Origin of the sequence: Massilia cavernae, assembly GCF_003590855.1 — a bacterium.
In the GTDB taxonomy this organism is placed as follows: Bacteria; Pseudomonadota; Gammaproteobacteria; order Burkholderiales; family Burkholderiaceae_D; genus Telluria_A; species Telluria_A cavernae.
The window spans coordinates 1-55,935 of record NZ_QYUP01000151.1 but is presented as its reverse complement, the minus strand read 5'-3'; the positions used below and the strand labels follow the sequence as shown (position 1 = coordinate 55,935).

Annotated in this window: 57 protein-coding genes and 4 pseudogenes (1 of these 61 only partly in view); 44 read left to right on the top strand and 17 right to left on the bottom strand. The window is 62.7% G+C overall.

The window, feature by feature from the left end; translation table 11 throughout:
- The 3 genes and pseudogenes from D3872_RS20670 to D3872_RS20660 form a co-directional block, all read left to right on the top strand.
- On the top strand, positions 1 to 225 hold the 3' portion of the coding sequence (locus D3872_RS20670) for an ABC transporter substrate-binding protein (RefSeq protein WP_119812582.1). Its footprint begins 867 nt before the window's first position; only the last 225 of its 1,092 coding nucleotides appear in the window; its start codon lies beyond the left edge, outside the window; the stop codon is at positions 223 to 225.
- Positions 226 to 333: 108 nt separating this feature from the next.
- Positions 334 to 2,132: pseudogene (locus D3872_RS20665) on the top strand (ABC transporter permease).
- Between the two features lie 23 nt (positions 2,133 to 2,155).
- Complete coding sequence (locus tag D3872_RS20660; RefSeq protein ID WP_119812581.1) at positions 2,156 to 3,220, top strand: ABC transporter ATP-binding protein; 1,065 nt, start codon at positions 2,156 to 2,158, stop codon at positions 3,218 to 3,220.
- A gap of 129 nt (positions 3,221 to 3,349) precedes the next feature.
- Here the strand turns inward: D3872_RS20660 and D3872_RS25830 are convergent, their stop codons facing one another.
- The gene (locus D3872_RS25830; RefSeq protein ID WP_182915879.1) at positions 3,350 to 3,493 is read right to left on the bottom strand and encodes a hypothetical protein; all 144 of its coding nucleotides are present in this window, start codon (positions 3,491 to 3,493) and stop codon (positions 3,350 to 3,352) included.
- Between the two features lie 201 nt (positions 3,494 to 3,694).
- Here D3872_RS25830 and D3872_RS20655 point away from each other — a divergent pair, with 201 nt between their 5' ends.
- From D3872_RS20655 to D3872_RS20645, 3 genes are all read left to right on the top strand, one after another.
- Complete coding sequence (locus tag D3872_RS20655) at positions 3,695 to 4,201, top strand: ArsR family transcriptional regulator (RefSeq protein ID WP_119812580.1); 507 nt, start codon at positions 3,695 to 3,697, stop codon at positions 4,199 to 4,201.
- Between the two features lie 124 nt (positions 4,202 to 4,325).
- Positions 4,326 to 5,399, top strand: a complete 1,074-nt coding sequence (locus D3872_RS20650) for a PstS family phosphate ABC transporter substrate-binding protein (protein ID WP_119812579.1) — start codon at positions 4,326 to 4,328, stop codon at positions 5,397 to 5,399.
- 164 nt (positions 5,400 to 5,563) lie between these two features.
- Positions 5,564 to 7,783 carry a TonB-dependent siderophore receptor gene (locus D3872_RS20645; RefSeq protein ID WP_119812578.1) on the top strand — a complete coding sequence of 740 codons (2,220 nt, stop codon included), beginning with the start codon at positions 5,564 to 5,566 and terminating at the stop codon, positions 7,781 to 7,783.
- 96 nt (positions 7,784 to 7,879) lie between these two features.
- Here D3872_RS20645 and D3872_RS20640 read toward each other — a convergent pair whose 3' ends face one another.
- Positions 7,880 to 8,926: a PstS family phosphate ABC transporter substrate-binding protein gene (locus tag D3872_RS20640; protein ID WP_119812577.1), complete on the bottom strand. Its 1,047-nt coding sequence runs from the start codon at positions 8,924 to 8,926 to the stop codon at positions 7,880 to 7,882.
- 184 nt (positions 8,927 to 9,110) lie between these two features.
- Between D3872_RS20640 and D3872_RS20635 the strand changes: the two genes are divergently transcribed.
- The 6 genes from D3872_RS20635 to D3872_RS20610 all read left to right on the top strand — a co-directional run bounded on the left by D3872_RS20635 (position 9,111) and on the right by D3872_RS20610 (position 15,497).
- The gene (locus tag D3872_RS20635) at positions 9,111 to 10,214 is read left to right on the top strand and encodes a porin (RefSeq protein WP_119812576.1); all 1,104 of its coding nucleotides are present in this window, start codon (positions 9,111 to 9,113) and stop codon (positions 10,212 to 10,214) included.
- Positions 10,215 to 10,224: 10 nt separating this feature from the next.
- Entirely contained in the window at positions 10,225 to 10,890 is a 666-nt protein-coding gene (locus D3872_RS20630; protein WP_119812575.1) for a response regulator, read from the top strand.
- Positions 10,883 to 12,253 (top strand): sensor histidine kinase, encoded by a 1,371-nt coding sequence (locus D3872_RS20625; RefSeq protein WP_119812574.1) that lies wholly within the window; start codon positions 10,883 to 10,885, stop codon positions 12,251 to 12,253. The genes D3872_RS20630 and D3872_RS20625 overlap by 8 nt, the downstream gene beginning before the upstream one ends.
- 111 nt (positions 12,254 to 12,364) lie before the next feature.
- Complete coding sequence (locus D3872_RS20620; RefSeq protein ID WP_119812573.1) at positions 12,365 to 13,417, top strand: YncE family protein; 1,053 nt, start codon at positions 12,365 to 12,367, stop codon at positions 13,415 to 13,417.
- 290 nt (positions 13,418 to 13,707) lie between these two features.
- Entirely contained in the window at positions 13,708 to 14,751 is a 1,044-nt protein-coding gene (locus D3872_RS20615) for an isocitrate/isopropylmalate dehydrogenase family protein (protein ID WP_119812572.1), read from the top strand.
- A 188-nt stretch (positions 14,752 to 14,939) separates the two neighbouring features.
- Positions 14,940 to 15,497, top strand: a complete 558-nt coding sequence (locus D3872_RS20610; RefSeq protein ID WP_147373948.1) for a hypothetical protein — start codon at positions 14,940 to 14,942, stop codon at positions 15,495 to 15,497.
- A 37-nt stretch (positions 15,498 to 15,534) separates the two neighbouring features.
- Here the strand turns inward: D3872_RS20610 and D3872_RS20605 are convergent, their stop codons facing one another.
- Together D3872_RS20605 and tnpA are read right to left on the bottom strand one after the other, a co-directional pair.
- Positions 15,535 to 16,035: a gamma-glutamylcyclotransferase gene (locus tag D3872_RS20605; protein WP_229459446.1), complete on the bottom strand. Its 501-nt coding sequence runs from the start codon at positions 16,033 to 16,035 to the stop codon at positions 15,535 to 15,537.
- Between the two features lie 153 nt (positions 16,036 to 16,188).
- A complete protein-coding gene (gene tnpA / locus D3872_RS20600; RefSeq protein ID WP_119812570.1) occupies positions 16,189 to 16,605 on the bottom strand; it encodes an IS200/IS605 family transposase in 417 nt (138 codons plus the stop codon).
- A 54-nt stretch (positions 16,606 to 16,659) separates the two neighbouring features.
- On the opposite strand from tnpA, the pseudogene D3872_RS20595 reads away from it, so the two are divergent.
- The 4 genes and pseudogenes from D3872_RS20595 to D3872_RS20580 all read left to right on the top strand — a co-directional run bounded on the left by D3872_RS20595 (position 16,660) and on the right by D3872_RS20580 (position 20,781).
- Positions 16,660 to 17,836 (top strand): annotated as a pseudogene (locus D3872_RS20595) (RNA-guided endonuclease InsQ/TnpB family protein).
- A gap of 165 nt (positions 17,837 to 18,001) precedes the next feature.
- Complete coding sequence (locus D3872_RS20590; RefSeq protein ID WP_119809467.1) at positions 18,002 to 19,378, top strand: IS4 family transposase; 1,377 nt, start codon at positions 18,002 to 18,004, stop codon at positions 19,376 to 19,378.
- Between the two features lie 232 nt (positions 19,379 to 19,610).
- Entirely contained in the window at positions 19,611 to 20,255 is a 645-nt protein-coding gene (gene maiA / locus D3872_RS20585) for a maleylacetoacetate isomerase (RefSeq protein ID WP_119812569.1), read from the top strand.
- 88 nt (positions 20,256 to 20,343) lie between these two features.
- On the top strand, positions 20,344 to 20,781 hold the full coding sequence (locus D3872_RS20580) for a universal stress protein (protein WP_119812568.1): 438 nt from the start codon (positions 20,344 to 20,346) through the stop codon (positions 20,779 to 20,781).
- Between the two features lie 69 nt (positions 20,782 to 20,850).
- Here the strand turns inward: D3872_RS20580 and D3872_RS20575 are convergent, their stop codons facing one another.
- Positions 20,851 to 21,294, bottom strand: coding sequence for a CBS domain-containing protein (locus D3872_RS20575; RefSeq protein WP_182915876.1), 444 nt, complete (start codon positions 21,292 to 21,294; stop codon positions 20,851 to 20,853).
- A 153-nt stretch (positions 21,295 to 21,447) separates the two neighbouring features.
- On the opposite strand from D3872_RS20575, the pseudogene D3872_RS20570 reads away from it, so the two are divergent.
- The 12 genes and pseudogenes from D3872_RS20570 to D3872_RS20515 all read left to right on the top strand — a co-directional run bounded on the left by D3872_RS20570 (position 21,448) and on the right by D3872_RS20515 (position 30,826).
- Positions 21,448 to 22,232: pseudogene (locus D3872_RS20570) on the top strand (uracil-DNA glycosylase family protein).
- A gap of 238 nt (positions 22,233 to 22,470) precedes the next feature.
- Entirely contained in the window at positions 22,471 to 22,953 is a 483-nt protein-coding gene (iscR, locus tag D3872_RS20565; RefSeq protein ID WP_119812566.1) for a Fe-S cluster assembly transcriptional regulator IscR, read from the top strand.
- A gap of 19 nt (positions 22,954 to 22,972) precedes the next feature.
- Positions 22,973 to 24,229 carry an IscS subfamily cysteine desulfurase gene (locus D3872_RS20560; protein ID WP_119812565.1) on the top strand — a complete coding sequence of 419 codons (1,257 nt, stop codon included), beginning with the start codon at positions 22,973 to 22,975 and terminating at the stop codon, positions 24,227 to 24,229.
- A 27-nt stretch (positions 24,230 to 24,256) separates the two neighbouring features.
- Positions 24,257 to 24,646: a Fe-S cluster assembly scaffold IscU gene (gene iscU / locus D3872_RS20555; protein ID WP_119812564.1), complete on the top strand. Its 390-nt coding sequence runs from the start codon at positions 24,257 to 24,259 to the stop codon at positions 24,644 to 24,646.
- 15 nt (positions 24,647 to 24,661) lie between these two features.
- Entirely contained in the window at positions 24,662 to 24,985 is a 324-nt protein-coding gene (gene iscA, locus D3872_RS20550; RefSeq protein WP_119812563.1) for an iron-sulfur cluster assembly protein IscA, read from the top strand.
- Positions 24,986 to 24,989: 4 nt separating this feature from the next.
- Positions 24,990 to 25,505 (top strand): Fe-S protein assembly co-chaperone HscB, encoded by a 516-nt coding sequence (gene hscB, locus D3872_RS20545; RefSeq protein ID WP_119812562.1) that lies wholly within the window; start codon positions 24,990 to 24,992, stop codon positions 25,503 to 25,505.
- A 192-nt stretch (positions 25,506 to 25,697) separates the two neighbouring features.
- A complete protein-coding gene (gene hscA / locus D3872_RS20540) occupies positions 25,698 to 27,584 on the top strand; it encodes a Fe-S protein assembly chaperone HscA (protein ID WP_119812561.1) in 1,887 nt (628 codons plus the stop codon).
- A gap of 27 nt (positions 27,585 to 27,611) precedes the next feature.
- Positions 27,612 to 27,953: an ISC system 2Fe-2S type ferredoxin gene (gene fdx / locus D3872_RS20535; protein ID WP_119812560.1), complete on the top strand. Its 342-nt coding sequence runs from the start codon at positions 27,612 to 27,614 to the stop codon at positions 27,951 to 27,953.
- Between the two features lie 12 nt (positions 27,954 to 27,965).
- On the top strand, positions 27,966 to 28,160 hold the full coding sequence (gene iscX / locus D3872_RS20530; protein ID WP_119812559.1) for a Fe-S cluster assembly protein IscX: 195 nt from the start codon (positions 27,966 to 27,968) through the stop codon (positions 28,158 to 28,160).
- Positions 28,147 to 29,040, top strand: a complete 894-nt coding sequence (locus tag D3872_RS20525) for a class I SAM-dependent methyltransferase (protein WP_119812558.1) — start codon at positions 28,147 to 28,149, stop codon at positions 29,038 to 29,040. Before iscX ends, D3872_RS20525 begins: the two co-directional genes overlap by 14 nt.
- An 18-nt stretch (positions 29,041 to 29,058) precedes the next feature.
- Entirely contained in the window at positions 29,059 to 30,084 is a 1,026-nt protein-coding gene (gene ltaE, locus D3872_RS20520) for a low-specificity L-threonine aldolase (RefSeq protein WP_119812557.1), read from the top strand.
- Between the two features lie 4 nt (positions 30,085 to 30,088).
- On the top strand, positions 30,089 to 30,826 hold the full coding sequence (locus tag D3872_RS20515) for an rRNA pseudouridine synthase (protein ID WP_119812556.1): 738 nt from the start codon (positions 30,089 to 30,091) through the stop codon (positions 30,824 to 30,826).
- 64 nt (positions 30,827 to 30,890) lie between these two features.
- Here the strand turns inward: D3872_RS20515 and D3872_RS20510 are convergent, their stop codons facing one another.
- Positions 30,891 to 32,585 carry a methyl-accepting chemotaxis protein gene (locus tag D3872_RS20510; protein WP_119812555.1) on the bottom strand — a complete coding sequence of 565 codons (1,695 nt, stop codon included), beginning with the start codon at positions 32,583 to 32,585 and terminating at the stop codon, positions 30,891 to 30,893.
- Positions 32,586 to 32,867: 282 nt separating this feature from the next.
- On the opposite strand from D3872_RS20510, the gene D3872_RS20505 reads away from it, so the two are divergent.
- The 3 genes from D3872_RS20505 to D3872_RS20495 are packed head-to-tail and all read left to right on the top strand — an operon-like array spanning position 32,868 to position 34,067.
- Positions 32,868 to 33,230, top strand: coding sequence for a glyoxalase superfamily protein (locus D3872_RS20505; RefSeq protein WP_119812554.1), 363 nt, complete (start codon positions 32,868 to 32,870; stop codon positions 33,228 to 33,230).
- Complete coding sequence (locus D3872_RS20500) at positions 33,231 to 33,908, top strand: GNAT family N-acetyltransferase (RefSeq protein ID WP_119812553.1); 678 nt, start codon at positions 33,231 to 33,233, stop codon at positions 33,906 to 33,908. It begins immediately after the preceding gene.
- A gap of 18 nt (positions 33,909 to 33,926) precedes the next feature.
- Positions 33,927 to 34,067 (top strand): hypothetical protein, encoded by a 141-nt coding sequence (locus tag D3872_RS20495; RefSeq protein WP_220476973.1) that lies wholly within the window; start codon positions 33,927 to 33,929, stop codon positions 34,065 to 34,067.
- A gap of 30 nt (positions 34,068 to 34,097) precedes the next feature.
- Here the strand turns inward: D3872_RS20495 and D3872_RS20490 are convergent, their stop codons facing one another.
- The 9 genes from D3872_RS20490 to D3872_RS20450 form a co-directional block, all read right to left on the bottom strand.
- Entirely contained in the window at positions 34,098 to 35,618 is a 1,521-nt protein-coding gene (locus tag D3872_RS20490; RefSeq protein WP_119812552.1) for a helicase HerA-like C-terminal domain-containing protein, read from the bottom strand.
- A gap of 93 nt (positions 35,619 to 35,711) precedes the next feature.
- A complete protein-coding gene (locus D3872_RS20485; RefSeq protein ID WP_119812591.1) occupies positions 35,712 to 36,518 on the bottom strand; it encodes an SPFH domain-containing protein in 807 nt (268 codons plus the stop codon).
- Between the two features lie 75 nt (positions 36,519 to 36,593).
- The gene (locus D3872_RS20480; protein WP_119812551.1) at positions 36,594 to 37,997 is read right to left on the bottom strand and encodes an MFS transporter; all 1,404 of its coding nucleotides are present in this window, start codon (positions 37,995 to 37,997) and stop codon (positions 36,594 to 36,596) included.
- A gap of 14 nt (positions 37,998 to 38,011) precedes the next feature.
- Positions 38,012 to 38,719 carry an SDR family oxidoreductase gene (locus D3872_RS20475; protein WP_119812550.1) on the bottom strand — a complete coding sequence of 236 codons (708 nt, stop codon included), beginning with the start codon at positions 38,717 to 38,719 and terminating at the stop codon, positions 38,012 to 38,014.
- Positions 38,720 to 38,818: 99 nt separating this feature from the next.
- Positions 38,819 to 39,397, bottom strand: a complete 579-nt coding sequence (locus tag D3872_RS20470) for a TetR/AcrR family transcriptional regulator (RefSeq protein ID WP_119812549.1) — start codon at positions 39,395 to 39,397, stop codon at positions 38,819 to 38,821.
- Between the two features lie 132 nt (positions 39,398 to 39,529).
- Positions 39,530 to 40,066 (bottom strand): RDD family protein, encoded by a 537-nt coding sequence (locus D3872_RS20465; RefSeq protein ID WP_119812548.1) that lies wholly within the window; start codon positions 40,064 to 40,066, stop codon positions 39,530 to 39,532.
- Complete coding sequence (locus D3872_RS20460) at positions 40,056 to 40,751, bottom strand: DUF3106 domain-containing protein (protein WP_229459445.1); 696 nt, start codon at positions 40,749 to 40,751, stop codon at positions 40,056 to 40,058. Before D3872_RS20460 ends, D3872_RS20465 begins: the two co-directional genes overlap by 11 nt.
- A 2-nt stretch (positions 40,752 to 40,753) precedes the next feature.
- Positions 40,754 to 41,149 (bottom strand): DUF3619 family protein, encoded by a 396-nt coding sequence (locus D3872_RS20455; protein WP_119812546.1) that lies wholly within the window; start codon positions 41,147 to 41,149, stop codon positions 40,754 to 40,756.
- The gene (locus D3872_RS20450; RefSeq protein ID WP_119812545.1) at positions 41,146 to 41,715 is read right to left on the bottom strand and encodes an RNA polymerase sigma factor; all 570 of its coding nucleotides are present in this window, start codon (positions 41,713 to 41,715) and stop codon (positions 41,146 to 41,148) included. Before D3872_RS20450 ends, D3872_RS20455 begins: the two co-directional genes overlap by 4 nt.
- Before the next feature lie 482 nt (positions 41,716 to 42,197).
- Between D3872_RS20450 and D3872_RS20445 the strand changes: the two genes are divergently transcribed.
- From D3872_RS20445 to D3872_RS20420, 6 genes are all read left to right on the top strand, one after another.
- Positions 42,198 to 43,922 carry an acetolactate synthase 3 catalytic subunit gene (locus D3872_RS20445; RefSeq protein WP_119812544.1) on the top strand — a complete coding sequence of 575 codons (1,725 nt, stop codon included), beginning with the start codon at positions 42,198 to 42,200 and terminating at the stop codon, positions 43,920 to 43,922.
- On the top strand, positions 43,923 to 44,414 hold the full coding sequence (gene ilvN, locus D3872_RS20440) for an acetolactate synthase small subunit (RefSeq protein ID WP_119812543.1): 492 nt from the start codon (positions 43,923 to 43,925) through the stop codon (positions 44,412 to 44,414).
- 41 nt (positions 44,415 to 44,455) lie between these two features.
- Entirely contained in the window at positions 44,456 to 45,472 is a 1,017-nt protein-coding gene (gene ilvC / locus D3872_RS20435) for a ketol-acid reductoisomerase (protein ID WP_119812542.1), read from the top strand.
- A gap of 327 nt (positions 45,473 to 45,799) precedes the next feature.
- Positions 45,800 to 46,552 carry an SIMPL domain-containing protein gene (locus D3872_RS20430; protein ID WP_119812541.1) on the top strand — a complete coding sequence of 251 codons (753 nt, stop codon included), beginning with the start codon at positions 45,800 to 45,802 and terminating at the stop codon, positions 46,550 to 46,552.
- Positions 46,553 to 46,678: 126 nt separating this feature from the next.
- A complete protein-coding gene (gene pssA / locus D3872_RS20425; protein WP_119812540.1) occupies positions 46,679 to 47,542 on the top strand; it encodes a CDP-diacylglycerol--serine O-phosphatidyltransferase in 864 nt (287 codons plus the stop codon).
- Positions 47,543 to 47,602: 60 nt separating this feature from the next.
- A complete protein-coding gene (locus D3872_RS20420) occupies positions 47,603 to 49,147 on the top strand; it encodes a 2-isopropylmalate synthase (protein ID WP_119812539.1) in 1,545 nt (514 codons plus the stop codon).
- Here D3872_RS20420 and D3872_RS20415 read toward each other — a convergent pair.
- Positions 49,131 to 50,075 (bottom strand): AraC family transcriptional regulator, encoded by a 945-nt coding sequence (locus D3872_RS20415; protein WP_182915875.1) that lies wholly within the window; start codon positions 50,073 to 50,075, stop codon positions 49,131 to 49,133. The genes D3872_RS20420 and D3872_RS20415 overlap by 17 nt on opposite strands.
- Positions 50,076 to 50,177: 102 nt before the next feature.
- Here D3872_RS20415 and D3872_RS20410 point away from each other — a divergent pair, with 102 nt between their 5' ends.
- Both D3872_RS20410 and D3872_RS20405 read left to right on the top strand, forming a co-directional pair.
- Positions 50,178 to 50,921 carry an SDR family oxidoreductase gene (locus tag D3872_RS20410; RefSeq protein WP_182915874.1) on the top strand — a complete coding sequence of 248 codons (744 nt, stop codon included), beginning with the start codon at positions 50,178 to 50,180 and terminating at the stop codon, positions 50,919 to 50,921.
- 18 nt (positions 50,922 to 50,939) lie between these two features.
- Positions 50,940 to 51,914 carry a patatin-like phospholipase family protein gene (locus tag D3872_RS20405; RefSeq protein WP_119812537.1) on the top strand — a complete coding sequence of 325 codons (975 nt, stop codon included), beginning with the start codon at positions 50,940 to 50,942 and terminating at the stop codon, positions 51,912 to 51,914.
- Positions 51,915 to 51,938: 24 nt separating this feature from the next.
- Here the strand turns inward: D3872_RS20405 and D3872_RS20400 are convergent, their stop codons facing one another.
- Positions 51,939 to 52,439: a hypothetical protein gene (locus D3872_RS20400; RefSeq protein WP_119812536.1), complete on the bottom strand. Its 501-nt coding sequence runs from the start codon at positions 52,437 to 52,439 to the stop codon at positions 51,939 to 51,941.
- 178 nt (positions 52,440 to 52,617) lie between these two features.
- Between D3872_RS20400 and rpsO the strand changes: the two genes are divergently transcribed.
- The 5 genes and pseudogenes from rpsO to D3872_RS26090 all read left to right on the top strand — a co-directional run.
- Positions 52,618 to 52,887: a 30S ribosomal protein S15 gene (gene rpsO / locus D3872_RS20395; RefSeq protein ID WP_119812589.1), complete on the top strand. Its 270-nt coding sequence runs from the start codon at positions 52,618 to 52,620 to the stop codon at positions 52,885 to 52,887.
- Positions 52,888 to 53,073: 186 nt separating this feature from the next.
- The gene (pnp, locus tag D3872_RS20390; RefSeq protein WP_119812535.1) at positions 53,074 to 55,200 is read left to right on the top strand and encodes a polyribonucleotide nucleotidyltransferase; all 2,127 of its coding nucleotides are present in this window, start codon (positions 53,074 to 53,076) and stop codon (positions 55,198 to 55,200) included.
- 248 nt (positions 55,201 to 55,448) lie between these two features.
- Positions 55,449 to 55,661: a type II toxin-antitoxin system HigB family toxin gene (locus D3872_RS20380; RefSeq protein WP_119812534.1), complete on the top strand. Its 213-nt coding sequence runs from the start codon at positions 55,449 to 55,451 to the stop codon at positions 55,659 to 55,661.
- Positions 55,662 to 55,669: 8 nt separating this feature from the next.
- Complete coding sequence (locus tag D3872_RS27550; RefSeq protein WP_370660981.1) at positions 55,670 to 55,753, top strand: type II toxin-antitoxin system HigB family toxin; 84 nt, start codon at positions 55,670 to 55,672, stop codon at positions 55,751 to 55,753.
- A 2-nt stretch (positions 55,754 to 55,755) separates the two neighbouring features.
- A pseudogene (locus tag D3872_RS26090) lies at positions 55,756 to 55,935 on the top strand (hypothetical protein); the annotation flags it as partial.

The following is a 55,935-nucleotide window of genomic DNA, read 5'->3' as shown; positions in this document are numbered from 1 at the left end:
TACATCCTGTCGCAGCGTGGCCAGACCATCATCGCCAACGACTCCAAGCTGTTCGCGATCCGCCTCGACGTCAAGGGCGAAACCACGGCGACCGACCTGATCGCCGCGATCGGCGCGGCCAACGTCAAGCCGATCCCGGTTCATCCGAACGTCTTGCAGTATCTCGCGGCAGCCAAGCGGATGGCCTTCCTTAATCAGTGGAAGAGCACCGCCGGCAAGAAATAAGCCGGGCGCGCCGCCGACCAGACCCCATTACCTCATGATGCGACGGCCTTGCGGCCGCTTGCCGCGCGGACCAGTTCGCGCGGCGGTATACACACACGGACATCAGCCATGCAAACAACCACCATTCAACGCCTGGATCATCCCATTTTCTCGGCCTCGTCGCTGCGGCGCATCAACTGGCCGCGCGGGATCGTCACCATCCTGACCATGACCGCGGTCTTCGTGCCGCTGTTCCTGATCTTCTACCAGAGCTTCCTGTCGGCACCATTCTTCATGCCCGACAAGGTGCTTGGGCTGGACGCCTACCGCTTCATCATCGACGACCCGGATTTCGCGCAGGCGTTCAAGAACGGCCTGATGCTGGCAACCGGCCTGACCGCCATCGCCGTGCCGCTGGGCGGCGTGCTGGCCTTCCTGATGGTACGTACCGACCTGCCGGGGCGCGGCATCATCGCCCCGATGCTGCTGGTGCCGATCTTCGTGTCGCCGATGGTGATGGGATTCGGCTACGTGGTGTCGATGGGGCCGGTGGGCTTCTACTCGGTGTGGGCCAAGGAGCTGCTCGGCTTCATCCCATGGAACATCTATTCGTTCACCAGCATCGTCGTCATCGCCGGGCTGACCCACGTCCCGCACGTCTACCTGTACGCATCCTCGGCGCTGAAGAGCCTGGGCTCGGACGTGGAAGAGGCGGCCCGCGTGGCCGGCGCCTCGCCGATGCAGGTGATGCTGAACGTGTCGCTGCCGATGATCATGCCAGCGCTGTCGTATGCCGGCGTGCTGGTGTTCTTCCTCGGCTTCGAAGTGTTCGGCCTGGTGCTGGTGCTGGGCGACCCAGAAGGCCACCTGGTGTTGCCGACCTACCTGTACAAGCTCACCAACAAGCTGGGCACGCCTTCCTACCATCTGATGGCGGCTGTGGCGGTGTGCCTGGTGATGGTGACGTTGCCGCTGGTGATGCTGCAACGCTGGCTGCTCAAGTCGGCCAACAAGTATGTGTCGATCAAGGGCAAGGGTGCGCGCCAGAAGCTGATGCCGCTGGGCCGCTGGAAGTGGGTCGCGCTGGGCCTGTTGGGTGGCTGGCTGTTGATTACCATCGTGCTGCCGCTGTCGGGCATCGTGCTGCGTTCGTTCGTCCAGTACTGGGGCGAAGGCGTCAATCTGGCCGACGTGCTGACCTTGCAGCATTTCCGCGACATCTGGGAGCAACCATCGCTGGTGCGCGGCATCGTCAACACCATCCTGATCGGCGTGATCGGCGGCGGCCTGGCAGTGGCCTGCTACAGCGCGATCGCGCTCGCCATGCACCGCAAGCAGGACGGCATTACCCGCTTGCTCGACTACAGCGTGCTGGTGCCGCGCGCCGTGCCGGGCCTGCTGGCCGGCCTGTCGTTCCTGTGGGTATTCCTGTTCGTGCCGTCCTGGCTCGATGGCATCCTCAAGTCGATGGACAATGGCCTGGCCACCTGGCTCAGCACCCACTTCATCGGCGCGCTGCGCGAACTGCGCTCGACCATCTTCGCGCTGTGGCTGGCCTACTCGGTGGTCTGGCTGGCCTACGGCATGCGACTGATTTCGACCGCCTTGCTGCAGATCGGGCCGGAACTGGAAGAAGCGGCGCGCGCGGTGGGCGCACGCCGCGGCCAGGTCACGCGCGACGTGACCCTGCCGCTGGTCAAGTACGGCCTGATGGGCGCATGGCTGATGGTGTTCCTGATCTTCGAACGCGAATATTCGACCGGCGTCTACCTGCTCACGCGGGCACCGAAGTCATTGGCGCGATGCTGGTGTCGCTGTGGGCCGGCGGCTCCACTGACCTGGTGGCAGCGCTGTCCTTTATTAACATCACCCTGGTCGCCATCGGACTCGGCATCGCGCTGCGCTTCGGTGTCAAGCTGCATCACTAACTAAAACTACGCGAGACTTCATCATGAACGAACTGACCGTCAACAACCTGCACCTGGACTATGGCAGCGGCGCGAGCGCCAACCCGATATTGAAAGGGGTGTCGATGCACTTGCGGCGCGGCGAAGTAGTGGCCCTGCTGGGGCCATCGGGCAGCGGCAAGACCACCCTGCTGCGCGCCGTCGCGGGCCTGGAAAGCCCGAAGACCGGCACCATCGACATCGGCGACCGCCGCGTCTTCGATGGCGCGGCCGGCGTCGAGCTGCCGGCCGAGGAGCGCAACCTGGGGCTGGTGTTCCAGTCCTACGCCTTGTGGCCGCACAAGACCGTGTTCGAGAACGTGGCCTACGGCCTCAAGTTGCGCAAGCTGGGCGCGAAGGAAATCGAAGCCAAGGTCAACGACGTGCTGGCACAGCTGGGACTGGGCGCGCTCGGCGCGCGCTTCCCGCACCAGTTGTCGGGTGGCCAGCAGCAGCGCGTGGCGATCGCGCGCGCGCTGGTGTACAACCCGCCGGTGATCCTGCTTGACGAACCGCTGTCGAACCTCGACGCCAAGCTGCGCGAGGAAGCGCGCGCCTTCCTGCGCGAACTGATCGTGCGGCTTGGCCTGTCGGCGCTGATGGTGACCCACGACCAGGCCGAAGCGATGGCCATTTCGGACCGGATCCTGTTGCTAAACAACGGCAAGATCGAACAGCAAGGCTCGCCGCAAAGCATGTACGAGTCGCCCGACACGATGTTTACCGCCGAGTTCATGGGCAGTAACAACCGCCTGCCCGGCAAGGTCATCAGCCGCTCGAACGGCCACGTCAACCTGCAGGTCGGCGGTATCCCGCTGACCGGCAGCGCCCGCGGCCAGGATACCGGCGCGGACGGCATGCCGATGATCCGCGTCGAGGAGGTGCGCATCAGCAGTTCGAAGGTCGACAACGCGATTCCGCTGCCGCTGCTTACCTGCATGTACCTGGGTGACCGCTGGGAGTGCCTGTTCTCGGACGAGCAGACCAGCGTGCGCGCCTATTCGAAGCACCGGCTCGACGCCGGCGATTACTGGCTGCACATGCCGGCCGAAAAGCTGTGGGTGTTCTAGCCTGAAGGGGGCGGCGCGCAAGCCGCGCCTTGCATCGCCGCCCGGCCCAGCCACTCGCTGCGCCGGGCGGTTTGCATTTCGCGGTTGGGGAACAACGCATGCCGGCACCGCGCCGGCAGTACGATGGGTTCAGGCGTCCGAAGCGGACTGGTGGCGGACGGATTCGACGTCGGGCCACGGTACGAAATGCTCGAACGCCAGCCTGCCGCCGGTGCAGAGGAGGGCGGCCAAGATGCCGGCCAGGGCGATTGCCCGGAGGTGCTTGCCACTCATGATAGTCCCCGCTGTGAAGGGATGCCTGCCGATGCAGGCACTGGATGGATCGTAAGTCCGCTCCCTGTACGCAGCCTGAACGGCGGCTGAACTGTGCGCGCTGTCCTTGCGGCGGATTCAGGAGTTGTTCAGCTTGCTTTCACAATCGCCGGTCAAGATCGAGGCGGACAGTTCCCATCCACCCTTCGGATTCGCCAGCGCATGCCTACTCTTCACTCCTTTCCTCCGGCCTGGCCGGCCGGCCGCTCCTGCCTCGTTGCGGCGGTTCGCGGCGACGCGCCGGACAAGTTCAGGTCCACGTCGCGGCGCCGCATCGGCAAGATGAAGGAGCTGGTGGCGGAGCTGTCGCGCCGCGACATGGATCATGCCGACGTGATGGCCCTGCTCGATTGTTCGCGGACGTCGGCGCGGATCTACATTGGCGAGCTGCTGTGCGCAGGCGTGGCCGAGCAGCCGCCGTGCGGCCGCAATCGCGCGGCCGGCGAGCGCACGTTCTACCGCATCGCCCCGGACCGTGCGGTGGTCGGCGCCTTCCTCGCGGCCGCCGGGGACAGCGCGTACGCGGACAATGTCGGGCATGCTGCGGACAAAGGCGGCAGGCACTTCCATATCCTGGCCGATGACGTCGCATATCCGCTTGTCGTCGACGACGCGAAAGTGCTGCGCGACCCACTGGTGGCTGCCTTGTTCGGCGCCTCGAAAGCGTGAGGCGCACGACCAGTCCGCATTAATCTTCGATTCAGGCTGCATTCATGTTGATTGGCTATTCTGGCCCGGCTGCTGACATGAACTTCCCGGCCAAGTGGCTCCCTTCAATCTAACTAGGTGATCTATGAAACATTCAATTCGTACCTCTTGCCTGATCGGTCTTGCCGCCGTTTCGACCTTGCTGGTTACGCCTGCTGCGTTCGCGCTCAAGTACGCCGCCCCGGAGCACAAGCTTCAAGTCGATCCCAAGCTTCCGGTCTGGAAGCCGGGGCCGATCACCATCAACCCGCCGGAAGAGGAGTTCCACCTGGTGGGGGCGGACGTCATGGATGAGATCACGTTTGGCTGGGCCAAGATGTTCCGCAAGGCGTACGCGCCGAAAATGAGCGTGACGGTCGAGGCGCGCGCATCCGGCGCCGGCGCCGGCGGCCTGATCGATGGCGCCCATGCGGCGCCGGTTGGCCGCGAGATGCTGCCGGCCGAAGAGAAGGCGTTCGTTGAAAAATTCGGCTACAAGCCAACCGCGATCCGTGTCGCCACCGGTAGTGTCGGTTCGCTCGGCAAGACTGCGACCAGCGTCATCTTCGTCGACAAGGACAATCCGCTGAAAGGGCTGACGCTGGAACAGCTCGATGCGGTCTACTCCAAGACGCGCTTGCGCGGCTACAAGGAGATCAACACCTGGGGCGACCTCGGGCTGGCCGGCGAATGGGCCAACCGTCCGGTGCGCCTGTACGGCCTCAAGGCCGTCAACGGTATCGAGCAGTTCATCAAGTACAAGGCGATGGAAGGGGGCGAATACAAGGACAGCATTGAAATGGTGAAGGGCAAGGGCTTCGTCCACGCTTTCAATGTGGCGGCCGAAGACATGGCCAAGCGGCCCGGCGGCCTGACCTACGCGCTGCTGGCGAACAAGACCCCGAACGTGCGCGTCGTGCCGCTGGCGGCCAGGGCTGGCGATCCGTATTACATGCCTACCCTTGAAAACGTCTACTCGCACAAGTATCCGCTGAGCCGCTTCGTCTACATCTACATCAACAAGAAGCCGGGCCAGCCGATCGAGCCGAAGACCAAGGAATTCCTCAAGATGGTCCTCAGCAAGCAGGGCCAGCAGATCGTGGCCGATGAGCGCGTCTACATCCCGCTGAACAACGAGATAGTGCGCGCCGAACTCGCCAAACTTGACAGCCTCGACTGACGCGGCGAGCCCGTCCAACCGTATCGGGAAGGGGCCTTTTGCCCCTCCTGCTTCCCGCGGAAGCCGCTTGGCTTCCCTGTTTCTCCCGCTCCCTGCTTTCCCTTGTCGCACCACTAAAACTATAACGATGGGCCCGGATACGGCTCATATCGAATGGAGGAGTCATGTTGAATCGAACCGTGCTCGCATCGGCAATCGCACTCGCCGTCGCACAAATGGCGCACGCCCAGACCGCCACCCAGAACGGAGCTCCCGCGCCGGAAGCCGCCGCGGCCCCACCAATGCAACAGGTCACAGTCAAGGGCAACTTCATCAGCAGCGGATCGGCCAGCGCGATGAAGCTGGCCGTGCCGGTACGCGATACGCCGTTCACGGTAGCCTCGTACACGGATACCTTCATGAAGGCCATCGAGGTGGTCAACGTGGCCGACCTGTACAACTACATGACGGGTATCAAGCGCTCCGGTAACACGGGCATGGAAATGTCGATCCGCGGCTTCAAGACCGGGGCCAACGACAAGAACGCCATCATGGTCGACGGCTTGCCCGGCCTGTCCGGACGGTTCTCGTCGCCGCCGGTCATCGGCACCGACCACGTCGAGGTCGTCAAGGGGCCGGCGTCGGTGCTGTATGGCCAGGCGCAGCCGGGTGGTTTCGTCAATCTCGTCAGCAAGAAGCCGCAGGCAAGCTTCGGCGGGGAATTCGGCGCCAAGGTCACGGGCTACCACGGCGACAAGCTCAGCCTGGGCGACGCGAATGGCTACGACGTCTCGATGGATGTCACCGGCCCGATCGATGCGGAAGGCAGCTTCCTGTACCGCTTCGTGGCGCAGGCCAACGACACCGATACCTTCCGCGACCGCGCCTACAACAAGGGCGGGTACGCAGCGCCGAGCTTTACCTGGAAGGTGTCGCCCGCCACCAGCGCGACCATCGGCTTCGAGTACCGCCGTTCGGAGTCAGCGTATGACCAGTACCTGGTCGCGCCGAACAAGGACATCACGAAGATCGCGCCCATCACTACCCATTACAACGAGCCGGGCGATGTGCTGAAAGAGGATGGCCACGCCACCACAGTGTCGCTGAGCCATGCCTTCGGCGGCGACGTCAAGTGGAGCCTGGCCGGGCGCTTCGTCGAAAATAGCGACGATGCGCGCGGCTACGACAACACGGCGATCCGGCCCGACGGCGTGACGCTGCAGCGGCGCGCGCGCAAGCAGGAAAACGCGCGCGAGTTCAACTACATCGACAGCAATGTCACGCTGCCGTTCACCACGGCGGACGTGGGCCACAAAATGATCGTCGGGGTCAACGCGGGCCGCGATACCCTCGACACCAACCGCATCCAGTTCTTCAACGGGCCGGCGACGGGACCACAGTCGCTCGACATCAATATCTACAACCCGGTATTCGGCCGCGCCGCGCCGCTCGACTCGCTGCCGGCGGTGAATCCGGCCACGCCCGGGAACCTGAACCGGCGCTACACCGTCACCACCAGTTCGGGGGTGTACGCATCCGACCTGATGACCCTGGCGGCGCACTGGAAACTGAACCTGGGCTTGCGCTACACGGCCGAAAAACAGCGCTTCAAGGAACTGAAGGTGCCGAACGTGGCGCCGGGCGAAAAGTCGACCTCCAAGGTCCTGCCGCTGGCCGGCCTGCTGTACCAGCCGGACAAGGAGACCACCTACTACGCCAGCTACAGCACCTCCTACGTGCCGGCGCCGGCGAACAGCCAGGACATCAATGGGAACAATCCCTTCACCCCGGAATCGGCCAGGCAGTTCGAAGTGGGGGCCAAGGCGAACTTCATGAACAACAAGCTGCGCACCACGTTCGCGCTGTTCCGCATCGAAAAGGAAAACGTGCTCAGCAGCTTCGCATGCCCGCGCGGCACCTGCGCCCAGCAGATCGGCTCGGAGAGGGCACAGGGCTTCGAACTGGAGGTGAACGCCAAGCCGCTGCCCAACCTGCAGATCGCCACTGGCTGGGCCCACACCCGCGCCGTCATCGTCAAGTCGGCCGACGCGGCGCAAGTCGGTGCGCGCCTGACCAACGCGCCGCTCAACAGCGCCAACCTGTGGTCGCGCTACGACATCGACTCTGGGGCGCTCGAAGGACTGGGCATCGGCTTCGGCGTGGTGTACAGCGATGAACGCACCGGCAATATCCCGAGCACGGCGGACCGCCGCGTGCTCAAGCTGCCGTCCTACGTGATTGCGGACCTGGGGCTGTATTACAGCAAGGGCGACTACGACTTCACGGCCAAGGTCGGCAACCTGTTCGACAAGACCTACTATGAAAGCGCCGGCTTCATGAACGAACTGCAGATTCTCCCAGGCGCGCCGCGCAACCTGGCGTTCTCCGTCCGCAAGCGATTCTAGCCAGGTTGGTCCGGAGGTGCTTTCCCGCCAGGCTATTGTCCTGGCGGTTTTTTTTGGCGGGGAGGAAGCGTGCCGGGACTGACCGCTTGCGGCGCGTCAGGGAATGGCCGCGCGCGCCCGCGCCGCCTGCGCACCGTCCTGCGGGATGAATGCCATGCGATCGCGCGCGATCGCCGCTTGCCCTTCCGCGCTCAGCACGAAGCGCAGGAACTCGCGCATCAACGGGGGCAGCGGCATGCCTGGCGGCGCATTGAAGCCGAGGTAGATACTGCGGCTTAATGGATAGTCGAGGCGCGCGACCTCGCCGCGGGTGCCAGCGTAGTACGGCGTGCCCGCGGCTTCGGCCAGGGCCAGCGTCTTGACGCCGGCGCGCGCATAGCCGAAGCCGCTGTAGCCGATTCCGTTCGGATCTCCGGCGACGCGGGCGACGATCGCGGCCAGCGACTGTTCTCCTTCGCGGTCGACCTGCTCGCGCAGGTCGGCGCGCCACTCGCCGCCGAGCAGCACGCGCCCGTTCATGAAATTGACGATGCCCGGTGGATTGCCGCTGGCGCGCCGGGTGAGCATGCCGTACACGTTGACCGGGCGGTCGCGCCAGGCGCCGCCCAGGCCAAGGTCGCCCCAGGTGCGTGCCGTCGCCGGCGCGCCGCGGCGCAGCGTGCGCGAAAACACGCCGTCAAGCTCGGCCAGGGTCAGGCTGGACAGGGGATTGCTGGCATGGACGTACACCGCGATCGCGTGGGTGCCGCCCTTGGTGGCGTAGCTGCCGCCGGCCACCCGCACCGTCGACAAAGGGTAGCCGAAGCGTGCCTGGAAGGCGGCGCGTTCGCTGTCGAAGGGTTCGCGCACGAAGGTCACGATGTCGGCCTGCCCGTCCAGCAGCGCCGCCATACCCTGTGCCGACAGCGTGGACCGGCGGTCGGTATGCACCGAGGCGCGGGGGTGATGGCGGCCGAACCCGTTCGACCAGTCGTCCAACAATGCGGCCATGGTATCTGCGCCGGCAGCGCGCAGTGAGCCCGCGACGGCAATTTCGGGCGAATAGGGCGGCGGGGGGGCGCCGGGTTCCAGTTGCGCGCATCCCGTCAACGCCAGTGCCAGCGCCGCACCGGTTCGCAGCCGGACCAAAACTGCTGTGTTCATGAGGCCTCCGCGTGAAATGCAATAGCTTGCGGGATCAATCTGAATGGATCCTGAACTGAAGCTTGATCGATCCGTGCGGGCTTATTTTCACCATTTGCACAATTTTAAGATTGGGTTCATGTACGGCGGCGACACTGTCCACATCGCGCCATCACCGGAATCGCTTCTCTCACAAGGAACCTTCATGAAAAAACTTTCGCTCGCCTGCACCCTTGCCCTGGCATTCGCCGGATTTGCTTCGGCCCAGACTTCCGTCACCGTGTATGGCATTGCCGATGCGGGCCTGGTGCGCGAAAGCGGCGGTGTCGCAGGTGCCGTCACCAAGATCAGCAGTGGTGTGGGGTCGGCGTCGCGCCTGGGCTTCCGCGGCAGCGAAGACCTGGGCAACGGCCTGGTCGCCATCTTCGTGCTGGAACTGGGTGCCAAGATCGACACCGGCGAAATCGATGCGGCCGGAACGATATTCAACCGCCAGGCCTATGTCGGCCTGAAGAGCGCAGCGCTGGGCGCGCTGACCCTCGGCCGCCAGGACACACCGTACTACCTTACGTTGAGCAATGTCGCCGATCCGTTCGGCACCGCATACGCGGGCAATATCAAGAACTTGTTCCCGACCGCCGGCAGCAATAGCCGCACCAGCAACACGGTGGTGTATGCCTCTCCAGCCGTGCATGGCGTGTCGGCGGAACTGGCCTATGCCTTCGGCGAGCAGGCCGGCAGCAGCATCGCCGGGCGCCAGGCCGGCGTCGCGCTGGCCTACGCCGGCGGACCGCTCAATGTCCGCCTTGGCTACAACAACCGCAACAACGACATCACTGCTGCCACCGGCGCGGCCATGACGCCGCCGGTCGCCGCCGCCAGCCGCGACTCGGCGCGCAACGCGGTGATCGCGGCCAACTACGACCTGGGCGTGGCCAAGGTGTACGGCGCCTTCGGTCGCGACAAGGGGCCGAACAGCGCGCCGCTGCCGAACGCGAACAACCCGTACGGCGGCGTCAAGCCGACCGCGACCACCGACGGCGCGCAATACCTCGCCGGCGCCTCGGTTCCTGCACTGGGCGGCACCATCATGGCGTCGTACATCAGCAAGGACGACCGTACGGCGCTCAACCAGGATGCGACCCAGCTGGGCGTCGCCTATTCGTATCCCGTCTCGAAACGCACCAACCTGTACACGGCCTACGCCAAGATCCGCAACAAGAATGGCGCCGGCTACACCGTGGGCAACAATGCCGAAGCAGGTACGGGCGATGCCGCCTTCAACCTCGGCGTGCGCCACAGCTTCTGAGCGTGCCGCCATGCGCATCCTGCTGGTTGAAGACGACGTCTCGCTCGGGGAAACGATACTGGCCTGGCTGCGGCTTGACCAGTACGCGGTGGATTGGGTTCGGCGCGGCGATTCCGCCGAAACGGCGTTGATGACGCACGCCTACGATTGCGTGCTGCTGGACCGGGGCCTGCCCGGCATGTCCGGGGACAGGACGCTGGAACGGCTGCGCGCGCGCGGCAGTGCCGTGCCTGTCCTCATGATCACCGCGTTCAATACCCTGGCCGAGCGGGTCGAGGGATTGGACATCGGCGCCGACGGCTACCTGATCAAGCCGTTCGACCTGGACGAACTGTCCGCCCGGATCCGGGCCGCCGTACGGCGCAAATGCACCAATGTCAGCAGCATGCTCCAGCACGGCAGCATCACGCTCGACGCGATCGCACGGCGGGTCAGGCTGGACCAGGCCGCCGTCGACCTTACGCCGCGCGAGTACAACGTGCTGTACGCCCTCATGCAGCGCAAGGACCAGATCACGACCCGTGCCCAGATCGAGGAATCGTTGTACGGCTGGGGCGATGAGATCGAAAGCAATGCCGTTGAAGTCTACATCCACAGCCTGCGCCGAAAACTTGGCGCCGCCACGATCGTGACGATCCGTGGCCTTGGATACCGTCTGAATCCCTTCGATGCCTGACCGGCCTGGCGACCACTATTCCTTGCGCCGGCGCCTGTTGCTGGTGATCCTGGGAACCAGTATCGCCTTGTGGATGGCGGGGCTGAGCATCGTCGCGCAGATCGGTTGGCGCGAGACCAATGCGGTCTTCGACGATGCACTGAAGGAGTCCGGCTACCTGATCATGGCCGCGACCACCGACTGGAACGAACGCGGCCTGCATGCCGACCGCAGCGCGAACGCCGGCGCTGAACGAAAACTGGAGATCCACTACCAGATCGTGGTTGACGGCAAGGTGGTCCAGCGCACAGCCGGCGCGCCTGCGATCCCGTATATAGCCTCGTTCCGCAAGAAGAAGGGATTCGCCAATGTCGTGGTGGATGGACGCAAGCTGAGGGTGTTTGTCACGCGTAGCGCCGACCAGCGTTCAATGGTCCAGGTGGGGCAGGACTATGAAAAGCGCTATGACATCCTGCTTGAACTCGCCGAACACCTGGCATTTCCCGCCGCAGCGCTGCTGCTGTTGCTCGGGTTGGCAAGCTGGTTCTTTATCCGGCGCGCCACGCGTCCGATCAGCGATACTGCCACCCGCATCGCGCAAAAGTCGCGCGACGACTTGACGCTGCTGGACGACGCCGGGCAGCCGGCAGAGTTGTTGCCGATCATCGATGCCGTCAACGGCATGCTGGGCCGGCTCGACGCGGCGATGCAGGCCGAGCGCCGCTTTACAGCCGATGCGGCGCACGAATTGCGGACGCCGATGGCAGGCGTCCAGATGCACGTCCAGCTGCTGCAGCGGCAGCATCCCGGCCTGGCCGGCTCCTTGCAGAAGTTGCGCCAGGATGTGGAGCGCAGTACCAGCCTGGTCGACAGCCTGCTGGCGCTGGCACGGCTCGATCCCATCGCGAGCCACGACCTGGTGCGTTCCAGCGTACCCCTCGCCCCGCTGCTCGAGGACACTGTGCGGGCGCACCAGGAGGCGGCAGCGCAGCGCGGCGCCACGATTGGCGTCGACTGCGGCATCGATGCGCTGTTCGTCAATCCCGACATGCTGCGGGTTGTGCTGCGCAACCTGGTCGACAACGCCTTGCGCTACGGTGGCCCTGGCTGCAAGATCACAATCCGCGCCCGCTGGCTGGAGGACACGGCGCGCCTTTCGGTGTCCGACGATGGGCCGGGTGTCAGTGCCGACGACCGTGAGCGGCTGACCGAGCGCTTCTTCCGGGTGCTCGGAAGCGGGCAGGGCGGTAGTGGATTGGGGCTGTCGATTGTCAAGCGGATTGTCGAACTCCATGGTGGATCACTGCAGTTTTGCGCCGGCCCGGACGGGCGCGGCCTGGCCGTGGCCATCGACTTGCCCGCCGCCGCGGCAAGCGAAATCTGACGGCGATTGAGTCCGGCTTCTTCAGATTGATTTCAGGTTGGGCGCTTACAGTGTGTTCGCGGCTGTGCGATATCGCACAGGGTGCCCAACTCATTATCCGGAGAATTCAATATGCCTTTCAATAAGCCGCTGTCCAGCTTGTCCTGCATCCTCGCTATCGCCTTCGCATTCCAGCCAGCGGCATCGTTTGCCGCGGGTGCGCCACCGGCCGCGCTTGTTCTGCAATCATTCAGCAAGGCGGAGTTGCCGAAGTACACCGGTGATTTCGATCGCTTCAGTTACGACGTCAAGAGCAACCGGCTGTTCGTCGCCGGCGAATACACATCGACCGTCGAAGTGTTCGACCTGACGACAGGAGCCCATCAACGGTCGGTGGGAGGCTTCGGCAAACCGCAGGGCTTCATCGTCATTCCGGAGCAGAACCGCCTGATCGTGGCCGATAGCCGCGTAGGCGCCAAGATACTCGACGCCACGACCTACGAGCTGATCGACACGATCACGCTACGACCTGGCACGAACACGATGGGCTACGACGCCGCCAGTGGGCGCCTGTTCATCCAGACCGGCGGCGCCAAAGGGGGACTGAAGGAATCCTTCTTCACTGCGATCGACTTGAAGACCAGGAAGCAACTGGGAGAATTGAAGTTCGATACCGACCTGCTCAAGGCCGTCGCGGTCGAGAAGAATGGCCCTTACCTGTACACCAGCGTGACCGGCAAGGATCATGTCGCGGTGATCGACAAGAAGACCTTCAAGATTGTCAGGACCTTCCCGATCACGGTGGCTGCGCAGCCGTCTCCTCTCGCGCTGGACGAGACTGGGAAGCGGCTGTTCGTGATTACCCGGGCGCCATTCAAGCTGGTCGTACTGAACACGCAGACGGGCGCGACGGTCGCGAGTTTTGCCGCGCCTGAACGCGCCAATGACGTACAGTACGACAAGGCCAACCGCCGCATCTACGCGGCGGGTGACGGATTCGTCAAGGTGGTCCAGCAAAAGAGCAAGGACGACTACGTTGAGCTCGCGCAGGTCCCGACAGCGCACGGTGCAAAGACCGCGATGCTGGTGCCGGAACTGAAGCGATACTATGTCGCCGTCGCGCCTGGACCAGGGAACTTTGGCGGCGCATTGCTCGGCTTCAAGGTCGCACCGGCGGGAAAATAACAGATCCCCGCAATCCCTGTCCGTCCTCGCCCTGCGGCAGGCTGATATCGCACCAGAATTCGAGGTGTACGGTGCGGTTCGTTTGAGGCCTCAGCCTTACATGCTATTCAGCTTGTATTCAGGTTAGGGTCAACTTCGGAGACTAAGATGCGGGAATCGCCGGTTCCTGAGGATATCGCGTGTATCGAGGGAAAACTTGATGTCCTTTGATGTCGCGCCGGCTAGCGTCTATTTACGCCCGGCGGAGGGCGGAATGGTTTTCGTAAGTCAGTTCTATAAGGAGGTGTAATTTGCGCGACAAGGTCCAGCCCCACATTCCAGCGACATTAATTCCCGGGGATGGTATCGGCCCCGAAGTCGTGGAGGCAACTGTCAAGGTCCTCGGTGCACTCGGTGCGCCATTTGCGTGGGATATACAGCAAGCGGGCATGGCCGGCGTTGCCCAGAGCGGCGATCCGCTGCCGCCTGAAACACTCGCCAGCATCCGCAAGCACGGGCTGGCGCTAAAAGGTCCGTTGACCACGCCCGTAGGCGGTGGCTTTCGTTCATCCAATGTCCGGCTCAGGGAAGAGTTCCAGCTGTATGCCAATGTACGTCCCGCGCTGACGATCCTGCCGGGCCGCTTCGAGGACATCGACATCGTGCTGGTGCGCGAGAACCTCGGTGGATTCTATGTGGCGCACGAATACTATATTCCGATCGGCGACGATCCGCGCGCCGTGGCGGTGTCGACCGGTACCAATACGCGCGAAGGCAGCAAGCGCATTGCGCGCTTCGCCTTCGACTATGCGGTCAGGAATGGCCGCAAGAACATCACGGTGGTGCACAAGGCGAACATCCTCAAGGCATTGACCGGTATCTTCCTTGAGGCGGCCAGGGAAGTCGCTGCCGAATACGAGGGGAGGGTGACGATGAACGACATGATCGTGGACGCCTGTGCCATGCAGCTGGTGCTGAACCCGCAAAAGTTCGACATGCTCTTGTGCACCAACCTGTTCGGCGACATTCTGTCAGACCAGATTGCGGGCCTCGTCGGCGGCTTGGGGATGGCACCGGGCGCCAACATCGGTAGCGAGTGCGCGATCTTCGAGGCGGTGCACGGTTCGGCGCCTGACATCGCCGGCAAGGGCGTTGCCAATCCGGTGTCGCTGATGCTCGCCGCGTGCATGATGCTTGACCATGTCGATCTCCCGGACTTGGCGCAGCGGTTACGGGACGCCATCAGCGCGACCCTGAATATCGATCAAGTGCGTACCGGCGACTTGAAAGGGAGCGCGACCACCGAGCAGTTTACCGACGCCATCGTGCGCCGGATCATCGCTTCTCGGGCTTAGCGCCGGTCTGGCAAGCGCGGAACGGACATGGCGCCAGCGAAGGTGCCCATACCGGATTGGCAAGCAGATGAGTAACGCTACGGGCAGTTGAACCTGATTTCCTGGGCGGCGCCGTGACAATGTGCGGATTTGTTATACGTATGCGCGGGTATGATCGGAGTCTTGTCATAAATGGTGGACCGATGATCATGGCCCGGATAAAGCCTGTCAGCTCTATTTTGTTCACGGCAGTGCTGGCGATTCCATCCGTCGGGTTGGCCGAGCCTGTCCGGGATGATTGCGTGCGCGGTGAACCGGTACCGGTATTTGCTCCAACGAAGTCCGGACTGCGCTCCTACCAATTTCGTTCGCCGGCCGGGGAGGGAGCGCGCGAGTTAGGTTCACTTGGTCCGGGCGAGTCGCTCGAGATTCGTCACGGCGGCTGCGAATATTTGGTGATGACGATTCGGTTCACGTCGAGGAAACTCCGGCGGCAGGACGTAAGCGGCGCGAATGCCTACCCTTTGGCCGCTGGCGTATTGCAGCGCATGCACAAGCTGAAAGCCCAATCACCATACGACCTTGTTCTTGCCGCGAAAACGCTCATTGATGCATCCCGCAGGAGGAGCCACCCGGACTTCGGCGAATCGCTGCCGGTCGACGGCGATGGAATCGATTTCTTACAGACGCAGATCCAGATCGACAAGGCGGGATTGAGCCACGGATTCGGCTTCGTCGAATTTTCCCTGTTTAAGGGGCCGCTTTGAGCGAGTGGTCTTGTCTCGTGGGGAGACACTTGCAGGTCTAAGTCAACTCCGCCAGGTGCCGCTCAATCTCGAAGACATGCGGATCGTCCAACCCCATCTCCCGTAGTGCATGCGCCAGGTCGAGCAGGTACTCGCGATTCGGTCCGCTCGGCCCGTGCGACGTGGCGATCTGGCGCGCGATATCGAATTCCGGCGCCTCGCCCAGGAACGCCGCATTGTCCTCGGTGGCGATGTAGACCAAGCCTTCCTCGCTGCCGCCTTCCTCGAAATGAATGTCGATCGCCAGCCGCAGGTAGCCGTTCTTCTCGCGGTGGTCGAGGTGGGCAAACACCTCCGGCGTAATCAGGTATGCCATGCCAGCGCAATGCGCGCCATGCTGCGCGACCAGCGTCGCCACGCGCCCCGGCGCGGCTTCGGTACCGCGGTGGTCATGCGAGCCTTGCCAGAACCGGCGCGTCCAGTTGTCGATGTGGCAGGGCGCCGCTCGATGAAGGGGAAGTCGGCCTTGAAGATCAGCGAGCCGTAACCGAACAACCATACGCGATGATGGCCGTCGAATTTGTCCATGCGCTGGTTGATGGCGATGGTGTTGTGGGACATGGTGCCTGCCTTGATCTGTTGCGCGGCAAACCTCGCCCTTTTCACGGCGGGGTCAAGAGCGCGGACGGCAGAGCCGTCCTTGCCTTGGACTTTAGTGCGGAGTCTGCTGCTGTTCGATGTACTGTCGAATAACTGCGATGGGTGCGCCGCCGCAACTACCCGCAAAGTAGCTGGGCGACCAAAGCGCGCCGCCCCACAGTTTTCTTCGAATACTTGGATAGTTCTTCTTCCGAATCATGCGGCTGGAAACACCTTTCAGGCTGTTGACCAGAGTGGAAACGGCAACCTTGGGCGGGTAGTTTACCAGAAGGTGAACGTGGTCATCCTCGCCGTCGAACTCCACCAGTTCCGCTTCAAAGTCCGTACAGACGCTGGCAAACATCGGGCGCAGGTCGTCAAGAATCTCTTTTGTGAAGACTTCACGGCGGTATCTTGTGACAAAGATCAAATGCACATGCATTAGAAAAATACAGTGTCTTCCGTGGCGAATATCGCTGCCATTACTCATAGACCAAACGATAATCGAAGCATGTAGCGTCTACAAGCCTACAAATACGAACTGATGCCAAATGGCGAGCAGGAGCGCGCTATGCGCCGCTTCGCCGGATCGTGCCGGTTCGTCTATAACAAGGCGCTGGCACTGCAAAAAGAAAATTACGAAGCGGGTAACAAGTTCATCGGCTATGTCGCGATGGCGAAACACCTTACGGGATGGCGCAATGGCATTGACACGCCGTGGCTCAAGGACGCGCCTTGTCATCCATTACAACATGCCTTGAAGGACTTGGAGAAGGCTTACCAAAACTTCTTTGCCAAACGCGCCGATTTCCCGCGTTTCAAGCGCAAGGGCAGCGGCGATGCTTTCCGCTACCCCGATCCGAAACAGATCAAGCTCGATCAGGCCAACAATCGCCTCTTTCTTCCCAAATTGGGTTGGCTGCGCTACCGCAACAGCAGGGACGTGCTCGGCGAACTGCGTAACGTCACCGTGAGCCAGTCGGGAGGCAAGTGGTTCGTGTCGATTCAGACGCGGCGCGAGGTCGAGCAGCCCCTGCCCACGGCGACAACCGCCATCGGGATCGACGTCGGCATCGCTCGGTTCGCCACCATGAGCGACGAGAGCTATATCGCCCCGCTCAACAGCTTCAAGAAGCACCAACAGCGCCTTGCCCGCTACCAGCGCCGCATGAGCCGCAAGGTCAAGTTCAGCAACAACTGGAAGAAGGCAAAGGCCCGCGTCCAGAAGGTTCACACCCGCATCGCTAACGCCCGCAAAGATTTCCTGCACAAAGCCACAACAACGATCAGGCTCGCCGCCCGCGCAAACCACGCGTTCGTATGCATTGAAGATACGGAACATGTCCAGGTCTTCCAAAGGCAGCAGCGAACGGCACGGCAAGATGGTGAAACAGAAGTCCAGCCTGAACCGCGCCATTCTCGATCAGGGATGGGGTGAATTCAGGCGACAACTGGATTACAAAGTGGCGTGGAACGGCGGCATACTGTTGGCCGTTCCGCCGCACCACACCAGCCGGACGTGCCCGTGCTGCGGCCACGCATCGAAAGACAATCGGCAAACACAAGCGAAATTCTTATGCGTCGATTGCGGTTACGAAAATCACGCCGATGTGGTCGGTGCGATCAATGTTTTAGCGCGAGGACATCGCGTTCTAGCCTGTGGAGAGCCGGTGCAGCCAGGCCGCTCGGCGAAGCGTGAGCGCATGCGCTCACCCCACTGAAGCGACTGTGCAAATCGCCGCGTAGCGCCGTAAGAATCCCCTTCCTTCAGGACTGAGGATTACCCACAAATTTTGCATAGCGTTCTCGATGGTATGCAGAAAAGCGTTGTAAACAACAAAAAACGATGTTAACTTTCTAGCCATCAATAATTGCGATGCATACCCTTGTCTCAGGAAATCGAAAACGATTGGGCAATCGACGAGTTCGGCGCAGCCGACTTGGGCGACGCACGCCGGACCGCTCGACTGGTCGCGCTGGCACGCCAGTTGGCCAAGAGCCCGCATTGTTCGTTTCCGCAGTCGCTGTCGCAGGCCCAGCTCAAGGCCGCTTATCGTTTTTTCGACAACGAGGAGGTCGACACGGATGGCATCCTGACTTCGCACATTGGACAGACGCTGGCACGCATGCGCGAAGTGCCAGTGATTCTGGCAATCCAAGACACGACCGAATACAACCTGACGCATCTGCCAGCCACCGAGGGATTGGGCTACTGCACCCACAAACACGTGAGGGGATTCTTCATGCATAGCATGCTCGCGCTCACGCCGGAAGGCTTGCCCTTGGGTGTTCTGGGACTGAAGACGTGGGTGCGGCCTCTGGCGCAGTTGGGTAAGAAAGCATTGCGCAAGAAGTTGCCGATAGATGAGAAGGAGAGCGTCAAGTGGATCGAGGGTTTGAACCACATGACGGCGCTCAAATCCCAATGTCGTGGGACGCAAATCGTGGGAGTGTGCGATCGCGAGGGCGATCTGTACGACGTGTTTGTTGCAGAGCGCAGTCCCGATGTGGAGTGGTTGGTGCGCGCGGCCTGGAATCGCCGAGTGAACCACCCCGAAGCTTACTTGTGGGAAGCGATGCAGTCTGTTGCGCCGATGGGAACAACGTCGTTGCGTATACCTGAGCGCGGGAAGAGAGCCGAACGCACTGCGCAGATGGCAATACGCTGCGCCCCGGTACGCATTCGCAAACCGAAGAGCTGCAAGGTCAAAGGGCTGGCCGAGGTAGATGCATATGCGATTTGGGCCATCGAAATTGACCCGCCGCAAGGACAGGACCCGATCGAATGGATGTTGCTCACTTCGGTAGCGACCCACACCATGGAGCAGGCACTGGAACGTCTGTCTTGGTATGCGCGCCGCTGGACGATTGAAACATGGCACCGAGTACTCAAGAGTGGTTGCCAGATTGAGGCGCGGCAGTTTGGCGATGTGAAGCGCTTCATCCGCGCTACCGCCCTGTTTGCCGTCATCGCTTGGCGAATTCTTTACGCCACACTGTTGGGGCGACTGGATGCGGATGTTTCCTGTGAAGTGTTGTTGCAGCGTTTCGAGTGGCAAGCCTTGTATTGTCGGACGCACGCCGTTAGCAGCGTTCCGCAACAGCCGCCCACCTTGGGAGAAGCAATACTGTGGATCGCCAAGCTGGGCGGCTACCTCGGGCGCAAGCGAGACCGTCCTCCCGGCATGACAGTGCTTTGGCGAGGATTCCTGGCTCTGCATGAAATTTCGCAGATGTACCTTATCTTTCGGAAGAATGAATGATTTCATAGTCAAGGAATTTGTGGGTAATCCTCAGTCCTTCAGGAAGGGGTGGATGTCAATTGAGCCAGCGGCCATTATAGCGATGGCGCCCAAGCCGCGCCGGCAGTACCTTCCCACGAATCATGCGCCCCGCAGCCTTGATATGATGGCTACGTGAATGTACTGACAAGATTGTGCGAAAATTCTTGTTTGAGCATACGACCGAAGACATCACATACGAGGGCCGCAAGCAATGAAACTGTATACCTACTTCCGCAGTTCCGCGGCCTACCGGGTCCGCATTGCGCTGAACCTGAAAGGGCTCGCGTACGACGCCGTCCCGGTGCACCTGTTGAAGGAGGGCGGCCAGCAGCTCAAGCCCGAATACCGCGCGGTCAACCCGTCGGCGCTGGTCCCTGCGCTGGACGACGGCGGCACCGTGCTGACCCAGTCCGTTGCCATCATCGAGTATCTCGACGAGGCGTATCCGGACATGCCGCTGATGCCGTCCGATCCGCTGGGCCGCGCCCGCGTGCGTTCGCTGGCGCTGGACGTCGCTTGCGACATCCACCCGCTCGGCAACCTGCGCGTGCTGAAGTACCTGGTGCGCCAGCTGGGCGCATCGGACGATGACAAGAACCAATGGTACGTCCACTGGGTCAGCGAGGGACTGGCCGCCATCGAGGCGCGGCTGGCGGCATCGCCGCAAACCGGCCGCTTCTGCCACGGCGATTCGCCGACGATGGCAGACTGCTTGCTGGTGCCGCAGGTGTTCAACGCGCAGCGCTTCAATATCGACATGGCGCAATTTCCGACCATCGCGCGCATCAACGCCGCCTGCGTTGAACTGCCCGCGTTCGCCGACGCTCATCCATCGCGCCAGCCCGACGCGGAGTAGCCCCTTCAAGACTGGATACGCGTGCCGATTGCGCACGCCCTCCTGAAGGATCACACTGGCTGTGTGATCCGACGTTGAGGAGGGAATTATGTTCAAGCATATTCTGTTGCCGACCGATGGCTCTGACAGTTCCGACAAGGCAACACAGGCCGCAGTGCGGATGGCGCGCGAGATGAACGCCAAGGTCACCGCAGTGCATGTGGTACCGCCGTTCCATACCTTCACTTACCGGCCCGACATGATCGAGGACACGGAGGAACAGTATGAAATCGACAGCGAGGCAGTGGCGCGCAAGATCCTGAGCACCGTCGAGCAGCAGGCGAGGGTAGATGGTGTCGTGTGCGAAAGCGTGGTCATCCGTTCCGACGACATCTGGCAGTCCATCCTGCACACGGCGACGGAACGCAACTGCGACCTGATCGCGATGGCGTCGCACGGCAGAAGCGGCGTGCGCGCCTTACTGCTGGGAAGCGAAACCCAGAAGGTGCTGACGCACAGCCAAGTGCCGGTGCTGGTGTTCCGCTAGGCGGTGAAGGCGTTGACGGACCGTGACGGACACATTGCGCCGCCTTGGGCGGCGCAATGGTTCGGCGCGTCAGTGCGCCCTGCTGCGGTCCGCTTCCGAAGGCAGGGAAATTTCTTCCAGCGCTTCGTCGGTCGGGCCGGCGTGGCGGGTGGCGAAATCGCCCAGCGACACGATGCCCACCAGCGTATGCGAGGCCTGGTCGACCACCGGAACGCGGCGGATTTGCACGTCGCCCATCTGGCCCAACACTTCGTCGACCGCCTGGGTCGAGTAGCAGGTGCGTACGTCGGTGCTCATCACGTCGCCGACGCGGGTGCTTTCCGGCGCCTGTCCAGCGGCGGTGGAACGCACGGTGATGTCGCGGTCGGTAATCATGCCGACCAGCTTGGGGCCGTCGCAAACCGGCAGGGCGCCGACATTCAGCTCATCCATCAGCTGGGCGGCGCGGCGCACGCTTTCTTCGGGTGAAATACTGCGTACGTCGATGGTCATTACTTCCTGAATTGTTTGCATCTGAAGCTCCATGGCGAAAGAAAAATTACTGAGCGGGCATGCCCGGCTCCCCCGTTTGTGTTGCCAATAATGCCTCGAATCCGGAAACCCTGACGCGTGGTTGAATCCGCACCCCTGCGCTACAATCCTGCCTTTCAGAACCGTGCCCGCCCAATGCCGTCCACCGCCATTCCCCAAGCCATTCTCGATGCCATGGCGCTGGCCCACCCGTCGTGGCGGCCACACCTCGCCAGGGGACTGGAGGCGGTCGCGCGCGCCGATCCCGCCTACCTGGAAACGCTGGCTCGGGATGACTACTTGCCGACCGGCCAGCGCATCTTCGCCGCGTTCGCGCTGCCCCTGCAGGATGTGCGCTACGTGCTGGTGGGGAGGGGCCGTATCCGCGCACCGAGAGCGCCACCGGGGTGTGCTTCATGGATGGCGCCGTGGGCAGCCTGTGGTGCGAATCGGGGCTGGCCAAGCCGGTCAACCGCGCAACCTCGCTGCGTAACTTCATGAAGATGCTGCTGGTGGCCGACGGCCAGCTGCAGGCCGGCAATACCGGCGGCGAGGCGATGCGTCCGGTCGCTTGCAGCGCCACGTCGAACGGCTCGGTCCAGACGTTGGCCGAGCTGCAAGGCAACCTGACCCGCCACGGCTTCTTGCTGCTGAACGCGTCGCTGGTGTTCCGCCCGCATGTGGCGCCGGCGATCGACGCACGCGCCTGGCTGCCGTTCCTGCAGACGGTGCTGGCGGCGCTGGCCGATAATTTGTCGCCTGCGCCTACCCTTGTGTTGTGGGGAAAAATTGCTGAACAGCTGAAGCGCCTGCCCGAGACGGCCAGGTTTCCGCAAGTGTGTTCCGAGCATCCCTACAACCTGTCCTTCATCGAGCACGTCGGGATGCAGGAACTGTTCGGGCCGATGCGCCTGCTGCAATCGCCGCACCGGTCCGCCTAGCGTCGCGTTATCTACGGTTGCCCGCGCGCGCAAGTGTTCTTCCACAACTAAAAAAACGAAAATCTTCCGCGCTGCAACAAACGGCGCGAGGGGGAGGGGCTGGGAGGGGCGGCCAAGACAAGGTGGCCGGAATTTGTTATACTTGACTAAATCGTTCAACTAATACCTGCCCGCGGGAATCTTGTGGGGAAGTTATCTGCTGAAACGAGGCAAGATTTTAACATGTGACGGGATTGCGATGCGTCTGACCACAAAAGGCCGTTTTGCTGTAACTGCGATGATCGACTTAGCCATGCGTCAAGGCAAGGGCCCGGTCACGCTGTCAGGCATCAGCCAGCGCCAGGCAATTTCCCTGTCCTACCTCGAGCAGCTGTTCGGCAAGCTGCGCCGCCACGCCATCGTCGAGTCCATCCGCGGACCGGGCGGCGGCTACAGTCTGGCGCGCGGGGCGGATGAGGTCACAGTGGCCGATATCATCATCGCGGTCGACGAACCGATCGACGCCACCCAATGCGGCGGCAAGGAAACCTGTCACGGCGCCGACGCCACCACCGGTGCGCGCTGCATGACCCACGAGCTGTGGTCCACGCTCAACGAAAAGATGGTCGATTACCTGGACTCGGTTTCGCTGCAGGACCTGGTCGACCAGCAGAAGCAAAAGAGTGCCGAACAAAGCGTTGTGGTGATGCACCGCAACAACGTGGCCGTCGGGCAAAATTGAAGCATATTGGAGTGATTTGATGAACGCGCCTTTGGACAAAACCCTCGAGCAGAAATTCGTGACCGCACCGCATTTCCCGATCTACATGGATTACTCGGCCACCACGCCGATCGATCCGCGCGTGGCCGACAAGATGATTCCCTACCTGCGCGAGCAGTTCGGCAATCCGGCATCGCGCAGCCACATGTACGGCTGGACCGCGGAAGCGGCGGTCGAAGAAGCGCGCGGCCACGTCGCGGCGCTGGTCAATGCCGATCCGCGCGAAATCATCTGGACTTCCGGCGCCACCGAGAGCAACAACCTGGCGCTGAAGGGCGCGGCCCAGTTCTACAAGTCCAAGGGCAAGCACATCATCACGCTGAAAACCGAGCACAAGTCGGTGCTCGACACCGTGCGCGAGCTGGAGCGCGTCGGCTTCGACGCCACCTACCTCGAGCCGCAGGACAACGGCCTGATCACCATCGCCCAGCTGGAAGCGGCGATCCGCCCGGACACCATCCTGGTCTCGGTGATGCTGGTCAACAACGAGATCGGCGTGATCCAGCCGATCGACGAAATTGGCGAACTGTGCCGCAGCAAGGGCATCATCTTCCATTGCGACGCGGCCCAGGCCACCGGCAAGGTCCACATCGACCTGGCCAAGTCCAAGGTCGACCTGATGACCTTCACCGCGCACAAGACCTACGGCCCGAAAGGCATCGGCGCGCTGTACGTGCGCCGCAAGCCGCGCGTGCGCCTTGAAGCGCAGATGCACGGCGGCGGCCATGAGCGCGGCCTGCGTTCGGGCACCCTGCCGACCCACCAGATCGTCGGCATGGGCGAAGCCTTCCGCATCGCCAAAGAAGAGATGGACAGCGAGATCGCCCACGTCACTGCGCTGCGCGACCGCCTGGCCAAGGGCCTGATGGAGATCGACGAGGTTTACATCAACGGCGACATGGAGCACCGCGTTCCGCACAACCTGAACGTCAGCTTCAACTACGTCGAAGGCGAATCGCTGATCATGGCAATCAAGGACATCGCGGTGTCGTCCGGTTCGGCCTGCACCTCGGCCAGCCTGGAACCATCGTACGTGCTGCGCGCGCTGGGCCGCAGCGACGAACTGGCGCACAGCTCGATCCGCTTCACCATCGGCCGCTTCTCGACCGAAGAAGACATCGACTTCGCGGTCAAGCTGCTCAAGGCTAAGGTCGACAAGCTGCGCGAACTGTCGCCGCTGTGGGACATGTACAAAGAAGGGATCGACATTTCGACGATCCAGTGGGCCGCCCACTAAACGCACTGACTTACTAGGAGCATCAAAATGGCATACTCGGACAAAGTGTTGGATCACTACGAAAATCCACGTAACGTCGGCGCGTTCGGCAAGGACGACGGCGACGTCGGCACCGGCATGGTCGGCGCACCAGCCTGCGGCGACGTGATGAAGTTGCAGATCAAGGTCGGCGCGGACGGCGTGATCGAAGACGCGAAGTTCAAGACCTACGGCTGCGGTTCGGCGATCGCTTCGTCGTCGCTGGTGACCGAATGGGTCAAGGGCAAGACGCTCGACCAGGCGCTGTCGATCAAGAACACCCAGATCGCGGAAGAACTGGCGCTGCCGCCAGTGAAGATCCACTGCTCGATCCTGGCTGAAGACGCAATCAAGGCTGCCGTCGCGGACTACAAGACCAAGCATCCGGCTGCTGCTTAATTCGAGGGAAACACCATGGCAATCACAGTGACCGAAAAAGCCGCGAAGCATATCAACCGCTACATCGAACGCCGCGGCAAGGGTGTCGGTTTGCGTTTTGGCGTGCGCACGACCGGCTGTTCGGGCCTGGCCTACAAGCTTGAATACGTGGACGAAGGCACCGCCGACGACGCGGTATTCGAGTCGAACGGCGTCAAGGTATTCGTCGACCCGAAAAGCCTGCCGTACATCGACGGCACCGAGCTCGATTTTGCCCGCGAAGGCCTGAACGAAGGCTTCCGCTTCAACAACCCGAACGTCAAGGACAATTGCGGTTGCGGCGAGAGCTTCCGCATCTGACCTAATGCAGAACCACTTCGACCTGTTCCAGCTCCCGGCGGTGTTCGCGCTCGACATGGGGGCGCTCGACGCCGCCTACCGCGACGTGCAGGGCCGCGTCCACCCCGACCGTTTCATCAACGCGACCGACGCCGAAAAGCGCGTCGCGATGCAGTGGGCCACCCGCGCCAACGAGGCATACCAGACCCTGCGCAATCCGCAGAAGCGCGCGCAATACCTGTGCGAGCTGAATGGTGTCGACCTGAAGACGGAATCGAATACGGCGATGCCGATGGACTTCCTGATGCAGCAGATGGAATGGCGCGAAGCGCTGGGCGAGGCGAGGGCGGACAAGGACGCCGACGCTTTGGATGCGCTGGACGAGCAGGTTAAGCAGGAACGCAAGGCGCGCATGGAGCAGATCGGCAAGCAACTGGACGCGCGCGACTACGAACACGCGGCGCAGGGCGTGAGGGCGCTGATGTTCCTTGAAAAATTCAGTGAAGAAGTTCACTACGCCTTTGAGGCGATTGAGGGTTAAGGCCCGAATAGCCAACAGCGCCGCATCGTCCGCGCCGCCGTCGTTCCCGCGAATCCTCGGCGGCCCTGCGGTAACCCATACTGAGGCTCTACTCACGCGACGCATGGGTTCACGCGGGGCCGCCGAGGATTCGCGGGAACGACGTAGCTAAGGCCGCAGGTGGAATACACAAAAAAAGAAATCGGTAATCACATGGCACTTCTGCAAATCTCCGAACCCGGCATGTCCACCGCACCGCACCAGCACAGGCTGGCGGTTGGCATCGACCTGGGCACCACCAATTCGCTCGTCGCCTCGGTACGCAGCGGCATTCCCGAGGTATTGAGCGATGAGGAAGGCCGCCAGCTGCTGCCGTCCATCGTACGCTACCTTCCGAACGGGAACGCCCACATCGGCCACAAGGCCAGGCCGCACCAGACCACCGACCCGCGCAACACCGTGGTCTCGGTCAAGCGCTTCATGGGCCGCGGGCTGAAAGACATCGCCTACGCCGAAAACCTGCCCTACGATTTCCAGGACACGCCCGGCATGGTGCAGCTGAAGACCGTTGCCGGCGTCAAGAGCCCGGTCGAGATCTCCGCCCAGATCCTCGCCACCCTGCGCCAGATCGCGGAAGACTCGCTCGGCGACGAACTGGTGGGCGCGGTGATCACCGTTCCCGCCTACTTCGACGACGCCCAGCGCCAGGCCACCAAGGACGCGGCCCAGCTGGCGGGCCTGAACGTGCTGCGCCTCCTGAGCGAGCCGACCGCCGCGGCCATCGCCTACGGCCTCGATCACGGTTCCGAAGGCGTGTACGCCGTGTATGACCTCGGCGGCGGCACCTTCGACATCTCCATCCTCAAGCTGTCCAAGGGCGTGTTCGAAGTGCTGTCCACCGGCGGCGACTCCGCGCTGGGCGGCGACGACTTCGACCACCGCCTGTTCTGCTGGATCGTCGAACAGGCCAAGCTGGCGCCATTGTCGGACGAAGACACCGCGACCCTGATGGTCAAGGCGCGCCAGGCCAAGGAGCTGCTGTCGACGAACTACGAAACCACCGTCGACGCCATCCTGAACTCCGGCGAAATCGTCCATGTGACCGTAACCGCCGAGGTCTTCGCCGACGTCACGAAACACCTGGTTACCAAGACCATGGGCGCGATCAAAAAGGCCATGCGCGACGCCAGCGTTTCGGTCGAGGACGTGGACGGCGTGGTGATGGTCGGCGGCGCGACCCGCATGCCGCACGTGCGCCGCGCGGTAAGCGAATTCTTCAAGACCATCCCGCACGCGAACATCGACCCGGACAAGGTGGTGGCACTCGGCGCCGCCATCCAGGCCAACCTGCTGGCCGGTAACCGCGCCCCCGGCGACGACTGGCTCTTGCTGGACGTGACCCCGCTTTCGCTGGGCATCGAGACGATGGGTGGCCTGGTTGAAAAAATCATCCCGCGTAATTCCACTATCCCGTGTGCCCGCGCTCAGGAATTCACAACGTTCAAGGACGGCCAGACCGCGCTGGCGGTGCACGTGCTGCAGGGCGAGCGCGAGCTGGTGAGCGACTGCCGTTCGCTGGCGCGCTTCGAGCTGCGCGGCATTCCGCCGATGGCTGCCGGTGCGGCCCGTATCCGCATCACCTACCAGGTCGATGCCGACGGCCTGCTGTCGGTCTCCGCGCGCGAAACGCGCTCCGGCGTGGAAGCGTCGATTATCGTCAAGCCGTCGTACGGCCTTGCCGATGACGACGTGGCGCGCATGCTGCAGGACTCGTACAAGTCCGCCAAGGATGACATGGTGCTGCGCGCGCTGCGCGAAGAGGAAGTCGAGGCCGAGCGCATCCTGCTGGCGACTAGCTCCGCGCTCGAATCCGATAGCGCGCTGCTGTCGGAAGACGAACGCATTGCGATCTTCGCCCTGATGAACAAGGTGCGCGACGCGATCGCGATGCCGGTCGATCACGCCAACGTCCCGGCCAAGCAGTCGGCACTGCATTCAGCCGTCGCCGATCTCGCGCACGGTACCGAAGACTTCGCGTCGCGCCGCATGGACCAGAGCGTGCGTAGCGCGCTGGCCGGCAAGAAGCTGGACGAAGTCTGAACATAGTCAAATTGAAGAGGTAACACAGTGCCACAAATCGTCATCCTGCCACACCCGGAATTCTGCCCTGAAGGCGCCGTCGTCGAAGCGCCGAGCGGCCAGTCGGTCTGCGACGTCCTGCTCGACAACGACATCGAGATCGAGCACGCCTGCGACCGCGTGTGCGCCTGCACCACCTGCCACGTACTGATCCGCGAAGGGTTCGACTCGCTCAACGAGCCGGAAGAGCGCGAGGAAGACCTGCTCGACCGCGCCTGGGGCCTGGAGCCCGTATCGCGCCTGTCGTGCCAGGCCATCGTCGGCACCGTGGACCTGGTGGTCGAACTGCCGAAGTACACCATCAATCACGCGGCTGAAAAAAGCCACTGACCGGAGCTGGCCATGAAGTGGACCGATATCGCGGCGATCGCCGAAGCGCTGTACGACAAGCTCCCGGACATCGATCCGGCGGCCGTCCGCTTCGTCGACCTGCACAACTGGGTAGTGGAACTGGAAGGCTTCGACGACGACCGCACGCGCGGCGGCGAGAAAGTACTGGAAGCGATTCAGCAGGCGTGGATCGATGAAGCGCGCTGACACCAAACCGCAGGCCATCGTCCTGCCGCCGGAGGTTCGTCCCGGCCAGTCCGTCGAACTGCTGCAAGAACTGCACATCCTCACCCGCGACGGCAAGCTTAACCAGGACAGCCGCCGCAAGCTCAAGCAGGTCTACCACCTGTACCAGTTCATCGAGCCGCTGCTCAAGGAAGTCCAGCAGGATCACCCTGGCGTGTCGCTGGTCGACCATGGCGCCGGCAAGTCCTACCTCGGCTTCATCCTGTACGACCTGTTCTTCAAGGGGCTGGACGACGGCTCGCACATCTACGGCATCGAGACGCGCGAAGAGCTGGTGCAGAAGTCGACCGAGCTGGCGCGCAAGCTGGGCTTCCCCGGCATGTCCTTCCTGAACCTGTCGGTGGCCGAATCGACCAGGTCGAACCAGCTGCCGGAGCGGATCGACATCGTCACCGCGCTCCATGCCTGCAACACCGCCACCGACGACGCCATCGACTTCGCGCTCAAGAAGCACGCCAAGTTCATGGTGCTGGTTCCGTGCTGCCAGGCCGAAGTGGCCAGCGTCCTTCGCAAGAACAAGGGCAAGGACCTTGGCAAGAGTGCGCTCACCGAAATCTGGCGCCACCCGCTGCACACGCGCGAATTCGGCAGCCAGGTCACCAACGTGCTGCGCTGCCTGCAACTCGAAGCGCACGGCTACCAGGTCAACGTGACCGAGCTGGTAGGCTGGGAGCACTCGATGAAGAACGAACTGATAATCGCAAGCTACAAGAATCTGCCGCGCAAGCGTCCGACCGAACGCCTGCAGGAAGTGCTTGCGACGCTCGGCCTGGAAGAAATGGGCGAGCGCTTCTACAGCGAGAAACTGGCCGAAGCCGAAACCATGTCGGCGGCCGAATAACACCAAGAGACGAACAAGATGAGCGAACACTGGATCGACCTGCGTAGCGACACCGTCACCCAACCGTCAAGCGCGATGCGCGCCGCCATGCAGGGTGCCGAGGTTGGCGACGACGTGTACGGCGACGACCCCACCGTCAACCGCCTGCAGGACACTGCGGCTGAAATGTTCGGCTACGAGGCCGCCCTGTTTGCACCCTCGGGCACCCAGACCAACCTGATCGCGCTGATGGTCCATTGCGGCCGCGGCGACGAATACCTGGTCGGCCAGGAAGCGCACACCTTCAAGTACGAAGGCGGCGGCGCCGCGGTCCTCGGCAGCATCCAGCCGCAGCCGATCGCCAACCAGCCGGACGGCAGCATCGCGCTGGCCAACATCGAGGCCTACATCAAGCCGGACGACATCCACTTCGCCCGCACCCGCGTGCTGGCGCTGGAAAACACCATCGGCGGCCGCGTGCTCGGCACCGATTACATCGCAGCGGCCACCCGCCTGGCGCACGAGCGCGGCCTGGTGACACACCTGGACGGCGCACGCATCTGCAATGCGGCGGTAAAGCAGGGCATCAGCCTGCGCGAAGCGACCGCCGGTTTCGACACCGTGTCGGTCTGCCTGTCGAAAGGCCTGGGCGCGCCGGTCGGCTCGGTGCTGTGCGGACCGAAGAAGTTCATCGAGCAGGGCAAGCGCTGGCGCAAGATGCTGGGCGGCGGCATGCGCCAGGCCGGCATCCTCGCGGCTGCGGGCCTGTACGCCCTGGAGCACAACATCGAACGCCTTGCGGAAGACCATGTGAACGCGGCCGCGCTGGCGAAGGGCCTCGCGTCGATCGAGGCGATCAGGATCATCGCAGCCCCGCAGACCAACATCTTCTGGCTCGACATTCCGGCTGCCGCCTGTGAACCGCTGCGCGCCGCGCTCGAACGCGAGCAGATCCGCGCCACGGTCGGCCCGCGCATGCGCCTGGTCACCCACCTCGACGTCAGCGCGGCCGACGTCGAACGCACCATTTCCGTATTCACCGCATTTTTCAAAGACTGGCAATAAGCCCATGACCGATTCCTCGATCCGCCTGGCCAAGCGCGTGGCTGAAATGATTCCCTGCTCGCGCGCAGAGGCCGAGCGCTACATCGCGGGCGGCTGGGTAAGCGTCGATGGCGTGGTGGCGGAAGATCCCGGCATGCGCGTGCTGGACGAGCAGGACGTCATACTGCATCCCGACGCCACCGCGGAGGAAATCCCGCCGGTCACCATCCTGCTGCACAAGCCGGCCGGCTACAACGCGGGCATCGGCACCGACGGCAAGCCGGCAATGAGCTTGGTGACGGCGGAGACACTGGTGCCTGCCGATCATGGAAGGCCGATGCGCTTCCTGAAGCGCCATACCAATAACCTGACCATCGCATCGCCTCTCGAAACGATGGCCAGCGGGCTTGTCGTCTACACGCAGGACTTCCGCGTGGCGCGCAAGCTGGTGGAAGAGGGCATGCGCGTCGAGAACGAGTACATCGTCGAAGTGTCGGGCACGATCAGCGAAGGCGGGCTGGCGCTGCTCAACCACGGCCTGCCGTACAACGGCAAGCCGATCCCGCCGATGAAGGTCAGCTGGCAGAACGAAACGCGCCTGCGCTTCGCCGCCAAGGCGGTCAAGCCGGGCCAGCTGGAGCACATGTGCCGCATGGTGAACCTGAAGGTGGTCGGCATGAAGCGCATCCGCATCGGCCGCCTGCCGATGGCCGGGCTGCCGTCGGGGCAGTGGCGCTACCTGCAGGATTACGAGCGCTTCTGAAAACGAAAACGCCGCCCGCAGGCGGCGCGATGAGACTCGCGTGGAACTCCTCCCGGGCCGCGTTCTAGAATTCTTCCCAGTCGGATGCCGCGCCGTTCGCCGCTGCCAGCTTGCGGGGCTTTCCCCCATCGGCTGGCGCGCGTGCGGCAGGTTTGACAGCCGCCAGTTTCGCGGCCGGCTTGCGCGCGGGCGCCGCGGCAAGGTGCGCGGCATCGCCCACCTTGAAAACGCTGACCACTTCCGCCAGTGCCGCCGCCTGTTCCTGCAGCGATCCCGCCGCAGCTGCCGCTTCCTCCACCAGCGCCGCGTTCTGCTGCGTCACCTCGTCCATCTGGCTGATGGCCTGGTTGATCTGCTCGATGCCCGAGGTTTGCTCGATGCTCGCCGACGCGATTTCCGACATGATGTCGGTGACGCGCGTGATCGACGCGACGATCTCCGCCATTGTGGCGCCGGCCTGGTCCACCAGCTTGCCGCCGGCGTCGACCTTTTCGACCGAATCGTTAATCAGTGTCTTGATCTCCTTGGCCGCAGCCGCCGAACGTTGCGCCAGGTTGCGCACCTCCGCCGCCACTACCGCGAAGCCGCGGCCCTGTTCGCCCGCGCGGGCTGCTTCAACCGCAGCGTTCAGCGCCAGGATGTTGGTCTGGAAGGCGATGCCGTCAATGACGCCGATAATGTCGACGATCTTGCGCGACGACTGGTTAATCGATGACATCGTGTTCACGACCTCGGACACCACCACGCCGCCCTTGACCGCCACTTCCGATGCCGACACCGCCAGCGCATTCGCCTGGCGCGCGTTGTCTGCGTTCTGCTTGACGGTGCTGGTGAGTTCTTCCATCGACGACGCCGTCTCTTCCAGCGAACCTGCCTGTTGCTCGGTCCGCGCGGACAGGTCAAGGTTGCCGGCGGCGATTTCCTGCGATGCGGTGGTGATCATGCCGGTGCCGGTTTGGACTTCCATCACCGTCTTCAGCAGGCTGTCGTTCATGCGGCGCAGGGCCGCAAGCAGCTGGCCAACTTCATCGCGCGAGCCCGGCTCGATCTGGGTGCGCAGGTCGCCGTTCGCAACAGTCTGCGCCAGGGTGACGGCCTTCGCCAGCGGTCGGGTGATGCTGCGCGAAAGCAGCCACGCCAGTACGCTGCCCAGGACGATCGCTGCCGCGCCGAGCGCGATCAGGCGCTGGACCGCGCGTGCGTACACTGCGTCGATGGTGGCATCGGCTTTGTCGAACAAGGACTTCTGGTAGCGTGCCACCTGTTCGACGGAGTCGATGTAGGCGTTCATGGCCGGAACCATTTTGCCGTTCACCATGCTGTCGAGGTCGGCCTGAGTGGCGGCGGGATTGGCTTTCAGCGCGAAGCTGGTGTCGCGGATGGAGGAATAGGTCTTGCGCCTGGTGGAGACGTCCGCGAACAGGCGCTTCCCTTGCTCGCTCTGGATCAGCGGTTCGAGCTCCTTCTGGATGTCGGTGATGCGCGCGCTGACCTTTTTCATCTCCGTGTCGAAGAATTGCTGGTCCTCGGCGCTGCCGGTTTTCACTTTGGCGAAGGTGCGGACCGCGTTGGTCGCGACACCCTTGAGCCACGCGTCGGCAAGCTGCTGCTTGTACGCGGCGCCTTTCATTTCGGCCTTGGCGTCGGCGATCCGCGACAGTTCCCACAGGCCGACGGCGACCATGGCGCCCATCAGGAGCACGACGGCCGCAAAGGCTCCACCGAGGCGGATTCCTATTTTCAAATCGGAGAGTCTCATCTTGCAATCTTTCTATTGACGCGCCCAGCACCGGGAAAAATGCACTGTGCATAGCCTTAAGTTACGCCGGGCTGCGGGAAAAGGACATTCCTTACTTCGGAAAAGCGAATTCGTGCTGTGAGAATGTCAAGGAAACGATGCTGGCGCGCAACAAAATGGAGACGAAATACCAACTTGTTGAACGGCTGGTTTTGGCGCGATGCTGAAACCTGGTACGCATCGATCGCATCTCACCGAGCCTGTTGTATGCTGTGTGATTGTTAATATTTTCGAGGAGATGCAGTGAACTTATCGCCACCGATTCCCATCATCCGCATTTTCTCGGAGCAGAAGGCCAAGGAGTTCTATCTCGACTTCCTCGGCTTCACGCTGGAGTGGGAGCACCGCTTCGAGGACACACTTCCGCTCTATGCGCAAATCAGGCGGGGCGAGCTGGTGCTGCACCTCTCCGAACATCACGGCGACGCTACGCCCGGCTCCACCAGCTACGTGCCGCTCGAAGGCATTTCGGAACTTCACGCCGAACTCACGGCCAAACGCTATAGTTACGCCAGGCCGTCGATCCACGAAGTGCCGTGGGGGCGGACGATGGAAGTCACCGACCCATTCGGCAACCGATTCCGCTTTTGCGAGACCAACGAGTAAATGAACAAGCTGCTGGATAACATTTTCTGGGCCTCGCTGACCGGCCCACATGCGAAGTATTCGAGTGGAACCGGCGACGCGCGCCGCTATGCGATCGGCTTCTCGCCGATCGTCGGCTTCCCCGATGTCGAACACCCCAACTTCGCCGCGCTGACGCCGTTCTGCGAACCGGGCGAACATTTTTACTGTGACGGCTGGACCGGCCCCGCACCGGAAGGCTGGCGCATCGAAGCGGAAGCGACCATGTACCGCATGGTATGGGACGCACCGGCGCTGCTGGCGGAAGAGGCGCTGGACGCCATTCCGCTCGGTCCCGAACACGCGCAGCAGGCGTTCGACCTGGCGATGCTGACCAAGCCGGGGCCCTTCGGCCTGCGCACGCCCGAGCTGGGCGAATACTTCGGCTACTTCGAGGATGGCCGCCTGGTGGCGATGGCCGGCGAGCGGATGGCGGCGGAAGGGCTGCGCGAGATCAGCGGCGTGTGCACGCATCCTGATTTCCAGGGGCGGGGCTATGCGCGCAAGCTGATGGCGAAGCTGGTGTACCGCCAGCTGATGCGCGGCGAAACGCCGTTCCTGCATGTCATGCGAAACAACGAGGGTGCGCATGGACTCTACTTAAAGATGGGGTTCAGGGACTACAAGGAAACGCCGGTACGGGTTGTTTGCCGCGTGTGATCCTGGAAAGACACTGCAATGGATGATATGACCGACGAGCGATGGCAACAAGCGTTGGCACTTTTGGCGCTTCTCGCGCTGGGTACACGCGAGATTGAAGAGGGACGCTTCCGAGACGCCACTGACGTCTTCGCGGACTTCGACCGGGAAGCGTCCTGATTCTGGAAGGTGCCGCGGTGCCTCGGCAGATCACCGCTTCTTCAGGATCGACCCCAGCACCCCGCGAATGATCTCGCGCCCGACCTGCGAGCCGATGCTTCGCGCCGCCGACTTCATCAGCGCCTGAACCGGCGACTCGCGCTTGCTGGAGCTGCCAAACAGGCCGCCCAGCATTCCCCCAACCGACGAATCTTCCTGCGCCGGCTTTGGCTTGGCGGCTTCCGCAGCTTCCGCCGCTGCCGCGGTTTCGCTGGCCGCTGCCGCGACGCGCGCCGTGATGATCTCGTGCGCCGATTCCCTGTCTACCGGCTTGTCGTACACGCCCGCCACCACCGATTTCGACATGACCTCCTTGCGCTCGGCCGCGTCGATCGGCCCGATCTGCGATGCGGGCGGCAGGATGAAGGCGCGTTCCACCACGTTGGGCCGGCCCTTCTCGTCGAGGAAGGAGACCAGCGCTTCGCCCACGCCAAGCTCGGTGATGACCTGCGCCGTATCGATGGCTGGGTTGGGGCGGAAGGTCTCGGCGGCGGCCTTGACGGCCTTCTGGTCGCGCGGCGTGTAGGCGCGCAGCGCGTGCTGCACGCGGTTGCCCATCTGGCCCAGCACCGTCTCCGGGATGTCGAGCGGGTTCTGGGTGACGAAGAACACGCCCACGCCTTTCGATCGGATCAGGCGTACCACCTGTTCAATCTTCTGCTGCAGCGCCTTGGGCGCTTCGTCGAACAGCAGGTGCGCCTCGTCGAAGAAGAACACCAGCTTCGGCTTGTCCACGTCTCCCACCTCGGGCAGGTTCTCGAACAGCTCCGACAGCATCCACAGCAGGAACACCGAGTACAGCCGCGGCGCGTTCATCAGCTTGTCCGCGGTGAGGATGTTGATGATGCCCTTGCCGCGCGAGTCGGTCTGGACCAGGTCATCGATGTTGAGCATCGGCTCACCGAAGAACTTGTCGCCGCCTTGCTCCTCGATGGCGATCAGGCCGCGCTGGATCGTGCCGACGCTGGCCGCCGAAATGTTGCCGTATTCGGTGCGGAACTGGGCCGCGTTGTCGCCCACGTGCTGCAGCATCGTGCGCAGGTCGCGCGTGTCGAGCAGCAGCATGCCGTTGTCGTCGGCGATCTTGAAGACCAGCTGCAGCACGCCTTCCTGGGTGTCGTTCAGGTTGAGCATGCGCGCCAGGAGCAGGGGGCCGAGGTCCGAGATGGTGGCGCGCACAGGATGGCCCTGTTCGCCGAACACGTCCCAGAACGTGACCGGGCAGCCTGCCCATTTCGGTTCGTCGATGGCCAGCGCCTCGATCCGCTTGCCCATTTTTTCCGACAGCGATCCCGCCTTGGCCATGCCTGACAGGTCGCCTTTGACGTCGGCCATGAAGACCGGCACACCGATGTCGGACAGCGATTGCGCAATGAGCTGCAGGGTCACGGTCTTGCCGGTGCCGGTGGCGCCGGTGATGCAGCCGTGGCGGTTGACCAGGTTGGGCAGGAGGCCGAGGACGAGTGGCGGGGAGGAAGCGGTGCTCTTGGCAATCGGCAGTGGCGTGGACATGGTCGGCAGCTCGCTCGGAATGGAGAGAAGTTAATGATACTTCAAGATTCCGGGGAGCGGACAGTTGTTCGGATCCGCCCCGCGGCTATCGGCTTATTTCGCGCTGACGTTGACCATGCCTTTGAAGTCGTAAGGAATCACGACCGTTTGCACTTTGCCCGCCGCGATGCCTTCGGCGATCTTCATTTGCGCCTGCGCCTGCATGTAGCTGATCGCGCCTGCGTTCGCGTTCAGGGCCGCGATGCGCTCGGCTTCCTTGCGCGCGATCTGCACTTCGACTTCCTTGGTCTTTTCTTCGTTCTTGGCGCGCACCAGGTTGTCCGCGCTGGACTTGACCGCGTCGCTCGGCACCATGCTGCCCACGCGGACCTGCGAGATGAGGATGCCGCTCAGCTTTTCCTCGTTCAGCGTGGCGACCATCGTGTTCTGGATTTCCTGCTCGATCTGGGCGCGGTTGTCGTTCATGTTCAGCGCCTCGTACTTGCGCGCGGTCTTGTACACCGCGTTGCGCGCGGTCTGGTAGATATACGAGTGCATCAGGTAGATGTCGCCCGTGTCGTCGACCATGTGGAACGAGCGGCTCTTGTTGATGTACAGGTCCGACACCGAAGCGGGCGCGATGTTGTAGATGACGGCGATGTCGAATTCCTTCATCGTCGAATTGTCGGCGGCGAGGGGAGTGAGGTTCTGCACGTCGACGCTGACGTCCTTGACCGGGAAGGTCAGTATCTTGCCGACGAAGGTCTGGTTGAAGCTGCCGGCCACGCGCTCTTCCGGTTCGATGGTCTTGTCGAAGTTGACGCGCAGGCCGACTTCGCCGGTATCGACGATGGTGCATCCGGACATGGCCGCGACGATCGCAACGGCAGGGATGGCGAGCATGGTAGTAAGCTTTTTCAACGTCTTTCTTTCCAAAAGGCGCAGGCGCAGGATGCGCCGCATATGAACATTGATTATATGGTCAAAAATGATGCGTTATGGAAATTTCGGCCTGGTGTTCACCAGCAGGCACAAGACTCCGGTTGCCAGCGCCAGTGCCGCCTGCCACCCGTATAGCGTCGTGAAATCTATCCTGGCGACGCCTTCATGCCCGATCAGCGCCACCGCAATGGCGACGCCAAGTACGGAACCAATCTGCCTGACGGCCTGATTAACTGCGCTCCCTACGCCGTACTGCTGTTGCGGCAGCCGTGCCGTCGCCGCGCCCGCGAGGGAGGGCAGTACCATGCCGACGCCTATGCCGGTTAGCACGAGGGCGGGGAACCACTGCGTCCAGTAGGCGGGCGTGGCGCCGGGAACAAGCGCGAGCCAGAGTCCGCTGGCTGCGTAGATCAGCGACCCGAGCACAAGCCCCGGGCGGTGTCCGATGCGCGCCGCGATGCGCCCGCTCACGATGGCTGTCGGCACCACCAGCAAGGGCCCGGGCGTGATCGCGATGCCGGCCAGCGGCAGGCTGTAGTGCCAGACATCCGTCATGTACGAAAAGAAGGCGAAGAACATCATCGCAAAGGCCATCGCGAACGTCAGTGTGGCGAGATTGACGGCGCTGTAGGTGACGTTTCGGAACAGGTTCAGGTCCACCAGGGGATGCTTCGCCTTGGACGCCCACGCGATGAACGCGAGCAGCGCGAGCACGGAGAAGGCAGCGACCGCGCCAACCGTTGAACGCGTCCAGGCTGCCGCTTCGAACTGCGTCACGGCGAGCGCGGCACCGCCGACGCTGGCGACCAGCAGCACGATACCGGCCAGGTCGACATGCTGCTTCTTGCCGGGGATGCGCGATTCTTTCAGCATGAGCGCGCCGAGGACCAGCGACACGGCGCCGATCGGAAGGTTGATGTAGAACGCCCACTGCCAGCCCATCGTGTCGATGATCAACGAACCGAGGCTGGGTCCGATGGCCGCCGCCACGCCGCCCACCGCACCCCACAGGCTGACCGCGACGGCGCGCTTATGCACCGGAAAAGCGTCCAGGATCAGCGACAGCGAAGCAGGCGTCAGCAAGGCTGCCCCGACCGCCTGCACCACGCGCGCCGCGATCAGGAACCCGACCGAGCCGGCGGCTCCGCAGGCCGCGGAGCCGGCAAGGAAAATGACGGCGCCCGCCAGGAAGATGCGCTTGCGCCCATGCACGTCAGCCAGGCCGCCCGCAGGGATCAGCATCGCGGCATAGGTGACGGTGTAGGCGTTGAGCACCCACGACAAATCGGCAGCCGTGCTGCCGGCAAATGCCTGTCGCAGCGCGCCGAAGCCGGCATACAGCACCGTGGTATCGATCGATACCAGCAGGACGGCGATGCTGGCGATCCAGAAGGTAGGCCAGGGCGAAGCAGGCGCCTCGGTGCCTGCCGCGATTGTAAGGGTGCTCTGGGTGCTCATGATGTTCTCCGAGTTCAGTGGCCGCCTTGGCCGAGGTAGGGTGCTGCGGCCGCCGACAGGTTCGCCTTCACCATCTGCGATGCTTCATCGGCCATCACTTCGCTGGCGCCGGCTTCAAGTGCGTCGAAGGCGCGCGCTGCGACCAGCGCCGGCGGCATCTTGGGCATGTCGAAGCCTTCCGTGAGGTCGGTATCGATGAAGCCCACGTGCAGTCCGAGTACCTGGGTGCCTTGCGGATTGAGCTCATTGCGCAGCGCGTTGGTGAGGCCCCATGCGGCCGTCTTGGAGATGGAGTAGGTGCTGAGGATCGGCGCGTTGATGAAGCTTGCGATCGATAGCACGTTAAGCAGCGCGCCGCCGCCGTTTTTGCCGAGGACGGGCGCAAAGTGCCGGCTCACGCGCAGCATGCCGAAGAAGTTGGTTTCCATATGCTTGCGCAAGGACGCCTCGCCGCCGTCGCCGAGCAAGCTGTCCACGTGGGCGATGCCGGCATTGTTGATCACCAGGGTGACGTCGCCGCAGCGCCGCGCCGCCTCGGCGACGCTTTCTTCGTCCAGCACGTCAAGCCGCAGAGGCTCGACACCGGCCAGCGTGACTTGTTCGGGATTGCGCGCGGCGGCATAGACCTTGCGCGCGCCGCGTTCGAGTGCAGCGCGGGCGAAGGCAAGGCCAAGGCCGCGGTTTGCGCCGGTTACCAGGATGGTTGCGTCTTGAAGTTTCATGCGATGGTTCCTCCGATGGTTAAAATATGATGTTAATCATATTTATAGGCCTGGAAAAGCCGTCCGGACGACGGCATTCGCGGGCGGTTCACGAACGTGCTAGGGATAACTTGCGGCCAGTGCAGCGCGGTTCAGGTCGAGCAGCTTGCTGCCCTCGTCTCCACCGAGGATGCGCGCCATTTGCAAGGCGCCAGCCATGGCGCTGGCAATGTGGGGAGCGGCGGATTTGTCGGCGCCGGCCGGCAGCACCGACTCGACCATGCGGATCAGCGCCACCACCCGTTCACGCGCCGCCTGTCGGATAAGGTCCGGCTGGCGTGGCATTTCGGAGCCGAGCGCGGCCACGACGCATCCGGTCTCAACCGCCGCCATGTGCGCTGGCGACAAGTAGGCATCGATGAGCGAACGGAACGGTGACGCCCCCTTCTTTTGCAGCGCCGCCATGCTCTGCAAGAGGCTGTCATTGCTCTGCGCGCCAGCGAAAGCGATTGCGCCGGCCACCATCTCGTCGCGGGAAGTGAAGTGGGCGTAGAAACCGCCGTGGGTCAGCCCCGCCTCCTTCATGACCTCGGCCACGCTGGCGCCGCTGTGCCCGGCACGGCGCACGGCGCGCGATGCGGCACTGAGGATGCGCTCGCGGGAAAGTTCGCCTTTGGTCGATTTGCCTGACGCTTGCATCGCCGTTCCAATAAAAATATGATGATCGTCATATTATGTGGCGAAAAGCCGCTTGTCAAGCTAGCGTGCGTAGCGGATGGATGCCCGCGGATGCGGGAGAGGGGCGGCAGGAAGGCGCCGGCGGGCGCTTCCTCAGGCAGGAACTTTTGCCTTGGGCGCCTTGACCGGTTTCGGCAGCTGCACCAGCCGCGTACCCGCAAGCCGGTCATGCAGGAACTGGCGGTTGCGGTCGAGCAGTGCGGTCATCCCCCACAACACGACATTGACCGCGATGGCGGCGCTGACCTGGCCTTTGCTCGTCAGCCCGAAGACGTAGCACACCACCAGCGCCGGGAATACCCAGCCCCAGGCCAGCACGTAGCGCAGCAGCGCGGTCTTGAACGGCACGGTCGCGTGGCCAAGTTTGACCAGCTTGATGCGCCAGGTTTTCATCGCCAGCGTGTGCCCGCTGCCGGTCCACGAATGAATGAAATAGGCGCCGGTGGCGAGGAACAGCATCGCCTGGCGGCCATATTCCTGCACGTGCCCGCCCTGCAGCTTCTGGGTCGCGAACAAGAACACGAACAAGGCCAGCATGACCACGGCCGTCAGCAGCAGCACGTCATAGATCAGGCAGATAAAGCGGTGTTTCAGGGTGGGGGTTTCGACGATTGGCTTGCTATTTTGCATTTGTAACTGGCGGGACAGGCGTGGCCGGGGCGGTGAAAGGTGGCGGCATTGTACCCGGTGCCGGCGCGGCTGGCACTGTCGCAGGGATGGCCGGAGGAACCGGCGAGGTTGCCGCAGGCAGCGGCGCGGCAGGGGCGGTGCCGGCCGGCTTGCGCGGATCGGCAGTAGGACTGGTATTGGCGGCGCCTGCAGCCCTGCGCTTGCGCGCCGCTTCGTCTGCCAGCTGCTTTTTCTGTTCTTCAGGTAGTTGCTGGTACTGCTCCCACTTGGCGCTGCGCTGGCCTTTGTCGATTTTCTTGACCTTCGCGTAGTTCTCGCGGGCCTGGCGGCGCTGTTCCGGCGTCAGCTTGAGCCATGCGCGCATGCGCTCGTGCATGCGCTGCTGCTCGGGCGGCTGCATGGCCGAGAAGCGGCTGGCGATTTCCAGCCATTTCTGCTTGCGTGCCGCATCCATCGTGTCCCATTCGGCCGCCAGCGGCTGCAGCGCGGTGCGCTGGGCGTCGGTGAGGTTGGACCAGCGCGGCTTGGTGGTGACGGCGGGGGAGTGCGTGCCGGCAGCGGGACCCTTGGCCGCGCCATTCGGGGCGGCGGCCGGCTGCGCCAGCGCGTGCTGCGCCGCAGCGACAGCCAGTACGCCAAACGCGATACCCGCGCGCCGCAGGCACGCCGCGAACTTGCCGCTCATGCTCATTCGGTGCGCTGGTCGACGTAGGCGTTGAAGCCCTGGTCGAGGTAGGCGGTCAGCGGCAGTTCGTCCGACAGCACGCCGGCGTCGAGTTCAGCCAGTTCGGCGATGCGCTGTTCTTCCTGATACTGGTAGATGCCGGCCAGGCCGGCGATCATGACCATCAGCGGCACGGCGACGCCCATGCGGCCCAGCCATTCGAAGGAGAACAGGGACGCGGCGTTGCCTGCCACCGCGCGCTGGGCCACGCGCAGAGGCGCGGCGTGCGGCTTCTTGCGCGCCATCGCGGCCTTGCGCGCTTGCGCCAGGCGGTCGACGGTGGCGTCGGGCAGGTGGTCGAGATGCTCGTTCAAGGCGTGGCGCACCTTGTACGCGAAATTCAGGTCGTCGGTATTCATAATTTAAGTCCCTTGGCTTTCAGCGACGCCGCCAGCGTGTGCGTGGCCCGCGAACAGTGGGTCTTGACGCTACCCTCTGAACACCCCATCGCCTCGGCCGTTTCAGCCACGTCCATGTCTTGCCAGTAACGCATGAGGAAGGCTTCGCGTTGACGCGCGGGGAGTTTTTGTACTTCGGCCTCGATCAGGCGCAAGGTCTGCATGCGTTCGACCTGGTCCGCGCTCGACTCCGCGGCTTGCGATCCCTCTTCCGATTCGTAGGCGTCGAGTATATCAAAGTCGTCATCCTCGCCATCGCGCTTGCCGAGGCCGGAAAACAGGCTGATCCAGGTGTTGCGGACCTTCTCGCGGCGGAAGTAGTCGAGGATGGTGTTCTGCAAAATGCGCTGGAACAGCATCGGCAGTTCGGCCACCGGCTTGTCCCCGTATTTTTCGGCAAGCTTGATCATCGCGTCCTGCACGATGTCGAAAGCGGACTCATCCTTGCGGACCGCATACACGGCCTGCTTGAACGCGCGCCGCTCTACATGCGCCAGAAAATCGGAAAGTTCTTTATCGGTTGCCATGCAAGAGGGGGGAAGGGCGGACGGCCGTCGTCCGGTAATGCCTGATCGAAAAACTGACGCATGCTAGCAAATATTGGGCCTTCTTGCCCGATATTTACGAGTGTACGGCCCCAAAGGCCCGAAAAACGCTGTTATTTATCTTGACCAAAATGGTGCAACGCAGTAAGGTTATACGGCGCTTTGCAATCCCGAAGCCCAAAGTCACCCGCGACCGGCACAAAAAGCCATCGGCGGCTTGACGCGCTTTCATATGTAGGCAGTTTGCTCCAACCCGCGCCACAAGCGTGAGAGGTGCGCACAACCGCTGCAGAAACTCACGCCAAACGAGTTGCGTTTAGCGCTGGTTCGTAACGTATCTATGGGTACGTGAAGGATCAGAGCGACCGCAGAAAGAAGGGAAGCCTGAGCACTGCCGCGCGAAGCGTACTTCGTTAGGAACGAGCATCCGATCACCTCCCAATGGGTTTTGAAAGGAATGTACCATGAGTAACGAAGCAGCAGCTCCCATCACGGGCGCTGAGATTGTAGTGCGCTGCCTGGCCGAAGAAGGCGTCAAGCACGTTTTCGGTTATCCCGGCGGAGCCGTCCTCTACATCTACGACGCCATCTTCCAGCAAGACAAATTCCAGCACGTACTGGTCCGCCATGAACAAGCGGCCGTCCACGCTGCCGACGCCTATTCGCGCAGTTCCAATACTGTCGGCGTCGCCATCGTCACCTCCGGCCCGGGCGTCACCAATGCCGTCACCGGCCTGTCGACCGCCTATATGGACTCGATCCCGATGGTCGTCATCTCCGGCCAGGTGCCGAGCCATGCGATCGGCCAGGACGCCTTCCAGGAGTGCGACACGGTCGGCATCACGCGCCCGGTGGTCAAGCACAACTTCCTGGTCAAGGATGTCAAGGACCTCGCGGCCACGATGAAGAAAGCCTTCTTCATTGCCCGTACCGGCCGTCCCGGCCCGGTGCTGGTCGACATCCCCAAAGACATCAGCATGCACAAGTGCCATTTCGAGTATCCGAAAGAGATCGAAATGCGCTCGTACAAGCCAATCGACAAGGGTCACGCGGGCCAGATCCGCAAGGCCGTCCAGATGCTGCTGCAGGCCGAACGCCCGATGATCTACACCGGCGGCGGCGTGATCCTGGCGAACGCAGCGTCCGAGCTGAACCGCATGGTCGACCGCCTCGGCTTCCCGTGCACTAACACGCTGATGGGTCTGGGCGGCTACCGCGCCTCGAGCGAGAACTACGTCGGCATGCCCGGCATGCACGGCACCTACGAAGCCAACATGGCGATGCAGCACTGCGACGTGCTGATCGCGATCGGCGCGCGCTTCGACGACCGCGTGATCGGCAATCCGAAGCACTTCGCCTCCAACCCGCGCAAGATCATCCACATCGACATCGACCCTTCGTCGATCTCGAAGCGCGTCAAGGTCGACATCCCGATCGTCGGCAACGTCAAGGAAGTGCTGGTCGAACTGCTGTCGCAGCTCGACGCCACCGACGCCAGGCCGAATCCGGCCATCAAGGACTGGTGGAAGCAGATCGGCGAATGGCGCGGCCGCGAATGCCTGAAATACCAGGACTCCGACATCCTGATCAAACCGCAGTCGGTGGTCGAAAAAGTGTGGGAAGTGACCAAGGGCGACGCCTTCATCACCTCCGACGTCGGCCAGCACCAGATGTGGGCCGCGCAGTACTACCCGTTCGACAAGCCGCGCCGCTGGATCAATTCCGGTGGCCTGGGCACGATGGGCGTGGGCCTGCCGTACGCCATGGGCGTGCAGATGGCCAATCCCGGCTCCACGGTGGCCTGCATCACCGGCGAAGGTTCGATCCAGATGTGCATCCAGGAGCTTGCCACCTGCAAGCAGTACCACCTGACGCCGAAGATCATCCTGCTCAACAACCGCTTCCTCGGCATGGTGCGCCAGTGGCAGCAGATCGACTACGGCTCGCGCTATTCCGAGTCGTACATGGATTCGCTGCCGGACTTCTCCAAGCTGGCCGAATCGTTCGGCCACGTCGGCATGAAGATCGAGAAACCGGGCGACGTCGACGGCGCCCTGCGCGAGGCGTTCGGCATGAAGGACCGCCTCGTCTTCATGAACTTCATCACCGACCAGGCCGAGAACGTCTGGCCGATGGTCAAGGCGGGCAAGGGCCTGTCCGAAATGCTGCTCGGATCGGAGGACCTGTAAATGCGCCACATTATCTCTGTACTGCTTGAGAACGAAGCGGGTGCGCTGTCGCGCGTGGTCGGCCTGTTCTCCGCGCGCGGCTACAACATCGAAACGCTGACCGTCGCGCCAACTGAAGACGCCACCCTGTCGCGCATGACCATCGTCACCAGCGGCTCGGACGACATCATCGAGCAGATCACCAAGCACCTGAACCGCCTGATCGAAGTGGTGAAGGTGGTCGACCTGACCGAAGGCCAGCACATCGAGCGCGAGCTCATGCTGATCAAGGTGCGCGCGGTAGGCAAGGAACGCGAAGAAATGAAGCGGACGGCGGACATCTTCCGCGGCCGCATCATCGACGTGACCGAAAAAACCTACACGATCGAACTGACCGGCAACAAGGGCAAGCTCGACGCCTTCATCGACTCGATCGACCGCCTGTCGATCCTCGAGACCGTGCGTACCGGCGGGTCGGGCATCGGCCGCGGCGAACGCATCCTCAAAGTTTAAGTAATCCAGACACCCCACACTAAAGAATATAGGACATCAAAATGAACGTTTTCTACGACAAAGACTGTGACCTCTCCCTCGTCAAAGGCAAGAACGTTGCCATCATCGGCTACGGCTCGCAAGGTCACGCGCACGCGCAAAACCTGAACGACTCCGGCGTCAACGTCACCGTTGGCCTGCGCAAGGGCGGCGCCTCCTGGAACAAGGTCGAGCAGGCCGGCCTGAAGGTCGCTGAAGTGAACGACGCGATCAAGGCTGCCGACATCATCATGATCCTGCTGCCGGACGAAAGCATCGCCCAGGTCTACAACGAAAACGTCGCGCCGAACGCGAAGCAGGGCGCGGTACTGGCCTTCGCACACGGCTTTAACGTCCACTACGGCCAGGTCGTGCCGCGCGCCGACCTCGACGTCATCATGGTCGCACCGAAGGCGCCAGGCCACACCGTGCGCGGCACCTACGCCAATGGCGGCGGCGTACCGCACCTGATCGCCGTCTACCAGGACAAGTCCGGCTCGGCGCGCGACATCGCCCTGTCGTATGCGATGGCGAACGGCGGCGGCCGCGCCGGCATCATCGAAACCAACTTCCGCGAAGAGACCGAAACCGACCTGTTCGGCGAGCAGGCAGTCCTGTGCGGCGGTGCGGTCGAACTGATCAAGGCTGGTTTCGAAACGCTGACCGAAGCTGGCTATGCGCCGGAAATGGCGTACTTCGAATGCCTGCACGAGCTGAAGCTGATCGTCGACCTGATCTACGAAGGCGGCATCGCCAACATGAACTACTCGATCTCGAACAACGCGGAATACGGCGAGTACGTCACCGGTCCGCGCATCGTCACCGAGCAGACCAAGGAAGCGATGCGCCAGTGCCTGAAGGACATCCAGACCGGTGAATACGCGAAGAGCTTCATCCTCGAGAACAAGGCCGGTGCACCGACCCTGATCTCGCGCCGCCGCCTGACTGCCGAACACCCGATCGAACAGGTCGGCGGCAAGCTGCGCGCGATGATGCCGTGGATCGCCAAGAACAAGCTGGTGGATCAGTCGAAGAACTAAGCGGCATCACCGTAGGGCGGATAAGCGCGAAGCGGTGGAGCACGGGTTTCGAATCGCATGCGATTCGCGTGCGAAACGGTATCCGCTTGCAAGCGGATACTCCTAAAGCGAAGCGCATCCGCCGTGTTCGCGTCCCGTTGACGCATGCACGCGGATGCGCGCCATGCGCTTATCCGCCCTACGGGTTTCCGCCAATACGTGTTTCCTTCAAGGCCCCAATCAAACCAATTTGCAACTTTTCATTACCATCCCCCAGCAAAATTTGATTTGATTGTATCGTTGACACAACGCGGCTCCTGCCGCCCAATCAACCCTTGGAGAAAAACAATGTCGCTCAAAACCATCGCCGTCCTTGCCACCCTCGCAGTCGCCGCCCAGGCCAACGCCCAGTCGACCGCAGGAACCATGGTCATCGTCCCCGCCTTCGGCGAAGTCACCCACCCGAACGACGAGGCCACTGCCCACTTCATGATCGAAGAGCAGGACAAGGACAAGACCGCCGCGGCATCGCGCGTCAACCAGAAAATGAAAGACGGCACCGCGATCATCCGCAAGGAAGACCCGCAGGCCAAACTGAAAACCTTCGGTTACTACACCTACCCGATCTATCCTGATGTGCGTCCATTGCCGGACGGCACCATGCCACGCCAGCAGCCCAAGCCGATCGGCTGGCGCGTAGGGCAGTACCTCGAAGTAAAGACAAGCAACCTGGCCGGCCTGCCGAAAACCACGGCCGCCGCCCAGAAGCTGCTGGGCCTGAACGGCCTGAATTTCGGCCTGTCGCCGGCCACGACCAAAAAGCTGGACGACCAGCGCATCGCCGTCACCTATAAAAACCTGAACGAACGCATCGTCTCGATCGCCGGCGCGATGGGCCGCAGCCCGTCCGACGCGGTGCTCGACACGGTCGACTTCGAAGGTTCCGGCAACTATGCCGATGGCCAGCGCGCCGAAATGGCCGCCGCGCCCATGATGAAGTCGCGGATGGCTGCCGATACCGCCCAGGTACCCGAGCCCAGCTTCGAGCCGGGCGAAACCACGCTGCAAATGCGTCTCGTAGGAAAGGTGAAGTTCAAGTAAGAGTCTCTGTTCGCTAAGATGCGGGCCCGGCCACTATAATAAGTGTGGCCCGGCCAACCCGGGCACAGCCGCGTCCCACACGGGCGCGGCCGCACGAGCGACAAAAATCACTTGAAACGGAAAACCATGCCCACCTTCCCACGCCGCAGAAAACCCGGAACCCCGAGCGTCAAGGCCGCGAAACTGCCACGTTTCCGCCGCCGCCAGAAATTTGACGCCAGCGGCCAGCCGGTGCGCTCGCGCGGGATCTACCTGCTGCCCAACGCCTTCACCACGGCGGCGCTGTTCTGCGGTTTCTACGCGATCGTCATGGCGATGAACCAGCGTTTCGATTACGCCGCGTGGGCCATCTTCATCGCCATGGTGCTCGACAGCCTCGATGGCCGCATCGCGCGCCTGACCAACACCCAATCCGAATTCGGCGCCCAGTACGACAGCCTGTCCGACATGGTCTCGTTCGGCGCCGCGCCTGCGCTGGTGGTCTACGAATGGTCGCTGCGCGGCCTCGGCAAACTTGGCTGGATCGCCGCCTTCGTCTACTGCGCCGGCGCCGCGCTGCGCCTGGCGCGCTTCAACACCAACATCGAAGTGGTCGACAAGCGCTTCTTCCAAGGCATGCCAAGCCCCGCCGCCGCCGCCATCGTCGCCGGTTTCGTGCTGATGATGACGGACCTCGAGATCAGCGGATTCCAGATGCCGTGGCTGTCGTTCGCCATCACGCTGTTCGCCGGCCTGACGATGGTGACCAACGTGCCGTACTACAGCTTCAAGGACGTGAACTTCCGTAAATCGGTGCCGTTCATCGTCGTGTTCCTGATTGCCCTCGCGCTGGCGCTGGTCTCGATCGACCCGCCGAAGGTGCTGTGGCCTATTTTTGTTTTGTATGGTTTGTCGGGTTATGCGGTGTATTTCTGGCGCCTCGCGAAGGGCAAGCCTGTGAGCATTGTGCAGACCGCCGACGAACCGGTCGATCAGAGCGAGCGCCGCTGACCTTCGACGTTTGTCGGTGGTGGGGCGCCTGCTCGTTTCATTCATTATCTGGAGCCCCCCATGACGAACTCGAACCGCCTCATCATTTTTGACACCACCCTGCGCGACGGCGAGCAATCGCCGGGCGCATCGATGACCCGGGACGAGAAAGTCCGCATCGCGCGCCAGCTCGAACGCCTGCGCGTCGACGTGATCGAAGCCGGCTTCGCCGCCGCGTCTCCCGGCGACTTCGAAGCGATCCGCGCCATCGCCAGCGTCATCAAGGACTCCACCGTCTGCTCGCTGTCGCGCGCCAACGAGCGCGACATCGCCCGCGCCGCCGAAGCGCTGCTGCCGGCGCCGCGCAAGCGCATCCATACCTTCATCGCCACCTCGCCGCTGCACATGCAAATGAAGCTGCGCATGGAGCCTGAGCAGGTGTACGAACAGGCCAGGGCCGCGATCCGCTATGCGCGCCAGCACACCGACGACATCGAGTTCAGCCCGGAAGACGGCAGCCGCTCGGAAGAGGACTTCCTGTGCCGCGTGCTGGAAGGCGTCATCGCCGAAGGCGCGACCACCATCAACTTCCCCGACACCGTCGGCTACGCGGTGCCGGAAGTCTTCGGCGAAACCATCCGCCGCCTGCGCGAGCGCATCCCCAATTCGGACAAGGCCATCTGGTCGGTCCACTGCCACAACGACCTTGGCCTCGCGGTCGCCAACTCGCTGGCCGGCGTGACCATCGGCGGTGCGCGCCAGATCGAATGCACCATCAACGGCCTAGGCGAACGCGCCGGTAATACCGCGCTGGAAGAAGTGGTGATGGCGGTGCGTACCCGCTCCGACTTCTTCAAGCTGGAACTGGGCATCGACACCACGCAGATCGTGGCGGCGTCGAAGATGGTGTCGCAGATCACCGGCTTCGCGGTGCAGCCGAACAAGGCGGTGGTCGGCGCCAACGCGTTCGCGCACGCCTCCGGCATCCACCAGGACGGCATGCTCAAGGCGCGCGAGACCTACGAGATCATGCGCGCCGAAGACGTGGGCTGGGCAGCCACCAAGATCGTCCTCGGCAAGCTTTCGGGCCGCAACGCCTTCAAGCAGCGCCTGCAGGAACTGGGCATCGACCTCGCCTCCGAGGACGACGTCAACGCCGCATTCGCGCGCTTCAAGGAGCTGGCCGACCGTAAGTCCGAGATCTTCGACGAGGACATCATGGCGCTGGTATCGGATGAAGAGCATTCGCACGAGAACGAGCATTACCGTTTCGTGTCGCTGGCCCAGCGTTCGGAAACCGGATCGACGCCGAGTGCGAAGGTCGTGTTCACCATGGGCGGCAAACAGTACAGCTGCGAAGGCGAGGGCGATGGCCCGGTCGATGCGATGGTCAACGCGATTGAAAAGAAAGCCGCGAGCGGCGCCGAGCTGGTGCTGTTCACGATTAACGCGATCAGCGGCGGCACCCAGTCGCAGGGCGAAGTGACGATGCGCCTGTCGCGTTCCGGACGAATCGTCAACGGCGTGGGGTCTGACCCTGATATCGTGGTGGCGTCCGCGAAAGCCTATCTTTCGGGCCTGAACAAGCTGTACTCGAAGATCGAGAAGGTCAATCCGCAGCTGTAGCACCGGCCAGTAGCTCTTGCCCGCCACCCCGCCCGGGTTGACGGGCATAGCGGCTCGGCGGCTGGCCCACGTGCCGGCTGAAGGCGGTGCTGAACGTGCTCGCCGAACCGTAGCCCACCCGTTCGGCCACCTCGGCCAGCCCGACGTCATGGCGGCGGAGCAGGTCCTTCGCCAGCGCCATGCGCCAGGCAAGCAGGTATTCCATCGGCGGCATGCCGACCGCGCGCGTGAACCGATCGAAGAACGCCGAGCGCGAAAGCGCGGCCTTCTTCGCAAGCTGCGCCATCGTCCAAGGGTGCGCCGGGTCGGTATGCATCTGCCGCATCGCCACCGCCAGCCGTTCATCGCCCAGTCCACGCAGCAACCCGGGCGGCGCGTCCTTATCCGCCGTTGCCCGCAACGCTTCAATCAACAGCACTTCCACAAGGCGCGTGAGCACCAGCTCGCGGCCAGCCCGCTGCTCGGCCGATTCCTCGGCGACGAGACGCACCAGCACCGAAAGCCTTTCCGTGCCGCGCACATGCACCAGCGCCGGCAGCAGCGATACAAGCAAGGCCGCATCCGGCGAGTCGAAGACGAAGTAACCGCCCAGCAGGCGTACGTCGGGCGGCCCGCCGCGCGTGCCGTGGCGGACTTCGCCGGTTGGGGCGGGAGCCAGCTTCGGATGAATGTGCTCCGGCGCCACCGGCTCGAAGCCGGACATGGTAAATCCCGGCGTCGCCGGCAGGAGCACGAAGTCGCCTGCTTCGAGCGTGAGGGCTTCTTCGCCGTCGACGGCGAGGCGGCAGCTGCCCTCGAGCACCGCGCAGAAACTCGGCTGGCCATATTCTGAGTAGCGCACACCCCAGCGGCCGGCGCCGCTGATCGACTTCGCGAACACCGTGCGTGGCTGGAGCAGTGCAATAACCTGCGAGAGTGGATCGCTCATGGCTGGACGATTGCAAATGAAATTCGGACTTTCCATTGTAGTGAGTTCGACTGGCGACCGCTATTGTTACATCCATCGTCAACCACCACCAGGGAAATCACCATGAAAACCGTACTGATCACAGGCTGCTCTTCCGGCTATGGCCTTGAAACCGCGCGCCACTTCCACTCGCAAGGATGGAATGTCATTGCCACCATGCGCACGCCGCGCGAAGACCTGTTGCCGCGCTCGGAACGCCTGCGTGTGCTCGCGCTCGACGTCACGAAGCCGGACAGCATCGCGGCTGCCCTCGCGCAGAGCGGACCAATCGACGTACTCGTCAACAACGCTGGCATCGGCCTGTTCGGCGCGTTCGAAGCCACGCCGATGGCCACGGTGCGCGAGATATTCGAGACCAACACCTTCGGCGCGATGGCGATGACGCAGGCAGTCCTGCCGCTATTCCGGACGCGCAGGTCCGGCGTGGTGGTGAACGTGACCTCGAGCGCCACGCTGGCCCCCATGCCGATGGTTGCCGCCTACACCGCCAGCAAGACGGCCATCGAAGGGTTCACGGAATCGCTAGCACTCGAACTTGAGCCCTTTGGCGTCAGCGTCAAACTGGTCGAACCTGGCTACGGCCCGAGCACGAGCTTCACGAACAATACGGGCTCGCGCATGGATGGGTTGATCCCTGAGGCGTACGCCTCGTACGCGCAGCGCGTGTTCGCGTCGTTCGCTCAGCCGACCGCCGTTACGACCGAGTCCGACGTGGCAGGGGGTGTGTGGCGTGCCGCTAACGATACGACGGGTCGGCTTCGATTTGCGGCGGGCGCCGATGCGGTGGCGCTGGCCGAATCCCGGTAATGAAATTGGAAGGGCATCATGAAACCATTTAACACCCGGTACGTCCTGACGGTCGGCGCGGGCCTCGCCGCAGCGGTGATCGCGGGATGCGCCAGCACCCGGGCGACCGAACCATACGGACTGTCGCCACGCCTTATCTCCGAAGTGCGGCACGCGGCTCCGGTCGCGTCCCATGGGCCAGCGCGCCAGACTGTTGCGCTGGTGCTGGGTGGGGGAGGCCTGCGCGGCTTTGCGCATATCGGCGTGCTGCGCGCATTGGAGGAGGCGGGCATCAAGCCCGACATCGTCGTCGGCACATCGGCCGGCGCTGTCGTCGGCGCCGCGTACGCCAGCGGCATGGCGCCGGCGCGGATCGAATCCGCCGCGCGCGACGTCAAGTTGTCGTCGCTGGTGGACTTGACGGTCAGTGCGGGCGGTATCATGCGCGGCAAAAGCCTGGCCAACTGGGTGGATACGGTAACCTCCAGCGTCCCGATCGAGAAATTCCCGCTGCGCTTTGGCGCCGTGGCGACCGACCTGGAAACAGCGCAGGCCGTCCTGCTCGATACGGGTTCGGCGGGAAGTGCGATCCAGGCATCGGCGGCGGTTCCGGGCGTCACTGTGCCGGTGCCATACAAGAAGGGGCACCTTGTCGACGGCGGTATAACGAGCCTGGTGCCTGTGCGGTTCGCGCGGGCGATGGGAGCCGACTACGTCATAGCAGTGGACATTTTCTGCCATGGCCCCCGTTCCGAGGGGCTTGCCGCGCCTTCGGTCATTCACCGCGTCATGCATGCACAGAGCTGCCTGGTGGCGAAGCATGAAATGGCGGAAGCCGACGTTTTGATTGCGCCAGCTGTTCGTGGGCCGGGGATATCGGCCAAAGATGAACAGGAAGGCGCAATCCTGGCAGGCTACGAGGCCGCGCGCGCGGCGCTCAAGGCAGCTTCGCGTCCCAGTCCTGCGCGGTGGCAGGCTGTTCGCCGGCCGGGCACGTGGTCAGCTTCGGCTTGATCCCGTGCTGCATGCTGTCCCTTCCTAGTCCATGAAGAACCTGCGTTCCTCGTACATCGGGTCGGGTCCGCTCTGCATCATCTTCAGCACGCCATTGCGGTCGAAGTGCACGTGCATCATCGAGTTCCACACGCCGGCTTCCTTGTAGCGGTAGGACCATACCTCCAGGTCGGGCAGTGACAGGTAGGACATCTCCGCCGGCCGGCCGATAGCGCACAGCACGTCGCCGTGTGTGGCCTTGCCGATCTTGAGTGTGGCGAATTTTTCGCCAGTCAGCACCTGTTCGAACGTCGTCATGCGCCCATCCGGGCCGATCGTTGCCATCCAGGTGTACTGGCCCATCGGACCGATTGCGTACTCCAGCACCCGGCCATCCGCAGTCGGGTAGACTGCCGTCGGCTGCCCGAATTTGGCCTGGACCACGTCCACCGTGTCGCCAATCGCTGGCGGTGTACGCATCATCGCGGCGCAGCCGGCCAGCGCGATGGCGCCGAAAATCATGAGTAATCTGATAATTTTTAGCATAAAAGCCACTCCTCTGGCCGGGAATATGCCCATGATGCGCCACTCAATCGCATTGAACACTGGCCGCACGAACCGTTTTGACATATACTCGCGGGTCTGGCCGTTTGGTCAGCTTTATCAATCGTAGTTCACGGTGCGCTGGGTTCCGACTCTTGCACCGCATGTGAAAGGTAACATCATGTCCGTAGAAAACATCAACAAAGCCGCGATCATCGCGGATAACGCACGTGGCCAAAACGACACCGGCTCCCCGGAAGTTCAGGTTGCACTGCTGACCGCACGCATCAACGAACTGAACGGCCACTTCAAGGCTCACCAGAAGGACCACCACTCCCGCCGCGGCCTGATCATGATGGTCAACCGTCGTAAGAGCCTGCTGTCCTACCTGAAGTCGAAGGATCTGGGCCGCTACCGCGACCTGATCGCCAAGCTCGGTCTGCGCAAATAATTTTTGCGGCATACGATTTAAGGGAAATGCCTGCGTCAGTTCGCTGCCGCAGGCATTTTTCATTTGCAGGGTAGTAAAAAACAGTTTTCCGCAGTAATCAGCAGTAAAGGCGGCCGTCCAGGCCGTCTGTGGTGAGGTGAACGACAGCTCCTGAAAATCTGTCGGCAAATAGAAAGGGAAATACCCATGTTACAGTTCAATAAAGTTACCAAAACCTTCCAGTACGGCCAACACACCGTCACCCTGGAAACCGGCGAAATCGCCCGTCAAGCGTCCGGAGCCGTACTGGTGTCGATCGAAGACACGGTCGTGCTGGCAACCGTTGTCGCGCGCAAGGATGCCAAGCCAGGCCAGGACTTCTTCCCGCTGACCGTCGACTACGTCGAGAAAACTTACGCAGCCGGTAAAATCCCAGGCGGCTTCTTCAAACGCGAAGGCCGTCCATCCGAAAAAGAAACCCTGACCTCGCGCCTGATCGATCGTCCGATCCGCCCGCTGTTCCCGGAAGGCTACCTGAACGAAGTCCAGGTCATCATCCATGTCCTGTCCGTCAATCCCGAGATCGACCCTGACATCGCCGCCATGATCGGCGCCTCCGCAGCCCTGTCCGTTTCCGGCGTGCCGTTCAACGGCCCGGTCGGCGCAGCGCGCGTCGGCTACGCCAACGGCCAGTACATCCTGAACCCGACCACCACCCAGCTGAAGACCTCGGAAATGGACCTGGTTGTCGCCGGTACCGAAACCGCAGTGCTGATGGTCGAATCCGAAGCCAAGCAGCTGTCCGAAGAAATCATGCTGGGCGCGGTTGTCTACGGCCACGACCAGATGAAAGCTGTCATCGACGCGATCCACGACCTGGTACGCGACGGCGGCAAGCCGGAAGTCGAATGGGCGCCGCCAGCGAAGAACGAAGCGCTGATCGCCCGCGTGAAAGATCTGGCTGACGCCAAGATCAACGAGACCTACCAGATCAAGGACAAAGTCGCCCGTACCGCGATGTTGAAGTCCACTTTCGCCGACGTTTACGCGGCACTGAAGGCTGACGCTGAAGCGAGCGGTGTACCTGCAGCCGACAACGTCGACGTAGGCAACGTCCTGTTCGACATCGAAGCCAAGGTCGTGCGTTCGCAAATCCTGAACGGCGAGCCACGCATCGACGGCCGCGACACCCGCACCGTGCGTCCGATCGCGATCCGCACCAGCGTGCTGCCACGCACCCACGGTTCGGCGCTGTTCACCCGCGGCGAAACCCAGGCGCTGGTGGTTGCCACCCTCGGCACCGCACGCGACAGCCAGAAGATCGACGCGCTGATGGGCGAGTACACCGACGACTTCATGATGCACTACAACATGCCTCCGTTCGCCACCGGCGAAACCGGCCGTGTAGGCACCCCGAAGCGCCGCGAAATCGGCCACGGCCGCCTGGCCAAGCGTGCACTGGTTGCAGCGCTGCCATCGCCTGAAGAGTTCAGCTACTCGGTGCGCCTCGTTTCGGAAATCACCGAATCGAACGGTTCGTCGTCGATGGCTTCGGTCTGCGGCGGCTGCCTGGCACTGATGGACGCCGGCGTTCCGATGAAGGCGCACGTCGCCGGCATCGCGATGGGCCTGATCAAGGAAGGCGGCAAGTTCGCAGTTCTGTCGGACATCCTGGGCGACGAAGACCACCTGGGCGACATGGACTTCAAGGTTGCTGGTACTGCCAACGGCATTACCGCGCTGCAGATGGACATCAAGATCATGGGCATCACCAAGGAAATCATGCAAGTGGCACTGGCGCAAGCCAAGGAAGGCCGCCAGCACATCCTGGGTGAAATGCAGAAGGCAATGCCGCACGTGAAGACCGAACTGTCGGACTTCGCACCACGCCTGATCACCATCAAGATCAATCCAGAGAAGATCCGTGACGTGATCGGCAAGGGCGGCGCAGTCATCCGCGCGCTGACCGAAGAGACCGGCACCCAGATCGACATCAGCGACGAAGGCGTTGTGACCATCGCTTCGGTGGATGCAGCTGCCGGCCAGGAAGCCAAGCGCCGCATCGAAGAACTGACCGCATCGGTCGAAGTAGGCAAGACCTACGACGGCGTGGTACTGAAGCTGCTGGACTTCGGCGCGATCGTCCAGGTCATGCCAGGCAAGGACGGCCTGCTGCACATCTCGCAGATCGCCAACGAGCGTGTGAACGCGGTTGCCGACTACCTGAAAGAAGGCCAGCAGGTTCGCGTCAAGGTCCTCGAGACCGACGACCGCGGCCGTCTGAAGCTGTCGATGAAAGCTGCCGAAGGTGTTGAAGCGCCAGCCGCACAGTAATCGCATAGGCTTCGGCCCGTGAAAAAGCCGCCAGGGTGAAAGCCCTGGCGGCTTTTTTTCGTAAACGGCCGCTGTCTGGCGGTCGCCCTGTCTCAAGTATTCGCATCTTGCGAACTTCGCGAAACGCGTATATAATGGACTTGCGTCGTAGAGTCCTTGTACATCGTTGCCCTTAGCGCAACATCTTATTTAATATCTTTATTGATATTGTTTCTTCGGAGAGCCTATGTATAAACATGCGTTAACCCGTGAAAGAAGATATGCGACTCACAGCGGAAACTGCCCTGACCCAGTTCTGGTCTAAACATCCCGAATCCCAGCGTGTGCTGCAAGCCTGGTATAAAGTCTTCAAATCTTGTGCAGCCACCGATTTGAACGAACTAAAGAAAACGTTTGCCACTGCCGATTATGTCCCCCGAAGTACACGGTATTTAATGTCGGCGGCAATGAATATCGAGTAGTTTTACATATCCACTACAATACTCAGCGAGCATTCGTCCGATTCGTCGGAGCCCACGCTGAGTACAATAGCTGGACGAAGAGAAACCGATAAAAATGACCCAATCAGATCGATCGCGCGATATGCCCGGGCTTTCCGATGCCTGGACAACGCTTCAGAGCCAGGCTCTGTTGCGACCGATCCGGAATGACGCCGACTTCCAGCGCGTGCATGCGCTGGCTAACGAATTGGCTGACGAAGTGGGGGATGACGAGACTCATCCCCTTTTCTCCCTG

Coding starts and splice junctions, on each gene's coding strand:
- D3872_RS20660 (WP_119812581.1), top strand. CDS start 2,156: ATGAACGAACTGACCGTCAACAACCTGCACCTGGACTATGGCAGCGGC.
- D3872_RS25830 (WP_182915879.1), bottom strand. CDS start 3,493: ATGAGTGGCAAGCACCTCCGGGCAATCGCCCTGGCCGGCATCTTGGCC.
- D3872_RS20655 (WP_119812580.1), top strand. CDS start 3,695: ATGCCTACTCTTCACTCCTTTCCTCCGGCCTGGCCGGCCGGCCGCTCC.
- D3872_RS20650 (WP_119812579.1), top strand. CDS start 4,326: ATGAAACATTCAATTCGTACCTCTTGCCTGATCGGTCTTGCCGCCGTT.
- D3872_RS20645 (WP_119812578.1), top strand. CDS start 5,564: ATGTTGAATCGAACCGTGCTCGCATCGGCAATCGCACTCGCCGTCGCA.
- D3872_RS20640 (WP_119812577.1), bottom strand. CDS start 8,926: ATGAACACAGCAGTTTTGGTCCGGCTGCGAACCGGTGCGGCGCTGGCA.
- D3872_RS20635 (WP_119812576.1), top strand. CDS start 9,111: ATGAAAAAACTTTCGCTCGCCTGCACCCTTGCCCTGGCATTCGCCGGA.
- D3872_RS20630 (WP_119812575.1), top strand. CDS start 10,225: ATGCGCATCCTGCTGGTTGAAGACGACGTCTCGCTCGGGGAAACGATA.
- D3872_RS20625 (WP_119812574.1), top strand. CDS start 10,883: ATGCCTGACCGGCCTGGCGACCACTATTCCTTGCGCCGGCGCCTGTTG.
- D3872_RS20620 (WP_119812573.1), top strand. CDS start 12,365: ATGCCTTTCAATAAGCCGCTGTCCAGCTTGTCCTGCATCCTCGCTATC.
- D3872_RS20610 (WP_147373948.1), top strand. CDS start 14,940: ATGGCCCGGATAAAGCCTGTCAGCTCTATTTTGTTCACGGCAGTGCTG.
- D3872_RS20605 (WP_229459446.1), bottom strand. CDS start 16,035: ATGGTTGTTCGGTTACGGCTCGCTGATCTTCAAGGCCGACTTCCCCTT.
- tnpA (WP_119812570.1), bottom strand. CDS start 16,605: ATGAGTAATGGCAGCGATATTCGCCACGGAAGACACTGTATTTTTCTA.
- maiA (WP_119812569.1), top strand. CDS start 19,611: ATGAAACTGTATACCTACTTCCGCAGTTCCGCGGCCTACCGGGTCCGC.
- D3872_RS20580 (WP_119812568.1), top strand. CDS start 20,344: ATGTTCAAGCATATTCTGTTGCCGACCGATGGCTCTGACAGTTCCGAC.
- D3872_RS20575 (WP_182915876.1), bottom strand. CDS start 21,294: ATGCAAACAATTCAGGAAGTAATGACCATCGACGTACGCAGTATTTCA.
- iscR (WP_119812566.1), top strand. CDS start 22,471: ATGCGTCTGACCACAAAAGGCCGTTTTGCTGTAACTGCGATGATCGAC.
- D3872_RS20560 (WP_119812565.1), top strand. CDS start 22,973: ATGAACGCGCCTTTGGACAAAACCCTCGAGCAGAAATTCGTGACCGCA.
- iscU (WP_119812564.1), top strand. CDS start 24,257: ATGGCATACTCGGACAAAGTGTTGGATCACTACGAAAATCCACGTAAC.
- iscA (WP_119812563.1), top strand. CDS start 24,662: ATGGCAATCACAGTGACCGAAAAAGCCGCGAAGCATATCAACCGCTAC.
- hscB (WP_119812562.1), top strand. CDS start 24,990: ATGCAGAACCACTTCGACCTGTTCCAGCTCCCGGCGGTGTTCGCGCTC.
- hscA (WP_119812561.1), top strand. CDS start 25,698: ATGGCACTTCTGCAAATCTCCGAACCCGGCATGTCCACCGCACCGCAC.
- iscX (WP_119812559.1), top strand. CDS start 27,966: ATGAAGTGGACCGATATCGCGGCGATCGCCGAAGCGCTGTACGACAAG.
- D3872_RS20525 (WP_119812558.1), top strand. CDS start 28,147: ATGAAGCGCGCTGACACCAAACCGCAGGCCATCGTCCTGCCGCCGGAG.
- ltaE (WP_119812557.1), top strand. CDS start 29,059: ATGAGCGAACACTGGATCGACCTGCGTAGCGACACCGTCACCCAACCG.
- D3872_RS20515 (WP_119812556.1), top strand. CDS start 30,089: ATGACCGATTCCTCGATCCGCCTGGCCAAGCGCGTGGCTGAAATGATT.
- D3872_RS20510 (WP_119812555.1), bottom strand. CDS start 32,585: ATGAGACTCTCCGATTTGAAAATAGGAATCCGCCTCGGTGGAGCCTTT.
- D3872_RS20500 (WP_119812553.1), top strand. CDS start 33,231: ATGAACAAGCTGCTGGATAACATTTTCTGGGCCTCGCTGACCGGCCCA.
- D3872_RS20495 (WP_220476973.1), top strand. CDS start 33,927: ATGGATGATATGACCGACGAGCGATGGCAACAAGCGTTGGCACTTTTG.
- D3872_RS20490 (WP_119812552.1), bottom strand. CDS start 35,618: ATGTCCACGCCACTGCCGATTGCCAAGAGCACCGCTTCCTCCCCGCCA.
- D3872_RS20480 (WP_119812551.1), bottom strand. CDS start 37,997: ATGAGCACCCAGAGCACCCTTACAATCGCGGCAGGCACCGAGGCGCCT.
- D3872_RS20475 (WP_119812550.1), bottom strand. CDS start 38,719: ATGAAACTTCAAGACGCAACCATCCTGGTAACCGGCGCAAACCGCGGC.
- D3872_RS20470 (WP_119812549.1), bottom strand. CDS start 39,397: ATGCAAGCGTCAGGCAAATCGACCAAAGGCGAACTTTCCCGCGAGCGC.
- D3872_RS20465 (WP_119812548.1), bottom strand. CDS start 40,066: ATGCAAAATAGCAAGCCAATCGTCGAAACCCCCACCCTGAAACACCGC.
- D3872_RS20460 (WP_229459445.1), bottom strand. CDS start 40,751: ATGAGCGGCAAGTTCGCGGCGTGCCTGCGGCGCGCGGGTATCGCGTTT.
- D3872_RS20455 (WP_119812546.1), bottom strand. CDS start 41,149: ATGAATACCGACGACCTGAATTTCGCGTACAAGGTGCGCCACGCCTTG.
- D3872_RS20450 (WP_119812545.1), bottom strand. CDS start 41,715: ATGGCAACCGATAAAGAACTTTCCGATTTTCTGGCGCATGTAGAGCGG.
- D3872_RS20445 (WP_119812544.1), top strand. CDS start 42,198: ATGAGTAACGAAGCAGCAGCTCCCATCACGGGCGCTGAGATTGTAGTG.
- ilvN (WP_119812543.1), top strand. CDS start 43,923: ATGCGCCACATTATCTCTGTACTGCTTGAGAACGAAGCGGGTGCGCTG.
- ilvC (WP_119812542.1), top strand. CDS start 44,456: ATGAACGTTTTCTACGACAAAGACTGTGACCTCTCCCTCGTCAAAGGC.
- D3872_RS20430 (WP_119812541.1), top strand. CDS start 45,800: ATGTCGCTCAAAACCATCGCCGTCCTTGCCACCCTCGCAGTCGCCGCC.
- pssA (WP_119812540.1), top strand. CDS start 46,679: ATGCCCACCTTCCCACGCCGCAGAAAACCCGGAACCCCGAGCGTCAAG.
- D3872_RS20420 (WP_119812539.1), top strand. CDS start 47,603: ATGACGAACTCGAACCGCCTCATCATTTTTGACACCACCCTGCGCGAC.
- D3872_RS20415 (WP_182915875.1), bottom strand. CDS start 50,075: ATGAGCGATCCACTCTCGCAGGTTATTGCACTGCTCCAGCCACGCACG.
- D3872_RS20410 (WP_182915874.1), top strand. CDS start 50,178: ATGAAAACCGTACTGATCACAGGCTGCTCTTCCGGCTATGGCCTTGAA.
- D3872_RS20405 (WP_119812537.1), top strand. CDS start 50,940: ATGAAACCATTTAACACCCGGTACGTCCTGACGGTCGGCGCGGGCCTC.
- D3872_RS20400 (WP_119812536.1), bottom strand. CDS start 52,439: ATGCTAAAAATTATCAGATTACTCATGATTTTCGGCGCCATCGCGCTG.
- rpsO (WP_119812589.1), top strand. CDS start 52,618: ATGTCCGTAGAAAACATCAACAAAGCCGCGATCATCGCGGATAACGCA.
- pnp (WP_119812535.1), top strand. CDS start 53,074: ATGTTACAGTTCAATAAAGTTACCAAAACCTTCCAGTACGGCCAACAC.